Here is a 56,233-nt window from a genome sequence, read left to right on the forward strand (position 1 = left end):
GCAGTCTAGCTCAGACTGGCCTGATAACAAACCGTCTGGACGGTTTTAATCGCAAATATTTTCGGGCCGGTATCGGGATCTATTGCGGCGGTGCTCGAGGATGGCGTTGCGGCTGGCGCCGCTGTGGGGATACCGCCTGCGCGAGATCAGGAGGGGGTGCGACGGGAGCGCCGGGGCTTTTCGGCGGCCTGGGGCGCCGCGGGCTCGGCCGGCCAGTTTCGGTCGTCGAGCAGGTAGTCGAACATCTGTTCGCGCTCGGCGTCGCCCAGCGGGCAGGTGCCCAGCATGGCCGACAAGGCGAGGCCGCGCGCGGAGAACAGGCGGCTGAGGGAGCGCGCCGGGTTTCTCGCCTGCTTGAGGATGAGCGCGACGGTCTCCTCGTCGCGCACGCGCACCGGGCTCATGAAGGTGGGCTCCTGCGCGGCCACCGCGAGGATGGCGAAGGCGATGGAGTTCGAGCCCTTGACCACCTCGCGAAACACGGCGATCTGCGCGGCGAGGGCCGGCTCCGCATAGTCGGCGCCGTGCGCCTCCATGAAGGTCTGGGCGAACCTCGTGTAATAGTCCGCCTGATACTCCAGCAGGGCCGCGAGCACCGCGCGCTTGTTGGGGAACTGGTGCAGCAGCCCGCCCTTGCTGACGCCGCTCTCCTTGGCGATGGCGTCGAGGGTGAGGCGGCCGGCCCCGTCGCGGGCGATGATGGCGAGGGCCGCCTGGATGACGGCGGCCTTCGTGCGTTCGGAACGCGCGGTGTTATCCATGCCTCAGGCTGACGCCCCTGTCGTGGCGCGAAAAATACTTCGCCTCAACAGGACATAACGTCGATGGCGCCGGCGAGACAAGTCATTCCGACACCACCGGGGACATGCCGTGGCGCGACCTGCGAGGCCGCGCTTCCCGTCGCGCCGGGGTGACGTTGCGGCGGCTTAGCGCCCGCCCATCACATATTCGCCGCGCTCGTGCACGGTGTTGGCCCGTCCCACCAGCAGGGCCTCCACCGGGCCGATGCGCTTCTGGTCCTTGTCCTTGTAGGGCAGGGAATGCAGCACGTAGCGCATGGCATTGATGCGGGCGCGCTTCTTGTCGTCGGATTTGATGACCGTCCAGGGCGAATCCGCCGTGTCGGTGTGGAAGAACATGGCTTCCTTGGCGCGGGTGTAGTCGTCCCACTTGTCGAGGGAGGCGAGATCGACGGGCGAGAGCTTCCACTGCTTCAGCGGATGCACCTTGCGCTCCTTGAAGCGGCGGCGCTGCTCGTCTTGGCTCACCGAGAACCAGAACTTGATAAGGTGGATGCCGCTGCGCACGAGGTTGCGCTCGAATTCCGGCGCCTGGCGCAGGAATTCGCGATATTCGTCATCCGTGCAGAAGCCCATCACCCGCTCCACGCCCGCCCGGTTGTACCAGCTGCGGTCGAACATCACGATCTCGCCGGTGGTGGGCAGGTGCTCCACATAGCGCTGGAAATACCACTGGCCGCGCTCCACCTCGCTCGGCTTCTCCAGCGCCACAACCCGCGCGCCGCGAGGGTTGAGGTGCTCCATGAAGCGCTTGATGGCGCCGCCCTTGCCGGCGGCGTCGCGCCCCTCGAACAGGATGATGACGCGCTGGCGGGAATCCTTCACCCAGGACTGGAGCTTGAGAAGCTCGGTCTGGAGGATGAACTTCTGCTGCTCGTAGTCCCGCCGCAGCATCTTGTACTTGAAGGGATAGCCGCCGGTGCGCCAGTCGTCGGAAAGCTCGTCGCTGGTCACGCGCGGCTGGCCGGTGGGCTTGGGCATGCCGAGCGACTTGCGCAGCCGCACGGCGTCGTCGGGAGAGGCGCCGGCGAGGATGGCGGCGATGCCGGCCTTCACGTCGTCCACGCCCGCCGCCGTGGTCGGCTGGGCTGCTTCCAGGGAAGCCGACAAAGCGGTGACGGCGGACAGTTCCGCCTCCTGCGCCGCCAGCTGGCGCTCCTCGGCCAGCGAGCGCTCCATCTCGGCGGGAATGGCGTCGGTGCCGGCCGCGTGCGGGAGGTCGTCGGTGCTGGCCATGCTGTGCTCCTTCGGCGCCGAGGCGCGCGCCATCCGCGGCTGAAAAACCGCGTCAAAACATGGGCCTTAGCCGGCTGAAGAGCGTTGATAGAGATCAAGGGGAAGGGGAGGTAGGGGGCGGCGTGGGAGCGTCCCGGAGGCATGCGGCGCCGGCGGGTCCGGCACAATCCTATCCGTTTGTCGTCGCCCGGCTTGTCCGGGCGATCCACCGAGCCGCGTGAGCTATGACCGAAAGATCGACACGGCCCAACCGTGGATCGCCCGGACAAGCCGGGCGATGACGCTGCGTGGGAGCCCTGCTCTGGACCCCGGATCAGCGATCCGGTTGCGCCGTCGCTTGTCCGGGGAACGGGGCGCCCCTCATGCCCTCACTTCGGGGCGAACTGTCCGTAGAGGTGCTTCAGGACTTCGGTGGTGGCGGCCTCGGCCTTCTGGCCGGGATAGTTGGTGACCGCCTCCACCGACATGTCGCTCGCCGGCTCCACCAGGATCTTGGCGAAGTTCATGCTGTTGGAGCCGTTGTGGGTGAGCACCGGCGTCTTGGTCCAGTCGAGCTTCACCACGCCCCAGCCGAAGGCGTAGTCGCCGGTGGAGGGGGTGCCGGGGGGCGGGTCCTTGAACGGCGGGGTGGTGACGTGGGGCTTGTGGATGACGGCCAGCGTCTCCGGCGAGACGATGTGCGGGCCGCGCTTGCCCTGGCCGGCGTTCCAGTCACCCCAGCGGGCGAAGTCCAGCACCGACATGTGGCCGATGCCGGCCGGGCCGACCACGGGCGGAATATCCGCCGACGGCCCCCAGGCCATGGGCGTGGCGTTGCCCTTGTCGTCGAGCATGTGGCCGATGGGGGCGTCATACTTGCCGAAGGTGGCCTGCGGGCCGAAGCCGGCGCTCTTCAGGCCGAGCGGCGCATAGATGCGCTCTTCCACCAGGCGCTCCCACGGCTTGCCGGAAACTTCTTCCAGCATGGCGCCGGCGAAGGTGTAGCCGAGGTTGGAATACTGGAACGGCGAGCCGGTCTTGGGCACCTCAGGGGCGTGCTTCTTCCAGCGCTCCAGCGCGTCGAGGCGCAGCTGGGTGGGGGTCATTTCGAAGCCGACCGCGTTGAAGTAGATGCCGACGATCTCCGGCGTGTCGGAAGGGATGCCGCTGGTGTGGGAGAGAAGCTGCTCCAGCGTCACCGCCGCCAGCTTCGGGTCCATGTCCTTCACCTTGCCGCCCAGCACTTCGCCAAGCGTGCTCGTCCACTTGATCTTGCCCTCCTCCACCAGCGTTCCGGCGATGGTGGCGGTGAAGGCCTTGGTGTCGGAGCCGAGATGGAAGCGGTCCTCCACCGTTACTGGCACGTCGAGGCCGATGGCGCGCTTGCCCACGGCCCCCGACGCCACGATCTCGCCCGAGCGGGTGACGGCGGCGGCCAGCGCCGGCAGGCCGTATTTGGCGCGCACGCCTTCCAGATAGCTGTCGAGGTTTTCCGCGGCACGGACGGGCGCCAACAGAGCGAGGGCCGCCGCAAGGCCAAGGGCTATCCTCGCAAGGGGATGGGTGAAGGCTGATTGCGCGGGTCTGAAGTCCATGAACGATCCCCCCTGTCGCCCAGCGTCGATCCGGCCAAGCGTGGCCGCATGAACGCAGGCAAACCGGCCCGCTGGCAAGGGGCATTCGGCGGTGCCGGCGGCGGCGCTGGCGTGTCCGGGCAACACGGATGCGGCGCGGCGGCGGCCGCTCATCCGGCTACACGCCGGCCCTCCGGGCGTGTAGAACCAAAGGCAAAGCTCAAGCGCGCGACCGCCCGCGGAGGCGAGAGGCTGCCGGTGTGGCCAAGCCGGACGCGCGAGGAGGACACGCATGTTCGCAGCCCCGCCCGCCGTCGTCGCCCGCCCGTTCGTGGTGATGCCCGACGCCCTCAGGATCGAGGGCCGCCGCTCCGAGTGGAGCGAGGTCCAGTTCGGCGGCGTGCCGCTGACCACCTTCCTCGAAGGACCCTCCTTCGATCGCGCAGGCAATCTGTGGGTCGTGGACATTCCGTGGGGGCGGCTCATCAAGGTGATGCCGCAAGGGAAGGTCAGCGTCGAGGCGGAATATGACGGCGAGCCCAACGGCCTGAAGTTCCACAAGGACGGGCGCGGCTTCATCGCCGACCACCGCCACGGCATCATGGTCTTCGATCCCGCCACCGGGCGGGTGGAGCCCTATCTCGAACGGGCGATGCTCCAGCGCTTCAAGGGCGTGAACGACCTGATCTTCGCCGCCAACGGCGACCTCTATTTCACCGACCAGGGCCAGACCGGCCTGCACGACCCGTCCGGCGGCCTCTATCGCCTGCGGACAGACGGGCGGCTCGACTGCGTGCTGAAGGGCATCCCGAGCCCCAACGGCCTCGTGCTCAACAAGACCGAGACGGTGCTCTTCCTTGCCGTGACGCGGGCCAATGCCATATGGCGCGTGCCGCTGATGCGCGACGGCACGGCGAGCAAGGTTGGCACCTTCATCCAGCTCTCAGGGGGCGGGGGGCCGGACGGTCTCGCGATCGACGAGGAGGACAACCTCGTCATCTGCCACATGGGCCTCGGCTCGGTCTGGCTGTTCAGCGCGCTCGGCGAACCTATGCTGCGCATCCGGTCGCCGGAGGGCCATCTCACCACCAATTGCGCCTTTGGCGGGCCGGACAACCGGACGCTCTTCATTACGGAATCGAAGACCGGCACCATCCTCTGCGCCGATCTGCCGGTGCCGGGCCGGCGCATGTATTCCCACGCCTGAAATCGGGAAAGGGGATCTTCGGCCTCATGGCCGGGCGTGGCGGAGCCCCACCACGCCGTCTGTTCCGCGTCTCTCCGCCCTATCGGCAGAGGCTGCCGCTCAGGCCTTGTATTCGTAGAGCAGGCGGGCCCGGATGGTGCCTTCCAGGGCGCGGATCTCGGAGAGGATGGCCTGGCTGTCCACGGCGGAGGCGTCCGCGTCGAGCACCACATAGCCGATGTCGGCATTGGTCTCGTAATACTGCGCGGCGATGTTGACCGCGTGGCGGGCCAGTACCTCGTTGAGGCGGCCGAGCATGCCCGGCAGGTTGCGCTGCACCTGGATGAAGCGGGTGCCGGTGGGGCGCGCGGGCAGCTGCACCTGCGGGAAGTTCACCGCGCCCATGGTGGAGCCGGTGTCGCTGTAGTCGAGCAGCTTGCGGGCCACCTCGGCACCGATGCGCTCCTGCGCCTCCTCGGTGGAGCCGCCGATATGCGGCGTGAGGATCACGTTGGGCAGGCCCTGCAGCGGGGAGACGAACTTCTGGCCGTTGGCGCTGGGCTCCACGGGGAACACGTCCACCGCCGCGCCGCGCAGGTGCCCGGCCTTCAGCGCGTCGGCGAGGGCGTCGAGGTCCACCACCGTGCCGCGGCTGTTGTTGATGAGATAGGCGCCCTTCTTCATGGCGGCGATCTCGGCGCGGCCGATCAGCCCGTGGGTGGCAGGCGTCTCGGGCACGTGCAGACTCACCACGTCGCTCTGGGAGAGCACCTCGGCCATGGTCGCCACCGGCTCGGTGTTGCCGTGGCGGAGCTTGTCGGTGTGATCGTAATAGATCACCCGCATGCCCATCGCCTCGGCGAGGTTGGAGAGCTGCGAGCCGATATTGCCGTAGCCGATGATGCCCAGCGTCTTGCCGCGCACCTCGTGGCTGTCGGTGGCCGACTTGTCCCACAGGCCCTCATGGGCGGCGGCGGAGCGGTTGGGGATGCGGCGCAGCAGCATCACGATCTCGCCGATCACCAGCTCCGCCACGCTGCGGGTGTTGGAGAAGGGGGCGTTGAACACCGGGATGCCGGCGATGCGGGTGGCGTCGATGTCCACCTGGTTGGTGCCGACGCTGAAGCAGCCGATGGCGATGAGACGGTCGGCCGCCTCCAGCACGTCGGCGGTGATCTGGGTGCGCGAGCGGATGCCGAGGAGGTAGACGCCCTTCAGCGCCTCCTTCAGCGCCTCGCCGTCCAGCGCCTTGGGCAGGCGGGTCAGGTTGGTGTAGCCAGCGGCCAGCATCATCTCGACGGCGCTGTCATTGACGCCTTCGAGGAGCAGCACCTTGATCTTGTCGCGGGACAGGGACAGGTGGGGGGCGTTTTGGGTCACGGGGCGCGACGTCCTTCGGCGATCAACAGGCGAACCCGCGCGGAAATGAGCTGCCGCAAATAAGGTTCGGCTTGAAATGGTGGTTGCCGGGTGGCGGATGCGGCCCGGCGGCGGCGCGAAATTAGCGATTTTGCCGCGTCAGTCCAGACATCGCGCGCCTTTGCCGCGGCTGGGGCTTGACGATAGGGCAGGGGAGGAGCCGCCCCATGGGGAGAGTTCGCCCCGTCAATCCTCGCGCGAGGAGGGGTGGAAGCGGTCGGTCAGCGCCAGCACGGCGTAGGCGGCGACGAAGATGATGTTGGCGACCACCAGCCATCTCACCTGGGCTTCGCTCACGTCCGTCTCCAGCCGCATCAGTGCCTTCAGGAGCGTGATGCCGGTGATGGCCATGAGCGAGGCGAACAGCTTCAGCTTCAGCCCCGAGAAGGAGATGCGCGTCATCCAGACCGGCGAGGAGGGGGTGTCGGCGCGGTCGATCTTCTCGACGAAGTTCTCGTAGCCCGAGGCGATCACCACCACCAGCAGCCCGCCCACCAGGGCAAGGTCGATGAGGGTGAGGATGCCCATGATGACGTGCGTCTCGTTCATGCTCGGCAGGGCGATGGCGAAGCGCACGAGTTCCAGAAGGAAGGCGACGACGAGCAAGGCGAGCGCCACCGAGAGCCCCGCGAACAGCGGCACCATGGCCCAGCGGCTCAGCGTCACCAGCCGTACGATCGCCTTGCGCATCGCTTTGTCCCCTCCCGCTCAGAAGCTGCCGACCAGCGTGCCGAGCCCGATCACCACGGCCAGCGCGATGAGGGCACCCACCACGGCGGCCATCACGATGTCGAGGTAGCCTTCCTTGTGGGTCACGCCGCACACGGAGAGCAGCGTCACCACTGCGCCGTTGTGGGGCAGGCTGTCCAGCGTGCCGGAGCCGATGACGGCGACGCGGTGCATGAGGGACGGATCCATGCCGATCTCGTGGGCGATCTTCATGTAGGTCGGCCCGAGCGCGTCGAGGGCGATGGTGAGGCCGCCGGAGGCCGAGCCGGTGAGGGCGGCGAGGATGTTGGTGGCCACCGCCAACGACACCAGTGGCCCGCCCTCGATGCCCAGCACGAAGTTGCGCACGTCGGTGAAGGCGGGCAGCGCCGCGACGATGGCGCCGAAGCCGACGAGGCTCGCAACCGACAGGATCGGCAGCACCGAGGCATTGGCGCCCGCCGTCATGGTGGCGCGCAGTTCCGGCACGCTGGTGAAGTTGATGATGATGCAGGTGACGATGGCCGCCGCCAGCGCCACGATCACCGACCACACGCCGCCCACCGCCGAGAGCGTCACGCCGCCCCACTGGGGATCGGCGAGGAAGCTCACGTCCATGCGCGGCAGCACCACGAAGGACATGAGGAGGTTGACCACGATCACCACCACGATGGGCAGCGCCGCGAGCAGGATGGGCGGCGCGCGGGGGGATTCATCGCTGGAATGGATCTCGGAGGGATCGAACGGGCCGGCCGTCGAGGCGCGCTCGCGCACGATGGGGTCGTCCGCCGCGAGGTCCGCGCTTTCGTCCGGGGCGGCGATGAGCGAGCCGAAGCCCTCGCCGGCGGCACGCGCCGCATTCTCCCGCCGCTTCAGCCACCACATGCCGAAGCCCAGCATGATGAGCGAGGCGATGATACCGAGCCCCGGCGCCGCGAACGGCGTGGTGCCGAAGAACGGCATGGGGATGGCGTTCTGGATGGAGGGCGTGCCGGGCATGGCCGACATGGTGAAGGTGGAGGTGCCAAGCGCGATGGCCGCCGGCATCAGCCGCCGCGGCACGCCGGCCGCGCGGAACAAGGCGACGCCCATGGGTGCGAGCACGAAGAAGGCGACGAACAGCGACACGCCGCCATAGGTGACGATGGCGCCGGCCAGCACCACCGCGAGGATGGCGCGGCTGGGGCCGAGCTTTTCCGTCATGTAGTTGGCGATGGAGGTGACCGAGCCGGAATCCTCCATCAGCTTGCCGAACACCGCACCCAGCAGGAACAGCGGGAAGAATTGCGCGACGAAATCCGCCGCGTTGCGCATGAAGGTCTGCGTCCAGCTGGCCAGCAGCGGCTCGCCGGAGAAGGCCGCCGCGATCAGGCCGGCGATGGGCGCGAGGATGAGGATGGAGGAGCCGCGGAAGGCCAGGAAGATGAGGACGGCGAGGCCGATCAGAATGCCGATGAGACCCATGGATCAGAGCTCCGCCATCAGCTGGTCGAAATTGACGGTGGAGGCCTTGCCGATGTCGTGGCCGTGCTCGGTGAGGAAGAGGTCGGCGGCCTTGCGCCCCTCGTCCCGCAGCCAGGTGAGGAAGTCCCACTCGGCATTCAGCTTGGAGGAGAAGCCCAGCTCGTTCATCACCGGGTTGCGTACCACATGGACGCGCATCCGCGCCCAGTTGCAGGCCTCGCTGTCGCCGGAAAGCTCGTTCACGTGGCGCTGGAGCAGCGCCATCATGTACAGCTCCTTGATCGCCACCGAATTGAACGACACCTCGTTGAGGCGGTTGAGGATTTCCGCCGGGGTCTTGGGTGTGCCGGGGCGCTCCAGCGGGTTGATGGGCACGAGGATGGTGTCGTCGGACTTCAGCTCGCTCACCAGCGGCGCCAGCGTCGGGTTGCCGGAATAGCCGCCGTCCCAATAGGCCTCGCCGTCGATCTCCACCGCCTGGAACAGCGTGGGCAGGCAGGCCGAGGCCATCAGCACGTCGGGGGTGATTTCGGCGTTGCGGAACACGCGCGGACGGCCGGTGCGCACGTTGGTGGCGGTGATGAAGACCTTGATGGGGGAGGAGCGCAGCCGCTCGAAGTCGATCTGCTTTTCGAGGATCGGCGCAAGCGCATTCCCGCCCAGGGGATTGTACTGGTAGGGCGAGAACATGCGCGTCATGAAATCCATCATCAGGAAGCCCGGCGCGGTGTCCATGGACCAGCGGCCGAGCATCTTGTCGAAGGGCGAGCGCTTGAAGGGGCTGAAGCGGGCCGCCTCGGAGACGTGGGTCCAGTAGCTCTCAAGGGCGAGCTTGGCGCCCTCGCGGCCGCCGGCGGCGAAGCCATCCGCCAGCACGGCGGCGTTCATGGCGCCGGCCGAGGTTCCGGAGACGCCCTCGATCTCGAGCCAGCGTTCGTCGAGGAGCCGGTCGACCACCCCCCAGGTGAAGGCCCCGTGGGAGCCGCCGCCCTGCAGGGCAAGATCGACGAGTACCGGTTCCCGTTCCATCTGAGACCTCATTCACAAGCAGGCCGCATCTGGTGCGGGCCTGTCGCCGTTTGGCGGGGCGGGCGATCCTCGGGTCGGCTGTTCTCTTTGGCGGCGGCGGGAAGGCCCGCCGTCCGCAGGCCGGTCACGCCGGCTGCGTCTTTCCCGCGCCCGCGACGCGCTCCGGCCCGGTGTCGGGCCCGAACCACGCCACATAGAGCGCCGGCAGGAAGATGAGGGTGAGCAGCGTGCCCACCAGCAGCCCGCCCATTATGGCGAAGGCCATGGGCCCCCAGAACACGGTGGGGGCGATGGGGATCATGCCGAGCACGGTGGAGACCGCGGTGAGCATGATGGGCCGGAAACGCATGGAGGAGGCGGAGACCACCGCATCCCACACAGTCTTGCCCGCCGCCCGGTCCGCCTCGATCTGGCCGATGAGGATGACCGCGTTCTTGGTGATCATGCCGATGAGCGCCAGCACGCCGAGGATGGCGACGAAGCCCAGCGGCCGGCCGGATGCGAGCAGCGCCGCCACCACGCCGATGAGGCCCAGCGGCGCCACCGACAGCACGATGACGAGCCGCTGGAAGCTCTTCAACTCGAACATCAGCACGGTGAACATGAGCAGCAGCATCACCGGCACCACCGCGACGACGGAGGCGAGGGAGGAGGCGCTCTCCTCCACCGTGCCGCCGGTGGTGATGGCGTAGCCGGCCGGCAGCGTGCGGCGCAGGGCCTCGATCTTCGGGTCGAGCTTCTCCACCACGCTCTCGGGCAGCACGCCGCGCTTCACGTCCGACTGGACGGTGAGCGTCGGCACGCGGTCGCGCCGCCAGATGGCGGGATAGTCCTGCCCGTATTCGAAGGTGGCGATCTGCGAGAGCGGCACGGTGCGCCCGCCCGGCAGCGGCACCTGCAGGGTGGCGAGGGAGGAAAGCGAAACACGCTCCTCGTCGGTGGCGCGGGCCACCACGTTGACGAGGTAGATGTCGTCGCGCACCTGCGTCACCGGCTGGCCGGAAAGCACGGTGTTGAGCACGCCGGCGAGCTGCGCCGTGGAGAGGCCGAGCAGCCGCGCCTCGTCCTGGTCCACGCGGATGGAAACCTGCCGCGCGGGCTCGATCCAGTTGTAGTTGACCGTCTCCACCTGCGGGTTTTCGGCCATCACCTTGGCGAGGTCGAAGGCGATGGCGCGCACCTTCTCGATCTCCGGGCCGGAGACACGATACTGCACCGGCCAGCCCACGGGCGGCCCCAGCTCCAGCGGCGAGATGCGCGCGACGAGCTGCGGGAAGTCGGTGGCGAGCACCTTCTCCAGCTTGACGCGCAGCCGCTCGCGGGCGGCCACGTCCTGCGCCACGATCACGCTCTGGGCGAAGAAGTCGTTGGGCAGTTGCACGTCGAGGGGCAGGTAGAAGCGGATGGCGCCGCGGCCCACATAGGTGGACCAGCGGGCCACGTCCGGATCATTGGCCAGCACCTTGTCGAACGCCTCGGCGACGCTCTGCGAGGCGTAGATGGAGGCGTTCTGCGGCGAGGCGAGGTCCACCAGCAGCTCGGGCCGGTCGGAGGAGGGGAAGAACTGCCGCGGGATCAGCGGCAGCGCCAGCACCGACAGCACGAACAGGCCGGCAGTGACGGCGAGCGTCACCCAGCGCAGGCGCAGGCAGAGGATGAGGAAGGCGCGGTACATCCCCATCACGCCCTTGGGCGGGGCATTGGGATCGGGGATCTTGTCCTTCGCCGGCGCGCGCAGGATCAGCACCTGCAGCAGCGGCGCGAACAGCACCGCCACGATCCACGAGACGAGGAGCGCGATGGCCACCACCGCGAACAAGGTGAAGGTGTATTCGCCCGCCGAGGAGGCCGCGAAGCCCACTGGGACGAAGCCCGCCACCGTCACCAGCGTGCCCGCGAGCATCGCCGCCGCATAGGCCTTGAAGGCATAGGAGGCGGCGGTGGGCGGGTCGTCGCCGGCCGCGAGGCGTGTCAGCGTCGCGTCCGTCGTGGTCATGGCGTCGTCCACCATCAGTGCCAGCGCGATGATGAGGGCGCCCAGCGAGATGCGCTGCATGTCGATGTGCGCGAGCTGCATCAGCGCGAACACGATGGCGAGGGTGAGCGGGATGGCGAGCGCCACGATGGCGCCGGCCCTCACCCCGAGCGCGATGAACGACACCACGAGGATGATGCCCACCGCCTGCCACAGGCTCTCCATGAACTCGGAGATGGCGCTCTTCACCGTCACCGCCTGGTCGGCCACCAGCGTCGCGTCGATGCCCACGGGCATGTTGGCGAGGATGCGCGTCATGGCGCGGTCGATGTTGGCGCCCATGGCGAGGATGTCGCCGCCGTCGCGCATGGCGATCGCGAGGCCGATGGCATCCTTGCCGTTCACCCGGAACATGGGCTGGGGCGGATCGGCGAAGCCGCGGCGGATGGTGGCGATGTCGGCGAGGCGGATGAGCCGGCCGTTCACCGCGAGGTTCACATTGGCGATGTCTGCTTCCGAGGCGAAGGCGCCGGAAACGCGGACGGAGATGTTCTCCTTGCCGGTCTGGATCTCGCCGGAGGGGCGCACGATGTTCTGCGCCGCCAGCGCCGAGAGCACCGCCTGCCGGTCGATGCCGAGGCTCGCCAGCTCCTGCATGGAGAATTCGATGAAGATGCGCTCGTCCTGCGCGCCGAGGATCTCGATCTTCGACACGTCCGGCACGTGCAGCAGCTCGGAGCGCGCCTCCTCCACATAGTCGCGCAGCTCGCGATGGGAGAAGCCGTCCGCCGTGAAGCCGTAGATGATGCCGAAGGTGTCGCCGAACTCGTCGTTGAAGAACGGCCCCACGATGCCCTGCGGCAGGGTGTGGCGGATGTCGGCGATGCTCTTCCTCACGTGGTACCAGATGTCCGGCACCTCGGCGGCGGTGGCCGAGCCCTTCAGATGCGCGAACACCGTGGTGACGCCGGGCTTGGTGTAGCTTTCCAGGAAGTTCAGCTGCGGCGTTTCCTGGAGCTTGCGCTCCAGCCGTTCCGTCACCTGCCGGAAGGTCTCTTCCAGCGTGGCGCCCGGCCAGTTGGCCTGCACCACCATGGTCTTGATGACGAAGGTCGGGTCTTCCGCCCGGCCGAGGTTGCGGAAGGCCATCACGCCGGCCACCACAGAGATGGCCATGAGGTAGATGATGACGGAGCGGTGTTTCAGCGCCCAGGCTGAAAGGTTGAAGCCGCCGCTCACAGGCTGGCTCCCGCCGGCGCCGCAAGCAGGCGCACCTTCTGGCCGGGATGCAGGGCCTGCACGCCCGCCGTCACCACGATCTCAGAGGGCTTCAGCCCCTCGCCGACGCTGACGGATGCCGGGCCGAAGCGCAGCACCTCGATGGTGCGCAGCGCCACCGTCTGGGTCTTGGGATCGACCACCCACACGGCGGGCTTGTCATTGAGGCGGGTGAGGGCGCTCGCCGGGATTTCCACCACCGGCCCGCGATCCACCATCACCCGGCCGACCACCGTGGTGCCGAGGCGCAGCGCCTCCGGCGGATTGGTGAGGCCGACGCGCACCCGGAAGGTGCGTGTCACCGGATCGGCCTGCGGCGCGACCTCGCGCACGCGGCCGGTGGCGGTGATGGCGGGATCGGTGGCGAGCGCCACCGTCACTTCGGGATCGCCCGGCAGGCCGGAGAGCATGGCGGCGGGCACGTCGAACACCGCATCGCGGCCGTCCTGGCGCGCCACCTCGATCACCGGCTGGCCGGCCTGCACCACCTCGCCGGGCTCGGCCCGGCGCTGGGTGACGACGCCGGCGCTGTCGGCCTTCAATTCGGTGAAGCCGAGGCGGTCCTCGGCCATCTGCAGGCGCGCTTCCGCGTCGTCCACCTGCGCGCGGGCGTTCAGGAAGGCCTGCTCGGCCTGCTCATACTGGGCGCGCGGGGTGAAGCCGCGGGCCAGCAGCTGGCGCTGGCGTTCATACTGGTTGCGGGTCTGGGTGAGGTTGGCACTGGCCGCGCCGAGCGCCGCCTGCGCCGAGCGCAGGGCGTTCTGCTCGTCCTGCGGATCGAGGCGGGCGAGCACCTGGCCGGGGGCGACGCGATCGCCCACGTTCACGAGTCGGTCGATGACGCGGCCGGAAATGCGGAAGCCGTAGGTGGCCTCGTTCTGCGCCTCCACCACGCCGGTGAGGCTCACGGCGTCGCTCGCCGCGCGGTTGGTGGCAACCACCGTGCGCACCGGCCGCGGCTCTTGCGCCTGCGGCTTCTGCGCCTCGCCGCAGGCCGAAAGGAAGAAGCACGCGCCGAGCACGCCCAGCAGCATGTGCTTACCTTTGACCACGCCAGCATCCTGCCCGCGATTTACCCGATGGTCGCGCACGAGCAGCTCCTCTTCGCAGTGCAACTAGCGTGGCTATAGAGGAGACTTGCGCATTAGACCAGCGAGTTAACTGAAAGCGCCTTCCTATACGTCGACGTTTCTGCCATTCCCGTGATCGATCGGTGCGATATGCGCCAAATGGAGAAATTCGACATGGCAGAGGTCAAGGTCGCCGTCGTCACCGCGGGCGGTTCGGGCATGGGCGCGGCGTGCGCGCGGCGTCTCGCGGCGGACGGCTATGCGGTTGCCATCCTGTCCTCGTCCGGCAAGGGCGAGGCGCTGGCGGCGGAGCTGGGCGGCCTCGGCGTCACCGGCTCCAACCAGAACAGCGAGGACATCGCGCGGTTCGTGGACCAGGTGATGGCCCGCTACGGCCGCATCGACGTGCTGGTGAACAGCGCCGGCCACGGCCCGCGCGACACCATCACCGCCATCACCGACGAGCAGTGGCACCAGGGCCTCGACATCTATCTCATGAATGTGATCCGCTCGGTGCGGCTCGTCACCCCCGTCATGGTGGCGCAGAAGAGCGGGGCGATCGTCAACATCTCCACCGCCTGGGCGTTCGAGCCGGCGGCCATGTTCCCCACCTCGGCCGTGTTCCGCGCCGGGCTTGCCGCCTACACCAAGATCTTCGCCGACACCTATGCCGCCGACAATGTGCGCATGAACAACGTGCTGCCCGGCTGGATCGATAGCCTGCCGCAGACCGACGAGCGCCGCGCCGGCGTGCCCATGGGCCGCTATGGCACCAGCGCCGAGATCGCAGCCACGGTGGCCTTCCTCGCCTCCGAAGACGCCGGCTACATCACCGGCCAGAATTTGAAGGTGGATGGTGGCCTGATGCGCTCGGTGTGAGCGGGGCGCATTTGGCTTGGGGTAGGGGTGAGCGATGGGGCCGGCCTTCGAAGCCGGGCCTCTCACGCGCCTTGCGCGTCCCCATGGCGATATCTTGTGGCAAAGGTTAAGTTGGTTGACCGCAGGAGTGTTTCCCGTGAAGAATGTGGTCTACCTTCTCAGTCTGTCATTATTGACTTGCGCCCTGCCTTTGGGAGCAGCGCCCGCACATGCCGAATTCGCCATCGCCTGGGGTCAGAGAGACAGCCAGTTTTGGCATGGATGGGCAAAAAACAAAAAAACAGCAGCGGAGGCGAAAAAGATCGCCATGGACCTGTGCCAGAAGGGCGGCACGCGTGAATGCCGGCTGATCGTCACCGGCAACAAGCAGTGTGTCGCCCTTGCCGTTCCCGACAAGGGCAAGGCTGTCGGCTACTGGTCCAAGAAGTTCCTTCGGGGCGATGCGGAAACAGCGGCCGCAAACAGTTGCGAAGCCAAGGGCGTGACGTGTACCATTCGAATTGCATTCTGCGATGACTACGTGAAGCCGTGATATTCTGAATCAGATACTTGTGCCCTTCGTCCTCTCGGCCCGCGCGTCCCGTGCCACATGCACCATCATCAGCTCGCCGACATTCTCGGGCGTGAGCAGGCCCACGAGCCGGCCGCCGGGGGCGTCGAGCACGCCGACGGCGGGGACCTGGGCACTGGTGATGAGCTTGAGCGCCGCGTCCAACATTGAGCGGGCCTCCACGGTCGGGATGTCGTGCTGCATCACCTCGATGACGGGCGTGGTCGGCCCCTGTTCCTTCAGAGCCCGGATCATGGCGTCGCGGGTGAGCACGCCGCGCAGGTGGCCGGCGCCGTCCACCACCGGGAATTCCTTCTGGGTGGAGCGGATGAGCGCCTCCGCCGCATCGTCCACGGTGGATTGCGGCCCCAGCGTCTCGAAATGAGTGATCATGGCGTCGGCCACGATGTGCCCGCGCGAGGCTTCCCTCAGCTGCACCTGACCGGCCTCGCCGGAGGCGGCGAGGAAGACGAAGACGCCGATGATCATCAGCATCGGATTGGTGAAGATGCCGAGCAGCCCGAGGCCGATGGCGAGGCCCTGGCCGATGGAGGCGGCGAGGGCGGTGGCGCGGGCAAAACCCATCCTCATGGCGAGGAGCGCGCGCAACACCCGCCCGCCGTCCATGGGGAAGGCAGGGATGAGGTTGAACAGCACGAGGAAGATGTTGGCCCCCGCGAGCTTGACCAGCATGGAGGTCCGCGGATCCTCGATCTTCGCCAGATCCTCCGCCTTGAGGTCGCCGTCGGCCAGGGTGAAGCTCAGCACCGCCAGCAGCGCGACGGCGATCACCACGTTCACCGCCGGCCCGGCGATGGCCACCACCAGCTCCTGCGAGGGCTTCTCCGGGATGCGCTCCAGATTGGCGATGCCGCCGAACGGCCAGAGCGTGATGTCCGGCGTCTTCACCCCGTAGCGGCGGGCGGCGAAGACGTGCCCCAGCTCGTGCAGCAGGACGCAGAAGAACAGCAGCGCCACGAACAGCACACCCTCCCACGCCGCCTGCGACCCGCCGGACCGGTAATAGGCCGCCCAGATCCACACCAGGAACAGGAGGAAGGTCACGTGGATGCGGATGGCGGTCTCGCCGAGGCGGCCGATGGTCAGGGACCAGGGCATTCGAAGTCTCCCTGAGGGATGTCGCTCCACACATAGCGCCTCGGGCCGGCCGCGCAATGACGGGCGCCAGCGCTTGCGGAAATGTCGCCGCGGGGAGAATTGCACCTCTTGTTGATAAGGTAAGCTTATTATATTGTGCCCTTATGGATCAGCCTCTCCCCGCTCCGACCCCGCAGCTCGGCTTCATGCTCGTGGACGCCGGTCGCCTCTACCGGGCCCGCATGGACGGCGCCTTCGAGCATGCCGGCCTCGGCCTGACCCCCGGGGAGGCGCGGGCGCTGGCCTACGTCAATATCCATCGCGGCCTGCGCCAGACGGCTCTGGCGGAGAAGATGAGCGTGGAGCCGATGACGCTCGTCGGCTTCCTCGACCGGCTGGAAGGCCTCGGCCTAGTGATCCGCGAGAGCGATCCCACCGACCGGCGGGCCAAGATCGTCGTGCTGACGCCGGCTGCGCAGCCCTATCTCGAAGGCGTCGAGCTGGCGGCCAGCAAGGTCCGCGCGGACGCCACGCGCGGCTTTTCCGACGAAGAGCGCGCCCAGCTCCGCGACTTCCTCGACCGCATCCGCGGCAACCTCGCCCGCGAATGCACGAGCCGCGAGGGCGCACCGCGCGAGACCCGCACGAAGGAGGCGCGTCGGTGACGGCGACACATCCGGTTGAGCAGCCGACACAACGCGCGCCGCTCATGACCGAGCGCGAGGTGTCGATCATCGGCGGCATGATGGTCATGCTCGGCCCGGTCAGCCTCTCCCTCTACACGCCGGCTCTGCCGACACTGGTGGAGGTGTTCGGCACGTCCATCGCCACGGTGAAGCTCACCCTCACCGTCTTCTTTTTCGGCTTCGCCGTGTCGCAGCTGATCTGCGGCCCGCTCTCCGATGCCTATGGCCGGCGGCCGGTGGCGCTCGGCTTCTTCGGCATCTATTTGTCCGGCGCGGTGGTCGCCATGCTGGCGCCCACCATCGGCTGGCTGGTGGCCGGGCGCATCCTGCAGGGCATCGGCGCGGCGGCGGGCATCGCTCTGTCCCGCGCGCTGGTGCGCGACCAATATACCGGGCAGGCCTCGGCGCGGGTGATGAACCTCATCGGCACCATCCTCGCCATCGGCCCGGCCATCTCGCCCACCATCGGCGGCTTCCTGCTCGGCGCGTTCGGCTGGCATTCGGTGTTCGTGGCCATGACCTGTTTCGGCCTGGCCTTGATGACGCTGCTGCTGCTGCGCGTGCCGGAGACCAACCGCACGCCCGATCCGCGCCTCGCGGCTCCGCGCGCGGTGGCGGCGAGCTATCGCCGCCTCCTCAGCGACCGCGGCTTCATGCGCGCCGCGCTCACCGCCGGATCGGCACTGGGCGGCATCTACACGCTGGCGGCGGCGCTGCCCTTCGTGCTCATCGACCGGGTGGGGCTCTCGCCCACGCAATTCGGCGTCGCCATGATGATGCAGACGGGCGCCTTCATGTTCGGTACGCTCATCGCCCGCCCGCTGCTCAACCGCTTCAAGGCGCAGCAGCTCATCCTGCCCGGACTGCTGCTGGTGCTCACCGGGGCAATCGCCATGGCGGTGGGCCCGCATGTGGTGGCGCTCTCGACCCTGAGCGTGATGCTGCCCATCTCCTTCTGGGCCTGCGGCTGCGCGCTGCTGCTGCCCGGCTGCACCACCAACGCGCTGGCCCGCTTCGGCTCCATCGCCGGCGCCGCCTCGGCGCTCACCGGCTTCCTGCAGATCGGCAGCGGGTTCATCGGCACGTCCATCTCGGCACTGCTACCCTCGCCGCTGCTGGCCATGACGATCCTCGTGCCCGCCATGGCGGTGATGGCGCTCACCCTCCACCTCGCGCTCGCGCCGCGCCGCGAGGCCGCGCCGCTGGAGGTTGAGCCAGCCCGTGACCTCGCCCCCGATCTGGAGTTGGCTGCCGATCCGCTCGGCCTCGTCGGGGCGTCCGGCGACGAGATCGAGGCAGGCACTTACCGTCGGGCATCCTGAACACGCCACGCCCGCGCCCCCGGTTGGTTGACCAAGCGGCAGGTGGAGTGGTCAATTCCCCCCTCGGCTCGCGAATCCGGGCTATGGGGGGACATATGAAACTTCGAGGATTGGCCTTCGCGGTCCTGATCGCGCTCGGCGCGGCAGGCGCCGCCGGCAGCGCCCAGGCGCAGACCATGAGTTACGCGCAGGCCGCCGGACTTCTGGCGCAGCATTGCGGCGAAGACATCATGAAGGTCTGCCGCGGCCAGAACCTGGGCAATGGCGCCATCTACAATTGCCTGAGCCAGAATGTGAGCCGCCTCTCGCCCGCATGTGCCGCCAACCATGAGGGCATCCGCCAGATGACCGAGGCGCGCGCCGCTGCCCAGCTCGAGGTCCACAAGGTGTGCGACCGCGACCGCGCCCAGTATTGCCCCGGCCTCGTGCCCGGCGACGGCAACATCGTCTCGTGCCTGCTCGAAGCCTCCAAGGTGGTGAGCCAGGCCTGCACGAGCGCCCTCATCAACGCCGGCTACAATCAGCAGTGAGGGGGAGGGACACATGAAGATCCAGATGCGTTCCGTCCTGCTGCTCTCGGCGGCCCTCATGGCCCCCGTGGCGCTCGCCGCGCCGGCGTCCGCCCAGGCCGTCACCTCCAACGCCCAGATCGTGCAGGGCCTTCAGGCCAGCGTCGCCGATGTGCCGAACGTCTCGGCCGAGGCGCTGCGCGGCCTTGCCGTCGCGCACATGAAGTATACCGGCCCGCCCGAGAGCCGCCCGCCGCTGGCCATCCAACTGGACCAGTTGGCGCAGATCAATGTGGAGATCGAGTTCGATCTCAATTCCGCGATGATCAAGCCCTCGTCCTACCGGACGCTCGGCTCCATCGCCGATGCCATGCACAATCCGATCCTGCTCGGCTACAAGTTCCTCGTGGTGGGCAACACCGACACCACTGGCACCCGCGAGATCAATCTCAAGCTCAGCCAGGAGCGCGCCGACGCGGTGATGCAGGCGCTCGCCACCACCTTCCGCGTGGACCCGCGCCGGCTCCAGGCCGTGGGCCTCGGCGAGGAAAACCTGCAGGACGTGAAGCATCCGCAAGCCGCCATCAACCGGCGTGTGCAGATCTTCAACCTGGGCAGCACGGGCGTCCTTGCCCCCTGATCCTGCCGGACCTTCAACGCAAGAACGCCGCCGCCGGGCATCCCCGACGGCGGCGTTCCTGTTTCCAGAGACCTTGAGAGGGCCGAAATGCCGGCCCGTCTCAGGTCGGGTCTCACGCCTTCTTGGCGCGGGCCGGCTTGGCAGCCTTCGACGCGGCCTTGGCCGGAGCCTTGGCGACGGGGGCGGGCGCCGTCTTCACGGCCGCAGCCTTGGCGCGGGCCGCCTTCGGAGCGGGAGCCTTGGGCGCAGGAGCGGCCTTCGGAGCAGCGGCCTTGGGGGCGGCGGTCTTGGGAGCTGCAGTCTTGGGGGCGGCAGGCTTGGCAGCAGTGGGCTTCGCGGCGGGGACCTTGGGTGCCTTGGCGACCTTGGGGGCCTTCGGGGCCGCAGCCTTCGTCTCGGCAACCTTGGGCTCAGCAACCTTGGGCTCGGCGGCCTTCGCGGCAGCCTTGGGCGCCTTGGCGGGGGCGGCAGCCTTCGGAGCCGCAGCCTTCACCGCAGTCGCCTTGGGAGCGGCGGTCTTCGGCGCGGCGGTCTTGGGAGCAGCAGCCTTGGGCGCAGCAACCTTGGCGGCCGCCTTCGGGGCCGCAGCCTTCACCGCGGGCGTCTTGGCCGGCGCCTTCGGGGCGGCAGGCTTCGCAGTGGCGGTCTTGGCAGCGGCAGGCTTCGCGGCAGCGGTCTTCGCAGCAGGCTTGGGCTTGTCGGGGGACTGGGTCAGAGCGGAAGCCGCGAGCGACTTGATCTCCGCGTGGGTGAGGCTGCCCGGATCGCGAAGGGCCTTCGCGGCGAGGCTGCTCACTTCGTCACTGGTGACTTCCGGCTTCTTGGCCATGACTCTTCTCCGAAATTCTACGCGCCGGCGCGAATTCCTTGTCGAATCACGACATTCGCCAGCATGTGATCCATCCCCCGGAAAATTTTCGGAATGGTTAACGCCAGTCTTATCAGTGCGTTCCAATGCGCGGGCGCACGCCCTCCGGCGGCGCCGGGGAGGGTGTCACACCCTCGTCCCACCATCGGTCTAGGGTGCCGAATCAGCAGCGGGCGCGGGGGCGCGATGCTCTCCGTTTCCCGTTATAGATGAAGGGGTTGACATGCCCGGCCGTCCGACCGTGCTCTTCCTGTGCCCCGATAATGGGGCCCTCAGCCTGATGGCCGAGGCGGTGGCGCTCCATCGCCATCCCGACCTGCGCCCCTTCAGCGCCGCCGCGACGACACCGGGCAGTGTCGATCATGCTCTCGTCGCCGCGCTGGAGGATGAGGACGTTCCGGCCGATGGCCTCTCCGCCAAGCCGGCCGGGGTGTTTCTGCTCTCCGGCGCGCCGCGCCTCGATGTGGTGGTGGCGCTGGGCGAGACGAGCCGGCGGGCCATCCGCCGCCAGCCCTTCCTCGGCCTTTTGCGGCTGGAGACCTGGGGCCTCGCGGAAGTGGTCCGCAGCCTGCCGGCGCCTGCCCGCCGCAGCGCCTATCGCCGTCTCCTGCCGGAAATCGGCGCCGCCATCGCCCGGCTGGAGGAGCGCATCGCGCTCCGCCTCTCCGGGGTCGCCGCGTAGCGCCTCGCATCGTCTTCGCTCAGGCGCCGCGCGGGCTTTTGGCGTTGCCTCCACTCAAGCGCCGCGCGGGCTTGGATTGCCCGCGCGAAACGCCGGCCTCAGTCGGCGATCTTGCCGCCGAGTTCGTCCTCGATGTGGATGCGGATGATCTCCTCGAAGGAGCTTTCCGCCTTGAAGCCCAGCGCCGTCGCGCGGGCGGCGTCGAACTTGCGCGGCCAGCCGGAGACGATGGTCTCGATCACCGGGTCGGGCACCTTCTTGATGCGCGCCACCGCCTTGTCACCGGCCACCTTGCGCAGCGCCTCGATCTGCTCGCCCACCGTCACGGCGAGGCCGGGCATGGTGAGGTTGCGGCGGGTGCCCACGCTGGCGCCGTCGAGGGTGGCGGCGTGGATGAGGAAGCCCACAGCCGAGCGCGGCGAGGCGTGCCAGTGCATCACCTCTTCCGACACGGGCAGGATCGCCTCCTGCCCCGCCAGCGGCTCGCGGATGATGCCGGAGAAGAAGCCGGAGGCCGCCTTGTTCGGCAGGCCCGGCCGCACGCAGATGGTGGGTAAGCGGATGCCGATGCCGTCGAAGAAGCCGCGCCGGGTATAGTCCGCCAGCAGCAGCTCGCCCATGGCCTTCTGCGTACCGTAGGAGGTGAGCGGCGTGTGGAAATACTCGTCCGGGATCGCCTCCGGGAAGGGCGCGCCGAACACCGCGATGGACGAGGTGAAGACGAGGCGGGGCGTATAGCCTTCGATCACCCGCACCGCGTCAAACAGATGGCGCGTGCCGTCGAGATTGATGCGGTAGCCCTTCTCGAAATCCGCTTCCGCCTCGCCGGAGACGATGGCGGCGAGATGCAGGATCACGTCCGGCCGGTCCGCCACCAAAGCCGCCGCCTCGCCGGGAACGGAGAGGTCGGAGACGCGGGTGTCGATGGGAAAGGGCGCCTCGGGCGGCTTCGGCGTCACCACGTCGTGGGCGGTGATGCGGGTGATGGGCGTGCCGCCGAGGCGGCCGTCGCGGGCGAGGCGCTCGATGAGCTTGCGGCCGACCATGCCGGCGCCGCCGATGACCAGAATGTGCATCTTGGAAAATCCCCTCGCGCTCAGAGCGCCCAGCCGCCGTCGATGATGTGGATCTGCCCCGTGGTGAAGGCGCTTTCATCGGAGGCGAGATAGAGGGCGAGCGCGGCGATCTCCTCCGGCGTGCCGAGGCGCCCCATGGGCTGGCGGCCGACGAAATCGGCGCGCACCTGCTCCAGCGAGCGGCCGGTCTGGGCCGAGACGGCGGCGATGCGCTCGTCCAGCGAGGGCGACTGGATGGTTCCGGGGCAGATGGCGTTGGCGCGCACGCCCTTCAGGATGAAATCCGCAGCCACCGCCTTGGTGAGGCCGATCACCGCCGCCTTGGTGGTGCCGTAGGCGTAGCGGTTCGGCACGCCGCGGATGGAGGAGGCCGCCGAGGCGATGTTGACGATGGAGCCCTTCCCCTTCTCCAGCATGCCCGGCAGGAAAGCGGAGATGGTGCGGTGCATGGACTTCACGTTGAGGTCGAAGGAGAAGTCCCAGTCCTTCTCGCTGGTGTCGAAGATGGTGCCCTGATGCACGTAGCCGGCGGCATTCACCAGCACGTCCACGGGGCCGATCTCCTTGGCGAGCGCGGTCACCGCGTCGGTGGAGAGAACGTCCAGCCCCCGCGTCTGCGTGCCCGCGAGGCCGGCGAGCTTGCCGACGTCGAGGTCGGTGGCGATGACGCTCGCGCCCTCGCGCACGAAGGCTTCCGCGATGGCGCGGCCGATGCCCTGTCCCGCCGCCGTCACCAGCGCGGTCTTGCCCTGAAGTCGTCCACCCATGTCATGTCCTCTTTCATTGTCGCGCGGAATTACAGAGCCGCGCGAATGTCCTCCAGCCGCCAGACCTGGCGGCCATCCCCATCGAAATTCTCCGGTGCCAGCCACGCCTCGAAGGCCGCCTTGGCGCGCGGCCATTCGTGGTCGAGCAGCGAGAACCAGGCGGTGTCCCGGTTGCGGCCCTTGACGATCATGTGCTGGCGAAACAGCCCCTCGAAGGTGAAGCCCAGCCGCGCCGCCGCCTGCCGGGAAGGGGCGTTGAGCGCGTTGCACTTCCATTCGTAGCGGCGATAGCCGAGCGCCTCGAAGGCGTGGCGGGCCATGAGATACATGGCCTCCGTCGCCCCCCGCGTGCGCTGGAGCGCGGGGGTGTAGAGGATGTTGCCCACCTCGATCACCCGCTGCCCCGGCTCGATGCGCATATAGGTGGCATGGCCCACCGCCCGGCTGCCCTCGGCTTCCTCGATCGCGAAGAGCAGCGGGTCCGCCTTCTTCGCGGCCTCGCCATAGAAGGCGGCGAAGGCGGCTTCGTCGGGAAAGGGCGCGGGGGAGAGATAGGCCCAGAGCGCCTCCTTCTCCGGCCCGTGAGAGAGGGCGAAGAGCGAGGCTGCATGCCGGGCCGCATCGAACGGCACGAGGCGGACGTGGCGGCCCGCCAGCGTCGTCGGCTCGGGCCGGCGGGCGGGGGTGGTGTCCACGGGCGCGCCGAGGGGAGGGGATGGATCGCCGGACATCACTTGTCGCCCCCGGCGCGGAAGAAGCCGTTGATTTCGGCGAAGGGCACCGCGTCCGCGAACTTCTGGAAAGTGCCGGCGTCGCGTACCTCCTCCACCGAGGCGATGAACGCGCCCCAGGCCACGCGGCTCAAGGTGCTGCCCACGCTGATGCGGCGCGCGCCGAGCCCGGCGAGGTCTGCGACCGAAAGCCCGGTCGAGCCCGGCATCAGCACGTTCACGGGCAGCGGCGCCACCGCTTCCACCACGGCGGAGATGTCGTCCCGCGTCCGGATGCCCGGTGCATAGAGGCAGTCCGCCCCCTCCGCCGCATAGGCCTTCAGGCGGGTGATGACCTCGTTCAGGTCGGTCCGGCCCACCAGGAAGCATTCGGCGCGGGCGGTGAGGATCACGTCGGCGCCGGTGGCGTCGATGGCCTTGCGCGCCGCGCGCACCCGCGCCACCGCGTCGTCGAGATCGTAAAGCGGGTGCGCCGCATCCCCCGTCGCGTCCTCGATGGAGAGGCCGGACACGCCGGTTTCGACGCACAACGTGACGCTCTCGGCGACGCCGGCCGGATCGGGCGCATAGCCCGCCTCGAAGTCCGCATTCACGGGCAGGGATGTGGCCGCGACGAGATCGGCGATGTGGGCCAGCATCTCGTCCCGCCCCACGGCGCCGTCAGGGCGGCCGGTGGAGAAGGCGTAGCCCGCGCTGGTGGTGGCGAGCGCCTTGAAGCCGGCGGCCTCGAGATAGCGCGTCGTGCCCACGTCCCAGGGGTTGGGCAGCACGAAGCAGCCGCTCTCGTGGAGCGTGCGGAAGGCGCTGCGCTTTTCGGCGGGCGAGGTCATGATGTCATTCCCGTGCGCCGCCGGGGCGTGGCGGCGGGGTGGGAGATTAGGACCGGGGCGGGCGGACGGGAAAGACCCGTCCACCCGTCCGCATCGCGATCAGTGGTTGTCGCGCGGGACGCCCATGGTCTGGGCGATGTGCTGGTATTTCACAGCCGGCTTCAGCACCATGCCCTCGTCGAACTGGGCCACCATGGAGCGCTGGATCTCCTGCCAGGGGGTCTGGCTCTCCGGCGCCTTGTAGCCGCCATGGCCCTGAAGGTCGGCGCGGCGCTGGGCGAGTTCTTCCGGCGAGATCAGGATGTCGGCGGTGCAGGTGTTGAGGTCGATGCGCACCCGGTCGCCGGTCCGGAGCAGCGCGAGGCCGCCGCCCGCCGCCGCTTCCGGCGAGGCGTTGAGGATGGAGGGCGAGCCCGAGGTGCCGGACTGGCGGCCGTCGCCGATGCAGGGCAACGCATGGATGCCCTTCTTGATGAGGGCGGCCGGCGGCTGCATGTTCACCACCTCCGCGCCGCCGGGATAGCCCAGCGGGCCGGTGCCGCGGATGAACAGCAGGGTGTATTCGTCGATCCCGAGGGAGGGGTCGTCGATGCGGTGGTGGTAGTCCTCCGGCCCGTCGAACACCACGGCGCGGCCCTCGAAGGCCTCGGGGTCGTTGGGGTTGGAGAGGAAGCGCGCGCGGAACTCCTCGGAGATCACCGAGGTCTTCATCACCGCGTTGTCGAACAGGTTGCCGTGCAGCACGATGAAGCCGGCATCCTCCTTCAGGGGCGCGTCATAGGCCTTGATGACTTCGCGGTCCCAGGAGAGCTTGCCCTTGCAGTTCTCGCCCATGGTGCGCCCGTTCACGGTGAGCGCGCCTTCGTGGATCTTGCCCTTCTCGATCAGCTCCGCCACCACCGCCGGCACGCCGCCCGCGCGGTGGAATTCCTCGCCGAGATATTCGCCGGCGGGCTGGAGGTTCACGAGCAGCGGGATCTTGTGGCCGACGCTCTGCCAGTCGTCCACCGAAAGCGGCACGCCCACGTGGCGGGCGATGGCGTTGAGGTGGATGGGGGCGTTGGTGGAGCCGCCGATGGCGCTGTTCACGCGGATGGCGTTCTCGAACGCCTCGCGGGTGAGGATGTCGGAGGGCTTGAGGTCCTCCCACACCATGTCCACGATGCGCTTGCCGGTCTCGTAGGCGATCTGCCCGCGCTCGCGATAGGGCGCGGGGATGGCAGCGCAGCCGGGGAGCGACATGCCGAGGGCTTCCGCCAGCGCGTTCATGGTGGAGGCGGTGCCCATGGTGTTGCAGTGGCCCACCGACGGAGCGGAGGAGGCCACCACATTCATGAACTCGTCATAGTCGATCTCGCCGGCGGCGAAGCGCTCGCGGTTCTTCCACACCACGGTGCCGGAGCCGGTGCGCTCGCCCTTCCACCAGCCGTTTAGCATCGGCCCGCCCGAGAGCACGATGGCCGGGATATTGACGGTGGCGGCGGCCATGATGCAGGCCGGGGTGGTCTTGTCACAGCCGGTGGTCAGCACCACGCCGTCGAGCGGGTAGCCGTAGAGGATTTCCACGAGGCCGAGATAGGCAAGGTTGCGGTCCAGCGCGGCGGTGGGCCGCTTGCCGGTCTCCTGGATGGGATGGACCGGAAATTCGAACGGCACGCCGCCCATGGCCTCGATGCCGGCGCGCACGCGGTGGGCGAGGTCCAGATGGTGGCGGTTGCAGGGGGAGAGGTCCGAGCCGGTCTGGGCGATACCGATGATGGGCTTGCCGGACTGCAATTCCTCGCGGGTGAGGCCGAAATTGAGATACCGCTCCAGATAGAGCGCGGTCATGCCGGGATTGTCCGGATTGTCGAACCACAGCTGCGACCTGAGCTTCAGGCCGTGCTTTTCGGGCTGGTCGCCCTTGTGCTCGATCGTTCCCTTTTTTCCCTGGTCGGCAGGACCGGACATGGCTTTCTCCACTGCTCCAGCGTTCGGGTGCGCCGGATTTTAATCGATTTGATCGGCGGGATTTATGCGCCCGGCCGGCGCGGAAATCAATCCGGACTGGAAGGATTCCGGGGCGCAGGCGAGGGAGGGAGCGGGGAAGGGAGAGAGGGGTGGGAAGGGGTGGCTATCACTCCCGCAGCGCGATGGTTTCCCAGGCGGCGGCCAGCACGAGGGCGCCGGTGGCCCATGCGGCGAGGGCGAGCGGACTGAGCCATCCGGCGAAGGGGACCGCAAGCGCCAGGGCGGCCAGCCCCACGTAGTGGGACAGCGGGAAGCGGCCGAGCAGCGGATGCTTGAACAGCCCGCAGCCGAGCACGTACAGCGCTGGCCCTCCCAGAATCGCCAGTGTCGCCGCAGGCGAGGCATGACCGTCCGGATGGGCGAGGATCAATTCGTCGGACACGGCGCAGCCGATGATGCCCATGACGATGAGCGCGTGGATGTACGTGTACCCCAGCCGCGCCATCTGCCCGCTTTCCGGCGCATGGGCGATGTGCGCGCTGGCGCGCTCCGAGCCGGTGTCGAAATAGATCCACCACATGGCGACCGTGCCGAGGAAGGCGACGGCGAAAGCGGCGATGTTCGTGCCGGACCAGGCGAGGCCGGAGGCGGTGGCGCCGGTGACGAGGATCGATTCGCCGAGTGCGATAATGACCAGCAGCGCGCAGCGCTCCGCCATGTGGGCGCCCTCGACCTTCCATTCCGAGGCCTTGGATGCGCCGAGGCCCGGCACGAAGAAGCCGGTGGCGGGCGCCAGGCTCTCCAGCACCACGGCCAGTCCCCAGGCGGCGAGGCGGCCGCCGTCGTGCAGCACGGCGCCGATGATCCAGAGAAACGAGGCCGCCGCCTGCCACGTCACGATGCGCCGGAAGTTGAGCGCCTGGGCGGGATCGTGTCGCGCCACCGCCCAGATGGTGAAGGCCGAACGGCCGGTCTGGAACACCGTATAGGCCAGGGCGAAGGGCAGGGCGCCCGCGTGAAAAGCCGTCGGCAGCGTGGCCGAAAGCACAAGGCCGACCAGCATCAGGCAGAGCAGCATGAGCCGTACCGGAACCCGGTCGGGATCGAGCCAGTTTGTGACCCACGCCGTGTCGATCCACGCCCACCACACCGCCACGAACAGCACCAGTGTCTGCAGCAGCCCCAGCGGCGACAGGTCGTGCAGCAGATGGTGGGAGAGTTGCGTGACCGCGAAGACGAACACGAGGTCGAAAAACAGCTCGACGAAGGTGACCTTGTGATGGCCCCTTTCCGACGTCTCGCGCAGCAGGTTTGCCCGCGCCCCGAACCCGGTCATGCCGCCTCCCACCCGCCCGCCGTCCCGGCGCAGGATGGGGTCGTCGGCGCGTGCCGCGCAACCCCCCGGAACGAACGGGTTTGCGCGGGGCGGAAATCCGGCTAATCGGGGACGTCCGCAGGAGGCGAGATGATCCCTTATTCCGGTGCCGTATCTGGTTCCCCCGCTGAGGCCGGGCCCGTGCGGCTCGCCGGGGTCGAGGTGACGCGCGGTCCGCGCACGGTGTTCTCCAATCTCAATCTCACCCTCACCGAGCGGCGCATTGGCCTCGTCGGTGACAATGGCTCGGGCAAGTCGACGCTGCTGCGCCTCATCAACGGACTGATCCTGCCCGATGCCGGCACGGTGACGGTGGAAGGCCTCGACACCCGCCGCGACCGCCGCAGGCTGCCGGCGACGGTGGGTTTCGTGTTCCAGAATGTGGACCACCAGATCATCTTCCCCTCGGTTCGGGAGGAGATCGCCTTCGGCCCCATCCAGCAGGGCACGCCCAAGGCCGAGGCCAATGCCGCCGCCGACCGGCTGCTCGCCCGCCACGGCTGCGCCGGCTGGGGCGACCGGGCGGTGTCCGATCTCTCCGAGGGGCAGAAGCAGCTCGTCTGCATCCTCTCGGCGCTGGCCGCCGGACCCTCGGTGCTGCTGCTGGACGAACCCTTCTCCAGCCTCGACCTCACCACCCGCCTCACCCTCGCCGCGCGCCTCGGTGCCCTCGACGTGACTTTGGTGATGGCCAGCCACGACGTGGATTTGTTCGCCGGCTTCGATCGCGTCATCTGGCTGAAGGGTGGGGAGGTGGCAGCGGACGGCCCGCCGGCCGAGATCGTGCCGCTGTATGAAGCCGACGCGCGGGCCCGCGCCGAGATCGCCGTTGCCCGATCGTCCGGGAGGGCGCTGACGTGATCGCCGGTTATCTCTCCGGCCGCAGCCTGCTGCATCGCCTGCCCGCCGGGGTGAAGCTGATCGCGCTCGCGGTGCTCTCCGTGCTGATCGTGCCGCTGGACAGCCCGGTGCTGCTGGCCATGGCGCTCGCCGCCGTGCTCATCGTCTATTCCAGTTTCGGCCGGCCGGGGCTCCGACGGCTGGCCCAGTGGCGCAGCCTTGCGCCGCTGCTCGTGGTCATCTTCGCGCTGCAGGTGTGGGCGGCGTCCGTCGAGGTGGCGCTGGCGAGCGTGCTGCGCATCGCCGTGATGGTGCTACTGGCCGATCTCGTCACCCACTCCACCCGCCTGCAGGACATGATGGATGCGCTGGCCCTGCCCATGCGCCCGCTCAAGCGCTTCGGGCTCGATCCCGAGCGCATCGCGCTGGCGGTGGCGCTGGTGCTGCGTTTCGTGCCGGTGCTGCTCGACACCTGGCGGGGGCGCGAGGAAGCCTGGCGGGCGCGCAGCCCGCGCCGGCCGGGGCTGCCTCTCATCGGCGCCTTCTTCTCCGGCGCGCTCGCCATGTCCGATCAGGTGGCGGAAGCCCTCGACGCCCGCGGCTTCGGCGCCCCGCGGCGTCCGCGCACCCCGCGCAAGCCCAGAATTTGAAAGGGGACAGGCCCATGGACAACCGCACATTCGAGACGCGCACCCTCGTGCGCATCGCTTTGATCGCCGCGCTGATCGCCGCACTCGGCTTTGTGCCGCCCATTTATCTGCCCCTCGCGGCCGGGGTGCCCATCACCGCCCAGAGCCTCGGCGTGATGCTGGCCGGCCTGCTGCTCGGCGCCCGCGCGGGGGCGGCGGCGGTGGGGCTGTTCGTGTTCGTGGTGCTGCTTGGCGCCCCGCTGCTCTCCGGCGGTCGTGGCGGCCTCGGCGTGCTGGCGACGCCGACCGCCGGCTTCCTCATCGGCTACGTCGCCGGCGGCTATGTCACGGGTCTCGTCGCAGAGCGCCTCGCCGCCCGCAACCTGCCCGCGCTGGCGACGGCGCTGATCGCGGCCATCACCGGCGGCATCCTCACCGTCTATGCGTTCGGCATTCCCGGGCTGGCGATGATGGCCCATATCAGCCTCGCCAAGGCCTTTATCGGCACGACCGTCTTCGTGCCGGGCGATCTCATCAAGGCGGTGGGCGCCGCCGTGCTCGCCACCACGGTGCTGCGCAACTGGTCGATCGCGGCGCCGCACCGGCCGTGAGCATCACGCGCCATCTTGCCCGCCATGCGGAAGAGCGACCGGATGCTCCGGCCCTCACCTGCGGCGGCGAAACGCTCACCTATGCCGAACTCGCCCCGCTGGTGGCGCGCTGCGCGACGCGGTTCGCGGCAGCACCGGCGGGCGGCATCGGGCTCGATCTGCCCAATGGCGTAGCCCTCGCCATCCTGTTCCTCGCCGCCGCCCGCGCGGGACGGGAAGCGCAGATCCTCGATCCCGGCTGGCCGGAGGGGCAGCGCCAGCAGGTGCTGGAGCGGGTCGCGCCTGACCTCATCGCAAGCACGCAAGCGGGCGATATCCGCCTCGATCCGGGGCAGGGCGCGGCGGGGCTGGCCGAGGCGATCGGCGCCGGCCCCGTGGCGGCGATCACCGAGCCCGACCCGGATTTGCCCTTTTATGTGGGCTTCACCTCCGGCTCCACGGGCCTGCCCAAGGGCTATCGCCGCGCGCATCGCTCCTGGACGGCAAGCTTCGATGCGGACACGGCGGAATTCGGCATCGGCGCGGGGGACGTGATCCTCGCCCCCGGCGCGCTCACCCATTCCCTGTTCCTGTACGCGCTCGCGCGCGGCATCGATGCCGGGGCGCATGTGCTGCTCGCCCCTCACTTCCGCCCGCGCGTCGCCGCCGAGCTGGCGCGCGCCCATGGCGCCACGGTGCTCTATGGCGTGCCGACGCAGATCGCGCTGCTGCTGGACCATCTCGCCGCCGAGGGCGAGAGCCTGCCGGGGCTACGGCTCGTGCTCTGCTCCGGTGCCAAATGGCCGCCGGGGCGGCGGCAGATGCTCGGGCACCTCATGCCCAATGCGGCCTTCGCGGAGTTCTACGGCGCCTCCGAACTCTCCTTCGTCACCGTGGCCAAGGAGGCGGAAAGCGTGCCGCCCGGCTCGGTGGGCCGCGCCTTCGCGGGCGTACGCCTCTCCATCCGCGATGCGGCGGGGCGGCGGCTGCCGGCGGGGCGCACGGGACGGGTGTTCGTGGCGAGCCCCTTCCTGTTCATGGACTATGCCACCGGCGACAGCCCCGACCTCTTCGTGAGCGGCGACGAGGTGAGCGTCGGCGACATGGGCTTCCTCGATGATGCCGGCTTCCTGCATCTCGTGGGCCGGTCGCGCCGGATGATCGTGACCTCGGGTAAAAACCTCTTTCCCGAAGAGGTGGAGCGCGTGCTGGAGACCTACTCCGCCATTGCCGCCGCCGCCGTGCTGGGCGTGGCGGACGGCAAGCGCGGCGAGCGGCTGGTGGCGTTCCTCTCGCTCGCCGAGGGTGAGGTGCCCGCCCGCGCGGACCTCATCGGCTTCCTCAAATCCCGCCTGCCTTTGTTCAAGGTGCCGCGCCTTTATGCGCAGGTGGCCGACTGGCCGCTGACGCCCACGGGGAAGACCGATTTTCCCGCCATCGCCCGACTGTGGCCCGACCGCTGCGAGCTTTTGCCATGAAGGTCGCCCTCCTCGCCGCCATGCGCACGGCGGTGGCCCCGCGCGGCGGCGCCTTTCGCGGTGTGCCGGCCCACAAGCTGGCAGCGGCGCTGATCGGCCCGGTGCTGGCGGCGGCAGGGGTGGCGTCGGATCAGGTGGACGAGGTGATCCTCGGCAATGCCCTCTCGGGCGGCGGCAACATGGCCCGTGTCGCCGCGCTGGCGGCGGGGCTGCCGGAAAGCGTCCCAGCGCTCACCCTCGACACCCAATGCTGCTCCGGACTCGATGCCATCCGCTTGGGCGCGGCGCGCATCGCGGCGGGGGAGGCGCGCTATGTGCTGGCGGGTGGGGCGGAGAGCTTCAGCACCGCGCCGCTGCGCGCCCACCGTCCGTGCGAGAAGCACGGCGCGCCGGATTTCTATCGCCAGCCGGCCTTCACGCCCTGGCCCGAACGCGAGATCGCCCTCGACGCTTCCGCCGCCGGCATGGCTGAGGCGGAAGGCCTCTCCCGCGCCGAACAGGAGGCGTTCGCCGCCGAGAGCCACCGCCGCGCCCTCGTCGTGCCGGCTGCGGATGGCGAGATCGTGCCAGTGGCGGGCCTTGCCGCCGATGCCTTCGCGCGGCGCCTTTCGCCCGCGCTGATGGCGCGCCTGCCGGTGCTGGCGGGAGATGCGGCCCATGGCGTCACCGCCGCCACCATCGCGGTGGAGGCGGATGCGGCCGGCCTCGTCCTATTGGGCCCGGCGCAGGCCGGAGACGTGACGATTGCCGGGGGCCTGGCGCGCGGCGGAGACCCGCTGGTGCCCACGCTTGCGCCCATCACGGCGGTGGAGGCCCTGTGCGCCCGCCTCGGCATCGCCCCGGGCGCGGTCGATGTTGTGGAGCTGATGGAGGCCTATGCGGCGCAGGCCCTCGTCGCCATCCGCCGGCTGGGACTCGATCCCGCGCGGGTGAATGCGGGGGGCGGCGCATTGGCGCGGGGCCATCCTATCGGCGCGTCGGGTGCAATCCTGGCGGTACGGGCGTATCATCGGTTGAGAGCGATGGAGACAGGCCGCGCGCTGTGTGCCATCGCCGGTGCCGGTGGCATCGCCACCGCCTTGATGCTGGACCGGGACGGAACCGGCCCGGCGTGCGACCGTTGAGCCCGGGTTCCGGAGCAAAATGCCCATGCTGGATGTCGCGACCCCCGATGCCGAACGCGTGACCCCGCCCTTGCCGCCGCCCCGCGCGGCGGGAGATGCGCTGGCGGACGCTCTCGCGGCGACCATCGAGACCGTGGCCGCCGCGGTGGCCGATCCCGATCCGGTGGAGATGGTGCACGACGCCCGCAAGGCCATGAAGCAGTATCGGGCCTTGCTCCGCCTCATTCCCGGCGAGGATGCCAAGGCCGAGCGGCGGCGCACGGCGGAGGTGGCGCGCCAGCTTTCCGGCGCCCGCGACCAGGTGGCGGCCCGCGATGCGCTGGACGTGATGGCCAAGGGCGGCTTCCTCCTCGCCTGCGACCAGACCGACGCCGAGGGGGTGCTGGGCGAGGACGCGGCCGAGGATGGCGGCGAGCATCGCGCCACGCTCGGCGGTTTCCTCGTCTCCGCCCGCGCGGCCCTTGCCGACACGCTGGCGGCGCAGGCGCGGGAGGCGGATGTGACGAAGGGGCTGGTGAAGGCCTACAGGCAGGCCCGCCGTGCCCCCTTCGATACGCCAGAGGACATGCACGAGGCGCGCAAGCGCGTCGTCACCCACCGCTACCAGATGAGCTTTCTCGCCGAAGCCTTCGGCCACGGGGCGAAGCGCGCCCGCGCCGCGCAGCGGCTGCGCGACCTGCTCGGCGCCTATCAGGACATCGAGACCTTGCGCCCCATGCTGGATGCGGCGGGTGACGCGCTGGCGGAGGGCACGCGCGAGCGGCTCGGCCTCGCCATGGACCGGGCGCAGAAGCGGCTGCGCAAGCGGGCGCTCCGGCAGCATGCGGCCTTGTTCCGCCGCAGCGCCAAGGCCTTTCGCGACAGCTGCCGGGAGCGCGTCGGCGCGGTGTCCAATTGACGCGTATCATTGCCGGTCGCGGCGCGGGGCGGCCTCATCGTCATCAAAGCGCCGTGAGAAGCGGCAAAAGCTAAGTCAGCAAAGCTCGAGCGTCCGGCACGAGGCCGGGCGAGGCTCCGGCATTCGTTTCAAGTCCCGGGTGCGTTCCGCGCCCTGAAGAGATCGACCGATGGTCAACCTGCCCGCCAATTCGCCCCGTATCCAGCCCCAGACCGTGGGCGGAGCGCCCGCCGCCGCGCCGGAGCCGGCCCCCGCGCCCGCCGTGACTGCGCCGGAGGCGCCGGCATCCGGCGCCGATCTCGCCCGCGCCGCCATGGATTTCTCCAAGCTGCCCGAGGCCGGGCGGCTGTTTGCCCAGGCCTGGGCGCGCATGGCCTTCCATGACGAGGAGGATTTCGAGCGCGGCCCCGGGCCGGAAGCCCTGCGCGCGGTGGACCGCGCCGCTGCCGCGCTTTCCGCCCGCGCCACTTCGGGCCTCTCGCCCACCGCGCTCTCCCTGTCGCTGATGGACTGGTGGATGCATCTGGCCGCCGCCCCCGGCAAGCAGGCGGAATTGGCGCTGAAGGCGTGGCGCAAGTCCGCGCGGCTCGGCGCCTACATGGTCGCCTCCAGCTTCGACCGGAACTTTCCCAATTGCATCCAGCCGCTGCCGGGGGACGAGCGGTTCAGCGCCCCGGCGTGGCAGGACTGGCCGTTCCGCTTCTGGTACCAGGCCTTCCTGCTGAACCAGCAATGGTGGCACAACGCCACCCACGGTGTGCCGGGCGTCGCGCCCCACAACGAGGCGGTGGTGGCCTTCACGGCCCGCCAGCTGCTCGACGTCTTCTCGCCCTCCAACTCGCCCTTCACCAATCCCGAGGTGCTGCGCCGGGCGCGGGAGACGGGTGGGCTCAATTTCGTGCAGGGCGCGCGCAACCTTCTGGAGGATGCGGCGCGCAAGGCATCCGGCCAGCCGCCCATGGGCGCGGAGGCGTTTGAGCCGGGCCGCAACGTGGCGGTAACGCCGGGCGAGGTGATCTTCCGCAATCACCTCGTGGAGCTGATCCAGTATCGCGCAACCACCGCCACGGTCGCCGCCGAGCCGGTGCTGATCGTGCCGGCCTGGATCATGAAATATTACATCCTCGATCTCTCGCCCGAGAACTCGCTGATCCGCTACCTCGTGTCCAAGGGCCACACGGTGTTCTGCCTCTCCTGGCGCAACGTGACGGCGGAGGACCGCGACCTCGGCTTCGACGACTATCGCCGCGAGGGCGTGATGGCGGCGCTGGAGGCCATCAATGCGGTGGTGCCGGGCGAGAAGGTGCATGCGGTGGGCTATTGCCTCGGCGGCACGCTGCTCTCCATCACCGCCGGGGCCATGGCGCGCGATGACGACGACCGTCTCGCCTCCGTGACTCTGTTCGCGGCGCAGACCGATTTCTCCGAGGCGGGCGAGCTGCAATTGTTCGTGGACCCCGGCGAGCTCTACACGCTCGAAAGCATGATGTGGGACCAGGGCGTGCTCTCGTCCGGGCAGATGGCCGGGGCGTTCGAGATGCTGCGCTCCAACGATCTCGTCTGGTCGCGCCTCGTCCACGAATATCTGATGGGCGAGCGCACGCCCATGAACGACCTGATGGCCTGGAACGCCGATGCCACCCGCATGCCCTACCGCATGCATTCCCAGTATCTGCGCCAGCTCTTCCTCGACAACGACCTCGCCGCCGGCCGCTACAAGGTGGAGGGGCGCCCCGTCTCGCTGCAGGACATCGACGCTCCCCTGTTCGTGGTGGGGACCGAGCGGGACCACGTGGCGCCGTGGCGCTCGGTCTACAAGATCCACCAGCTGACCGACACGGACGTGACCTTCGTGCTGACCTCCGGCGGGCACAATGCCGGCATCGTCAGCGAGCCGGGCCACAAGCACCGGCATTTCCGCCTGCACGAGACCCGCCACGGCGACCACCATCTCGGCCCCGACCAGTGGGTGGAGGCGACACCGATAGAGGAGGGCTCGTGGTGGCCGGCGTGGGAGGCCTTCCTGTCCGCCCGCTCCACCCCCGGCCGCGCGCTGCCGCCCTTGGGCGCGCCCGGCTATCCCGTGCTCTGCCCGGCGCCGGGAACCTATGTGATGCAGCGCTGAGGGGGCAATGGCGGTTGCCTTGACCTCTCGATATTGCGCGTTAGCTTTGGCGTATGGCGGGTGCTTCGGCAGACGAGTGGTGGCGGCGAGCTGAAAGCGAGCTCGAATCCGCCAAAATTCTCAAATTCAGCGGTAAAGCAGCTGAAGCATATTTCCATGCGGGGCAGGCTATCGAATTTGGTCTTAAAGCGCTGTATCTTAAGCGAAACAATCTCGCGGAAATGCCTGCGGATCACAAGGGAGCGAACTGGCATAATTTGGCGATGTGTGCGACGGCCGCGCGCCTACATATCGATCTAAAGCAACCCGGTATTTCGAGAGACTTGCGTGCCGCGTGGCTCACTGTGAGAGATTGGAAAAGCAACGCTCGCTTCCCCGATATGAAGGTTCCGAAGCAGGAGCTTAATGACTTATTTGTCGCAGTGTGCAACGATCGAGACGGAGTCTGGCAATGGCTGCGCAGGATTTACCAATCGATCTGATTGACTCGGGAGCTGCCATTCTGGCAGCGACCGATGCGTTGGCGATGCAGGCTCAAGGTGCGATGTGGATCTTCGACCACTCGCTAAACGACTGGCGTTATTATCTCGTGACGTCGCTCGTTGACACGATTGGTCGTAGAAAAACTTATAAATTACTGATCGACATTTTTGAGAAGATTAGCGTTCCGGACTCCATGACAGTAGATGATGTGCATCTCGGCTCTCCGTCCGATCCGTTCTTTCGGATGATCAGCTCAATCGTCAGAGTGGACGGTGGAGGTCAAGTTGCATTTCAAAATTGCAACATTAATGGTATTCTTTTTGACGGAATTATCTATAGGGCGGTTAAATCTGTGCCTGACCAGAAAGAGGCTGAGCGCATTGAGAGAAAATTCTCAAAGCGCGTTAAAGATATGGTTCGTGCCTGAACCTAGTTGAGCGCTGAGCCTTAAGGCACCAGCACGGCCGCCCCTTCCAGCCGCCCGCCGCGCAAATCGTCCAGCGCGCGGTTGGCCTCGGAGAGGGGATAGGGCGTGACGTGGGTGGAAACGCCGGCCTTGGGCGCCAGCGCGAGGAATTCGTGGGCGTCGTCGCGGGTGAGGTTGGCGACGGAGAGGATCTTCCGCTCCTCCCACAGCCAGCGATAGGGGAAGGCCGGGATGTCGCTCATGTGGATGCCGCCGCACACCACGCGCCCGCCCTTGCGCACGGCTTTGAGCGCCTGCGGCACCAGCTCGCCCGCCGGTGCGAAGATGAGGGCGGCATCCAGCGGCTCCGGCGGCGGGGCATCCGAAGCGCCGGCATAGACGGCACCGAGCGTCCGCGCGAAGTCCTGCGCCCGCCTGTCGCCGGGGCGGGTGAAGGCGTAGATTTCGCGCCCCTGCCAGCGCGCCACCTGGGCGATGATGTGGGCGGCGGCGCCGAAGCCGTAGAGGCCGATGCGCTTGCCCTCGCCCGCCATCTTCAGCGTGCGCCAGCCGATGAGCCCGGCGCAGAGCAAGGGCGCCAGCGCGATGTCCTCGCCCGCCTCACCGAGGGGATAGACGAAGCGCGCATCGGCGACCGTATGGCTGGCGAAGCCGCCGTCGCGGGTGCAGCCGGTGAAGACCGGCGCATCGCACAGGTTTTCCGCGCCCTCTTCGCAATAGGAGCAGCAGCCGCAGGCGCGGCCGAGCCAGCCGACACCCACCCGCTCGCCGATCGTGAGATGAGAGACCCCGGCGCCCAGCGCCGCGACGCGCCCGACGATCTCATGGCCGGGGATGATGGGCAGCAGCGTCTGCGGCAGCTCGCCGTCCACCACATGCAGATCGGTGCGGCAGACGCCGCAGGCGCCGACCTTGATGAGCACCTCCCCCGGCCCCGGCACGGGATCGGGCCGCTCCTCGGCGACAAGGGGACCGCCGACCTCTTTCAGGATCATGGCGCGCATGAGGGGCCTCGCGATATCGCAGGCAGGCACCCTCTCATGCGGCGGGCGCGGGAGCCATGATCTCCCGCAACGGCAGGCGGCTCAGCTGCCGCCGATGAAGATGCCGGCCGCCAGCACCAGCGCGCCGCCGAGCACGATCTGGAAGACCGAGCGCCAGAAGGGCGTCTCCATGTAGCGGTTCTGGATGAAGGCGATGGCCCACAACTCGATGAAGACCACGATGATGGCGATGGCCGTCGCGGTCCAGAATTCCGGGATGATGTAGGGCAGAGCGTGGCCGAGGCCCCCCACCGCGGTCATGATGCCGGAGGAGAGGCCGCGCTTCAGTGGCGAGCCGCGGCCGGAGATGACGCCGTCATCGTGCAGCGCCTCGGTGAAGCCCATGGAGATGCCGGCGCCCACCGCCGCGGCCAGGCCGACGAGCAGGGTGGTGTGGGAATTCTGCGTGGCGAAGGCGGTGGCGAAGATGGGGGCCAGCGTCGAGACCGAGCCGTCCATCAGGCCCGCGAGGCCCGGCTGCACGAAGGTGAGCAGGAACTGCCGGCGGGCCTTCTCGTCCTCTTCCTTCTTCTTGTCGGCGGGCAGATAGCGGTCGGCGAGGTTGCCGGCGATCTCCTCGTGCTGCAGCTCTACCTGGTAGAGGCTTTCCAGGAGCTTGCGCGTGCCGGGATCGGACGTCTTCTCCTGCGCCTTCAGATAGAAGCTGGCGGACTCGTCCTCCATCCGCCCCACCTCGGCGCGGATGCGCTCGATGCCGAGGTTCACCACCGCCCACACCGGCCGGCGGCCGTAATAGCCGGCGATGCTCTCGCGGCGGATCAGCGGCACGGTGCCGCCGTAGCGCCGTTCATATTCGCGGGTGAGGCTGGTCTGGTGGCCGCGCTCCTGCGCCGCCATGCTCTCGAACACCTTGGCCGTGTCGGGATACTCGCTGCGCAGCGCCTCGGCATATTCCATGTAGATGCGCGCGTCGTCTTCCTCGGAGGAGACGGCGAGGGCGAGCACTTCCCGTTCCGAAAGGTCTGCAAATCGGCGGCGGCCGGAAAGGAACGACAACATGCCGGGTGACTCCTGTTTAGAACTCTTCTAACAATCTGGTGTGCGCGCGACAACAGCGACGGCAGTGCGACCAAAGCGCCGCACCGGGGGAGAGATGTCGGAGCCGGGCCAGATCCAGAGCGAGGCCGCCGCCGGGCGGAACCGGTACCTTCTGCTCGCCGCCGCCGTGCTGCCGCTGGCCGTGGGGCTGCTGCTCCAGCTGATGGGGATGAAGGCCGCCGCCTCGGCCGCCTTCGCCGTGGGCACCGTGCCGGTTCTGGCGGTGCTGCTTATTGACATCGCCCGTTCCCTGCGCGCGGGCCGGTTCGGGCTCGATGTGCTGGCCGCGCTCTCCATGGCCGCGGCTCTGGCCTTCGGCGAGCCTCTGGCCGGCAACGTGGTCGCGCTCATGTATGCGGGCGGCCAGCAGCTGGAGCGGTTCGCGGAAGGCCGTGCCCGACGGGAGATGACCGCCCTTGCCGCCCGCGCCCCGCGCGATGCGGTGCTGCATCTCGATGGCGGGCTGGTGATCGTGGCGGCGGTGGATCTGGTGGCCGGCGACCGTGTGCTGGTGCGCTCCGGCGATACCGTGCCCGCCGACGGCGCGGTCATTGGCGGCCCGGCGGTCCTCGACCTCTCCTCCCTGACCGGCGAGACACGGCCGGCCCGGCTGGAGGATGGCGAGGAGGCGCCCTCCGGCGCGGTGAATGCCGGCGATGCCTTCGATCTCGCCATCGTCAGGCCGGCGGCGGAAAGCACCTATGCGGGCATCGTGCGCCTCGTGGAGGAGGCCGCGTCCAGCCGCGCGCCCATGGTACGCCTCGCCGATCGCTACGCGCTCGCCTTCCTTCTCGTCTCGTTGGCCCTCGCCATCGGCGCCGCGGTGCTGGCGCACGATCCGCGCCGGGCGCTGGCGGTGCTGGTGGTGGCGACGCCCTGTCCGCTCATTCTCGCCGTGCCGGTGGCGCTCATGGCCGGCCTGTCGCGGGCGGCCAAGCGCGGCGTCCTGGTGAAGAGCGGCGGCGCGCTGGAGAAGCTCGCCCGCGTCCGTGCTTTGGTGGTGGACAAGACCGGCACCCTCACCCACGGGCGGGCCGAGCTGGAGGAGGTGCGCACCGCGCCGGAGTTCGAGCCGGACGACGTGCTGCGCCTTGCTGCCTCCCTCGATCAGGCCTCGAGCCATGTGGTGGCGCAGGCGCTGGTCGGCGCCGCGCAGGGCAGTGGCCTTGCGCTCTCGCCGCCCCTCGGGGTGAAGGAGGATGGCGGCGCGGGGCTTGAGGGATGGGTCGAGGGCCGGGCGGTCGCGGTGGGCGGCACGGCCTATGTGGCCGCCCGCGCGTCCGGAGACTGGAGCGAACTCAGGGCGCAACTGCCCCCCGCGAGCGCAGTGGTGGCGGTGGCCGTGGATGGCCGGCCGGCGGGGCTGCTGCTGTTCGCCGATCCCGTGCGCGATGATGCCCCGGAGATGATCGCCGCGCTGCGCCGGGGCGGCGTCACCTATGTGGCGCTGGCCTCGGGCGATCGGGAAGAGGCGGTGGATGCGGTCGGGCTGGCCCTCGGCCTCGATGCCTGGACGGGAGAGCTGACGCCGCAGGGCAAGATCGAGCACATCGCCTTGGCGCGGGGGACGGTCAATGGCGGCGGCGTGATGATGGTGGGCGACGGCGTGAACGATGCTCCCGCCCTCGCCGCCGCCGACATCGGCGTCGCGCTGGGCGCGCGCGGGGCGGCGGCTTCGGCGGAGGTGGCCGATGCGGTGCTGCTCGTGGACCGGCTCGACCGCCTCGCCGAGGCCATGGCCATCGCCCGCCGCTCGCTCGCCATCGCGCGGCAGAGCGTGCGCTGGGGCATCGGCCTGTCGCTCGTGGGCATGGTGGCGGCGGCGTTCGGCTATCTCCAGCCGGTGCAGGGGGCGCTGCTGCAGGAGGCCATCGACGTGGTGGTCATCCTCAACGCTCTGCGCGTGCTCATTCCGGGACCGGGCGAGGGCGCGGACTGAGCCCTATGCGGCGGCCTGAACCTGCCGCCGGCGCCAGAACGGCGCCTCAGGCCAGCGCGCCTCCGTTGCATAGAAGGCCGCGCGCAGCCGCACGCCGGCGGTGAAGCGGGCGAACACGCGGTCCTGATACATGCGCAGCGCGCCGTCATCCCCCGCCAGCGCCCCGGCGATGGCGTCGGCGGCGGCGATGCCATCCTCCAGCGCCCGGGTCAGGCCCTGCGAGAGCAGGGGATCGAGGCAGGCGGCGGCATCGCCCACGGCGAGCCATCCGGGTCCGGCGACGGCGCTGAGGATGGCCGTGGGCGCGATGGCGATGCGCGGCGGCGCCTCCGCATCCTCCGGGCGGCCGGACGATATCTCGGGACCGATGAGGCGCGTGCCGGCGAGGGCGGCGCGGAAGGCGGCGGCATCGGCGAAGCGCGCGCCGGTGTCCGGATCGGTGGCGAGGCCCAACACCGCCCGTCCGCCGGGAATGCGGCTCGCATACCACCAGCCGTCCGGCGCGGCTTCCAGGAAGGTGCGGGCGGGCACCGCCTCGGGCTCTGTGAGAGCGAGAAAGGTCCAGTGGAAGGCGATGGCATCCACGCTGTTGCGCGCCACCTTGAGGCTGCGGAGTGCCGCCGCGCGCACGCCGCTGGCGTCCACCACCAGCCCGGCGGTGATCTCGAAGGGACCATCCGCGCCCTCGAAGCGGAGGCGGTGGCCCGCCCCCTCCGGCGACATCGCCCGCAGGCGGCCGGAATGGAGTGGGACGCCTGCAGCCTGCGCCTCGGCCCTCAAATCGGCATCGAAGCCGGCGCGGTCGAGATGCCAGCCGCCGCCGAACGGATTGGCGAAGCCGTCACTGTGGTGGGGCTCCGCCTTGCCCCACACGGCGGTCGATCCCAGCGCCGGCAGGTGGCCGCGCGCGACGAAGCGGTCCATGAGGCCGAGGCGGGAGAGCAGCGGCAGGGCGGCGCCGGGAATGGTCTCGCCGATGCGCGGGCCATCCCCCGCGCCGGCCTCGAACAGCGTGACATCGCCGATGCCGTGCCGCGCCAGCGCGATCGCCGTGGCGCAGCCGGCCGGGCCGGCGCCGACGATGGCGACGCCCACGCGATTTGCAATCGGGTTGCTCACGGCGCCGGTGGGTTGTTGAAGGTGGGCCAGGGGGCGACCATCTGGCTCGTGTCATTCTCGAAGAAGCAGGCGACTTCGAGGAAGGGATCCTCAGGCGCGGCGGGGCGGGCGTCCGGGTTGATCCGGCTCGCCTGCACTACGAAGCCGACCTTGTGCCAGTTGACGAGGAAATCCGCCGCCCGCTGGAAGCGCCCGGCATTGGCCGGATAGATGGTGGTTGTCCCTGCGCCGCGCACGGCGAAGAGCTGGCGCCCCGGCACCCAGCCGGTGGCGGGATCGAAGCGCGCCAGCCCCTGCGGATACACCACCACCGGCCGCTCGGCGGGCCACGACCAGTAGAGCGTCTGGTCGGTATTGGAGGGGCTCTCCGGCGGGTGGGAGGCGCAGTGGTTGTAGTCCGTGTGCCAGGGCGCGGCCATGAACTTGGAGAAGTCGCCCGGCTCCAGCGGGATGGGGCGCAGGGGGATATAGCCCACCGTGAGGAACGCCCGGTCGGCACGGGCCTTCGTATAGTCGAGCGGGGCGGCGTTGATGCGGAACGGGCCGCCCGGCGTGTTCGCCCAGTCCTGGACGAACAGGTTGCGGTCGCGCACCGGATAGGACACCTCGATGCCCGGGCTGAAGCGTCCGCCGAGGCAATTGGCCAGCGCCACCCGGTCCATCTCCTCGCCGTCGCCCAGCTTCAGGCGCCGCTCGGGGGTGAACACGCCTTTGTGCCACTGGCGCAGCAGGTAATACTGCGTGGGCGTGAGGGTGAGGAACGGCCGGTCCGTGTCGCCCAGCGCCAGCGGCATCATGGGCGTGCCCGCGGCGAGGCTCTTGGGATTGTCGGGATTGCGGATCAGGCCGTCGAAATCCGGGATCTTGTCGGTGGGCCGGTCGGCCGGGGTGATGGCACCGATGCGGTTGTGGGCGGCGATGGCGGGTGCCGGCAGATTGGTGTTCCAGCGCTGGAGCATCACCGCATGGAACAGCGGGCGGGCATCGTCCGCGAAGGAGGCGGCAAAGCGCGGGCTGAACGTGCCGTCAGCATAGAGAGACGGCTCCAGCGCCAGCTGGCGAACGAAGGTGTCGTAGACCTCGTCCCAGGCGGTGACGACATTGCGCGTCTGCGGCGCGAAGCCCGGATCGCCGCACATCACCCAGGCCGGGGCGGCCATGAGCGAGGAGCCATCCTCGAAGATGATGCGCGCCGAGACCGGCCCGTCGCCGATATCGTCGAACCAGCTGGTGTTCTCCGCCCCGCTGCGCTCGTTGACGTTCGGCGGACCCTTGGGGGTGGATATGCCCACCGTCGCGCCGAAGCCGCCGGCGAGGATGAGGCGGCCCGTGCCCGCCTCCACCCGCATGTCGCCGAGCCGGGTGAGGGGATCGGCCGGCACATGCAGGGTGAAATGGTCCCCGGGGAAGCTCACGGGATAATCGGGCAGCGTCCGCACCGGCGTCGCGCCCTCGCCGAGGCAGCTCGCGGGCGTCGCGCGGTCGAAGATGGAGATACGGCCCTGATCGGCGCGGGCGGAAAGGGCGCGCGGGCCGGGATCGATGACGAGGCGCTTGAGGCGCTCGGGGCTGTCGAGGGGGCCGTCGTGCGGGCGGCGGATGGGCATCAGCCGGCCATCGGCGAAGCCGGCTAGGGCGGGGAAGTGGCCCGGCGTGTCCTCCATGGAGAAGCAGTTCAGCTTCTTGTTGGCGAGGTGCGCCTGCCAGACGATGTCAGCGACGCGCTTGCCGCCGATGACCGCGCCGAGCGTGACCTCGGTGCTCTCGCCGGTGGGCCAGCCCGTGCGGGTATAGGCATAGATGCGGAAGCGCGCGGCCTGCCGCTTGAGCCGGCCCTGTCCATCGCGGAAGCCGTCTGCGGTGATGGGTTGGCCGGTCGCGGCATCGAGGGGGAGCCCGCCCCACAGCCCCGCGCCGGACGGGGGCAGCTCGCCGGCTGCGGTCTCGGGGGCGAGGTAATAGTCCGGGCTGTTGCCGACACGCGCGATGCCGATGGCGGGATGGATGCGCAGCACCGGGGCGGGGGCATCATCGGCCGCCGCAAGGCCGGAGGTGGCGGCGAGCAGCGTGGAGCCCGCAGCGCCTTTCAGAAGGTCCCGACGATCCATGATTCCGCCCCCGAAGCGAGACGGAGTGTGTCCGTTTAAATGTCTGGCGCAAAGCGCAAAATGCGCCTCGCGCCAGAGGTATTTCAGCCCTTTAGGCGATCCCTATTCCGAGATCTTGCGGGCGCGGCTGCCCAGCGTGCGCAGGCGCAGCGCGTTGAGCTTGATGAAGCCGGCGGCGTCGCGGTGGTCGTAGGCGACGGCGCCTTCCTCGAACGTGACCAGCTCCTGGTTGTAGAGCGAGTAGGGGCTCTTGCGGCCGACCACGGTGGCGTTGCCCTTGTAGAGCTTCACCGTCACCTCGCCGGTCACATAGGCCTGCGAGTGGTCGATGGCCGCCTGCAGCATCTCGCGCTCGGGAGAGAACCAGAAGCCGTTATAGATGAGCTCCGCATAGCGGGGCATCAGCTCGTCCTTGAGGTGCGCCGCGCCGCGGTCCAGCGTGATGCTCTCGATGCCGCGGTGGGCCGCCAAAAGGATGGTGCCGCCGGGGGTCTCGTAGATGCCGCGGCTCTTCATGCCGACGAAGCGGTTTTCCACGAGGTCGAGGCGGCCGATGCCGTTGGCCTTGCCCAGCTCGTTCAGCTTGGTGAGCAGGGTCGCGGGGGAGAGCGCCTCGCCGTTGATGGCCACCGCGTCGCCCTTGTCGAAGGCGATGGTGATGAGGGTCGCCTCGTCGGGGGCTTCCTCCGGCGAGATGGTGCGCTGATAGACATATTCCGGCGCGTCGTCGGCCGGGTCTTCCAGCACCTTGCCCTCGGAAGAGGAGTGCAGGAGGTTCGCGTCCACCGAGAAGGGCGCCTCGCCGCGCTTGTCCTTGGCGATCGGGATCTGGTGCGCCTCGGCGAACTCCAAGAGGCGGGTGCGGGAGGTCAGGTCCCACTCGCGCCAGGGGGCGATGACGGTGATGTCCGGCTCGAGGGCGTAATAGCCCAGCTCGAAGCGCACCTGGTCGTTGCCCTTGCCGGTGGCACCGTGGGCGACCGCGTCGGCGCCCATCTTGCGGGCGATCTCGATCTGCTTCTTGGCGATCAGCGGGCGGGCGATGGAGGTGCCGAGCAGGTACAGGCCCTCATACACCGCATTGGCGCGGAACATGGGGAAAACGTAGTCCCGCACGAATTCCTCGCGCACGTCCTCGATGAAGATGTTCTCGGGCTTGATGCCGAGCAGCTCCGCCTTCTTGCGCGCCGGCTCCAGCTCCTCGCCCTGGCCGAGGTCGGCGGTGAAGGTGATGACCTCGCAATTATAGGTGGTCTGGAGCCACTTCAGGATGACCGAGGTGTCGAGCCCGCCGGAATAGGCCAGCACCACCTTCTTCACGTCACGCGCCATCACGTCTCTCGGCTGTTTGGGGAAAATCGGCGCGGACTATAGGCGCGCGGGGCGGCGTGGCAAGCCGTCTCGGTCAAGGATCGGCTCAGGCCCGGCCGGCAAGCCGGTGGATGCCCGCCTTCAGGGCGAGGCCGGCATTGCCGATGGCGTCTTCTAAAGAGGCATCGGTTGGGCTGCGCGCCCGGTCGTAGAGCCAGAGCCGCATGCCGACGATGAGCAGGATGACCAGCACGCCGGAAAACACCACATCGGTGAAGAAGTGCCCGCCGAAGGCGATGCGCAACCCGCCGGCCAGCGCGCCGAAGGAGACCGCAGCCACCATCGCCACCGCGCCCGCCGGGCCCGACACGAGGCTCGCCGGCGCCACCAGCCAGAAGCCGAGGGAGCCTTCGCCGGAGACGAAGGAGCAATTGGTGGGGCAGGTGCCGTCGGTGGCATACCAGGGGCGGAAGGTGTCCTTGCCGCCGAAGGTATTCACATGCACCGGGCGCGGCCGGCCCCAATGCTCCTTGAGGATGCCGTTGACGATGAGGCCCGGCCCCAGCGCCATGGTGACGGCGAGCAGCACCGCCGCCCGCGCCGCCATGAACATTTTACCCCGGGGAAAAATGAATTTGAGGATGATGGCGGCGAAGGCCGGGCCGGCGAAGACCCAGGGCAGCCAGTTGGCGAGGGTGCGGATATTGGCCGCCCAGCCGAGGCCGGCGACGCCGAAATTGCGCCGGCTGGCGTTCCAGAACAGGCTGGAGATGGCCATGTCCCACTCGGGGAACACCGTGAACAGGATCGCCACCGCGGCCCCGGTCACCAGCGCGAAGAACAGCACCCACTTCACCGTGTCGCCAGCTCCGATCCGGGATTGATCCAGCCTGTTGATCCAGACCCTTGCACGCGGGGCTTCCCCCGCCGCACTCTTCCGCCGCGATGTACAGGCCGGAGGAGCCCATGGCCAGCGGCACCCTCGATTTCTATTACGAGTTCGCCTCGCCCTATTCCTATCTCGCCGCCTGCCGCATCGCCGCTTTGGCCGAGCTTGCGGACGTGCGGGTGAACTGGAAGCCGTTCCTGCTCGGCCCCATCTTCGCCGCGCAGGGCTACACAAGCTCGCCGTTCAACGTCTATCCCCTGAAGGGCGCGCATATGTGGCGGGATCTCGACCGCCTCGCCGCCGCCCAGCGCCTGCCGCCCATCACCAAGCCCGCGACCTTTCCGGCCAACGGCCTTCTGGCCGCGCGGGTGGCGATCCACCTCAACGATGCCTGCCGGCCGTCCTTCACCCGCGCTCTGTTCTCCGCCGAATTCGCGCAGGGCCGCGATATTTCGGACCGGGAGACCATCCGTCAGGTGCTCGCCGGCCTCGGCCATTTCTGGGACGAGGTGATCTCCGACGCCGAGTCCGAGGTGAACAAGGCGCGCCTGCGCGCCCAGACCGAGGAGGCGCAGGCCCGCGGCGTGTTCGGCGCCCCCACCTTCTTCACGGCGGACGGCGAGCTGTTCTGGGGCAACGACCGGCTGGAAATGGCGCTGCAGCACGCCCGGAGCCTCGCCCGGGCGGCGTGAGGGGCGACCATCTGCCCAGGCGGCGATCTGCCGGAGCCGCATCCCGGAATGCGGTCCAACGCGGCTGCCCCTTTTCGGCCCGGACTTGGCGGTACGGCGTTCGTCTTCGATGAGCATGCCGTGCGTCAGCATCAAGGGGGAGCGGTGGACGTTGTATTTCTGGACGGTGGTCTGAATGCCCGCGGCGGGCATAGCTACAGCCTGGTCAAGAAGGTGGGGGCCGCGGTCGCGGCGCGCGGCCATCGCGTGCGGATCTTCGGCATGCGGACCATGGACCGGGAGATCGCGGACGAACTCGGTGCCGTCCCCCATTTCAGCGCATCGCTTTATGACAGCGTCCAGCCGACGCCGTGGGAACTGGCCAGGCACCGCTTCGGGGGTGCGCTGCGCCTGCAACGCGCCCGCTCCCACCTTCTGCGGGAGCGGATCAGCGCGGAACGGCTCAATGCCGGCTTCCGCGCTGATCTGGAGGCCCTGCCTGCCGGGGTGCTGGCGCGGGGAACCCTCGTGGTCCTCCCCAATGTCATGCAGAACCAGATCATGGGCGTCGTCCAGGCGCTGAGCGCGCTGCCGGAGGCCGGGCGCCCCCGCGTCGTCTGCCAATTGATGTTCGCGCCCGACTGGATTCCCTGGCGACGGTCCGGCCAGCTGGGACCGGGCATTTACGCGCAGGCGTTCGCGCTGGCGCGCCCTTTGATGGGCCGCTGCCTCGTCTTCGGAACGGAAAATGCTGCCATCGCCGCTCTCTATCGCGACGGCTACGGCATCGAGCCCATCCGCCTGCCGGTTCCGTTCGGCAACGTGGAGCGGGCGCGGCCGGTGCCGGAGCGACCGGTGTTCGGCTTCCTGGGCGTTTCCAAGAACGACAAGGGGTTTCATCTCCTGCCCGACGCCATCCGGCTGTGCCGGGAGCAGGGGCTCGCGGGGGATTTCGTGGTTCAGGTGCAGCGGGACGGGCACGAGGCTGAAACGGCGGCGGCCGAACAGGCACTGCGCGCGCTCCCTTATGTGCGCCTCATCGACCGGGTTCTGACGGACGAGGACTTCGCCGCCGAAACCCGCAAGGTGGATGCCATGCTGCTGCCCTATGACCCGCAGGTGTTCGGCATGCGCGGCTCGGGCATCTTCACCCAGTCCGCCGCCGCCGGCCGGCCGGTGGTCGCCTCGGCCGGGACCTACGCCGCCGCCTCGATCGCCAGCGGCGATGCGGAGGGAGAGGTGTTCGCCCCTTACGACGCCGCCGCTTTCGCGGCCGCCATCCTCAGGCTGGCCGGCCGGCTGGAGGACAGCCATGCGCGCGCCGCAGGTCTCGCCGACCGGTTCGCGCACGCGACCAGCGCGGAGGCCTATGCGGATGCGCTGCTGGCGCAGGCAGGTGCTCCGTCCGCCTGACCAGGCCGGGCCGGGGGCCTGCGGGCGGGGTGCGGCGCTTTTTGTCGTCGCGCGTCGCCGGGCCTGTCGCAATGCCGCTCCGCTCTGATATATGCGCGTCACACACAAGCGACGAAACCGCGACGAAGGCTTTCCCCATGGCGAATGTCACTGCTTTCCCGGACAAGGCTACCATCGCCGAGCAGACGGCGCGGATGCTGCTCGAGGTCGAGGCGGTGCGCTTTTCCTCCGGCGAGCCCTTCATCTTCACCTCGGGCTGGGCGAGCCCGGTCTATATCGACTGCCGCCGCCTCATCTCCTTCCCGCGGGTGCGCCAGACGCTGGTGGATTTCGGCATCTCCACCATCTACCGCGAGATCGGCTACGAGCAGTTCGACACGGTGGCGGGCGGCGAGACGGCGGGCATTCCCTTTGCCGCCTGGGTCGCCGACCGGATGATGCTGCCCATGCAGTATGTGCGCAAGAAGCCCAAGGGCTTCGGCCGCAACGCCCAGATCGAGGGCCACCTCGCCCCCGGCGAGCGGGTGCTCCTGGTCGAGGACCTGACCACCGACGGCAAGAGCAAGGTCAATTTCGTCAATGCCTTGCGTGAGGCCGGGGCGGAGTGCCAGCACTGCTTCGTGTTCTTCTATTACGACATCTTCTCCGAGGCGGCGGGCATCCTGGACAGCGCCGGCCTCAGCCTCCACCGCCTCGCCACCTGGTGGGACGTGCTGGCGCAGGTGAAGAAGATGAACCGCTTCGAATCGAAGCAGGTGGCCGAGATCGAATCGTTCCTCAACGACCCGCACAGCTGGTCCAAGGCCCACGGCGGCACCGCCACCACCGGCGAGTGACGCCCTAAATGGACCTCTACGCCCTCGTTCGGCCCTTTCTCGGGCTGGTGACCCCCGAGCGGGCGCACGGCTATGCCGTCCGCGCCCTTGCGAAGGGGCTGATGCCGGACCTCTCCGGCCATGACGACCCGGTGCTCGCGACCCGCGTGTGGGGCCTCGACTTCCCCAATCCCGTGGGCCTCGCCGCCGGCTTCGACAAGCATTGCGAGGTGGCGGACGGCCTGCTCAAGATGGGCTTCGGCTTCGCCGAGATGGGCACGGTCACGCCGCGCCCGCAGCCCGGCAACCCGCAGCCGCGCCTGTTCCGGCTGGAGGAGGACGAGGCGGTCATCAACCGCTTCGGCTTCAACAGCGAGGGCCTTGCCCCCTTCGTCTACCGGCTGGCCAAGCGCCGCTCGGCGGGCGGCAAGGGCATTCTCGGCGCCAATGTGGGGAAGAACAAGGAGAGCGAGGACACGCTGGAGGACTACGCCGCCGGCGTTTCCGCCACCTGCCGGCTCGCCGATTATATCGTGTGCAACATCTCCTCCCCCAACACGCCGGGCCTGCGCGCCCTGCAGGCGCGGGCGGAGATGGAGGCGCTGCTCGCCCATCTCGTCGGCGTGCGCAACGCCTCGGTGCCTGACCCTGCGGAACGCCCGCCGTTGCTGGTGAAGGTGGCGCCCGACCTCGACGACGCCGGCCTCGCCGATGTGGCCGATGTGGCGCTGGAGACCGGGATCGACGGCATCATCATGGGCAACACCACCCTGTCGCGCCCGGCGAGCCTGCACAGCGCGCACAAGGGTGAGGCCGGCGGCCTCTCCGGCAAGCCGCTGATGACGCTCTCCACCGAGCGGCTCGGGGCGCTCTACCGCCTGGTGGGTGGTCGCCTGCCGCTGGTCGGCTCCGGCGGCATCAGCTCGGGCGCGGACGCCTATGCCAAGATCCGGGCCGGGGCGAGCCTGGTGCAGCTCTATTCGGCGCTGGTGTTCCACGGCCCCGGCCTCGTCGGCCGCATCAAGACGGACCTCGCCGCCCGCCTCAAGGCCGACGGCTTCGCCCACGTGTCGGACGCGGTGGGCGCGGACGTCCGCTGATCGCGATCCGGCGGCGTGTCGCGCTTGACCGCGGCGGCTACTCTGTTACCCCTGATGCTCCTTCCTCCTCACGGTAGGGCATCATGGCCGGGCTGGATCGACGCGCCTTCCTCTCTCTCCTCGGCGCGGCGGCGCTACTCCCGGCCGCAAAGCCGGCGCTGGCGCGGCCGGCGGTGTTTCCGCCGGCGGACCGGGAGCTGATGGTTCCGGTGAAGGGCGGGCGCCTCTATGTGCGCACCAACGGGGTGAGCGCGAACGGCAGGCTGCCGGTGCTGCTCCTCCATGGCGGGCCGGGCGGGATGCATTCCACCTTCCACGACCCGCTGGAGCTCGCCGACGAGCGCATGGTGGTGCTCTACGACCAGCTCGACAGCGGCCGCTCCGACCACCCCGACGATCCCGCCAACTGGACCGTCGCCCGCTTCGCCGACGAGATCGACGCCATCGCCGCCGCTCTGGGCCTCAGGCGTTTCCATGTGCTGGGGCACAGCTGGGGCGCCACCATCGCGCTGGAATGGGCGGCGCGGCGTCCCCCGACGCTGGCCGGGCTGGTGCTGGCGAGCCCCTTCGTCTCCGGCAAAAGCTGGATCGCCGATGTCGCCGCCCGCCGCGGGGCGCTGCCGGCGGACGTGCAGGCGGTGATCGACGCCTGCGAAGGCAGCGCCCCGCCGCCGCAGGCCACCTGCGATGCCGCCGCCGGCGCTTTCTACGCCGCCTTCAACCGGCGCGAGCCGCTGCCGGCCATGCGCAAGGCCTATGAGGCGGCGCAGAACCTCAAGCTCAACGAAAAGCTCTATGTGGCCATGAACGGCGCCGGCGAGTTCACCCAGACCGGCACCCTCAAGGATTACGATGGGGAACCCTTGCTGGCGCGGCTCGATGGCGCGCGGACGCTCTTCGTCATCGGCCAGTATGACGAGACGCGCATCGCGACCGTCGCGGCCTTTGCCGAGCAGGTGCCCGGCGCCGAGTTCGCGGTGATCCCCGGCGCCGCCCACGGCATCTTCAACGACCGCCCCGACGAGTCGGTGGCAGTCGTCCGCGGCTTTCTGCGGCGACAGGATGCCTTGGCGCAGAAGGATGCGCCGGCGTCCCAGCCCGCCAAGCCCTGAAACCCGTGAAGCCCTGATGCCGGCTCAGGCCGACGGCGGCGCGGGGGGCGCGGGCGTCACCGGCGGGCGGGGAGCGGGCCGTTCGGAGGCGAGCAGGTCGCGAATCTCCATCAGCAGCGCCTCGGTCTTGGTGGGTGCGGCCGGCGGCTTGCCGGCTTCGGCCCGGCGCAAGGCGTTGATGCCGCGCACCACGAGGAAGAGAACGCCCGCCACGATGATGAAATTGATGGCGATGGTGATGAATGATCCGTACGCCAGTACCGCACCCTGCTTCTTGGCGTCGGCGAGGTTGGCGGCGGTGACCGACTTGGAGAGCGGAACGAAATAGTTCGAGAAGTCGAGCCCGCCCGTGACGGCACCGATGATCGGCATGAACACGTCGCCCACCAGCGAGGTGACGATATTGCCGAAGGCGGCGCCGATGATGACGCCCACCGCCAGGTCCACCACGTTGCCGCGGACCGCGAACTCCTTGAACTCCTTGAGAATCGGCATTGCGTACTCCCGCCCGATGTCGCGACCGGGGCGCCGACGCGCCCCACCCTTTGGCGATACCATAGCCCAGCGCCCCAAGGGCAACGCCCGAGTTGCCGATCCGGTTCGCCGGGCGCGGCCGGATATCGCGCGCATCGTGCCACCCGTGACGCTTTCATGACTTTGAGCGCGCCCTTGCCTATGTTAGGGAGTGCCCGCCACCGATGGCGGGGGCGGCCCTTGCGGGCTCATCAACAGCAACCCTCGGCTGCCCTTGCGGGTGGTGCAGAGGCGGCAAATGGCGACACTGGCAAGAATGGCGGACCGGCAGACCAGCTTCGATTATGAGGATCTCCTCGCGTGCGGACGTGGCGAGCTGTTCGGGGCCGGAAACGCGCAATTGCCGCTGCCGCCCATGCTGATGTTCGACCGGATCACCGAAATCTCGGAGACGGGCGGCGAGTTCGGTAAGGGCATGGTGCGCGCCGAGCTGGACGTGAACCCCGACCTCTGGTTCTTCGCCTGCCACTTCAAGGGCGATCCCGTGATGCCCGGCTGCCTCGGCCTTGACGCCATGTGGCAGCTCGTGGGCTTCCACCTCGGCTGGCTCGGCTCGTCCGGCCGCGGCCGGGCGCTGGGCCTCGGCGAACTGAAATTTTCCGGCCAGGTTCTGCCGGGCGTGAAGAAGGTGGTCTACGGCATCGAGTTCAAGCGCGTCATGCGCTCCAAGCTCGTGCTCGGGATCGCCGACGGCTGGCTGGCGGCGGATGGCGAGGTGATCTACCGCGCCAAGGATCTGAAGGTGGGCCTGTTCCAGGCCGAGACGGCACCCCAGCCCGCAGGCGCCGCGAGCGCCTGACAAGGCCTCGCCACGATCTGCGGCGACACTGGGTGCACTCCAATGGGGATTTGACATGCGGCGCGTCGTCGTCACCGGGATGGGCATTGTCTCGTCCATCGGCAACAACACGCAGGAGGTTCTTGCCAGCCTGCGCGAAGCCAAGAGCGGTATTTCCTTCGCCGAGGACTATTCCCGGCTCGGATTCCGCTCCCAGGTGCACGGTGCGCCGACCCTGAATGCGGAAGAGGTGGTTGACCGCCGCGCCATGCGTTTCCACGGCGGCGGTACCGCGTGGAATCACGTGGCCATGGAGCAGGCCATCCGCGATTCGGGCCTTGAGCCGAACGAGGTCTCCAACATCCGCACCGGCCTGGTGATGGGCTCCGGCGGCTCCTCCACCAAGACCATCGTGGATTCGGCCGACATCACCCGCGAGAAGGGGCCGAAGCGCGTCGGCCCGTTCGCGGTGCCCAAGGCCATGGGCTCCACCGCCTCGGCGACGCTCTCCACCTGGTTCAAGATCAAGGGCCTGAGCTATTCCATCTCGGCCGCCTGCGCGACCACCAACATCTGCATCGGCAACGCCTACGAGCTGATCCAGTACGGCAAGCAGGACATCATCTTCGCCGGCGGCTGCGAGGACCTGCACTGGACCCTCTCCGTGCTGTTCGACGGCATGGGCGCCATGTCCTCCAACTTTAACGACCGCCCAGCGGTGGCCTCCCGCGCCTATGACAAGAACCGCGACGGCTTCGTCATCTCCGGCGGCGCCGGCGTTCTTGTTCTGGAAGAGCTGGAGCACGCCAAGGCCCGTGGCGCCCGCATCTATGGCGAAATCGCCGGCTATGGCGCGACCTCCGACGGCGTGGACATGGTGGCCCCCTCGGGCGAAGGCGCGGAGCGCGCCATGAAGCTCGCCATCTCCGGCATCAAGGCGCCCATCGACTACATCAACCCCCACGCCACCTCGACGCCCATCGGCGATCTCAAGGAGATCGAGGCGATCCGTGCCGTGTTCGGCGACAAGTGCCCGCCCATCTCGGCCACCAAGTCGCTCACCGGCCACTCGCAGGGCGCCACCGGCGTGCACGAGGCGATTTATTCCATCCTCATGATGCAGAACGGCTTCATCGCCGAGAGCGCCAACATCGAGGAGATCGACCCGGCCTTCGCCGACATGCCCATCGTGCGCAAGCGGGTGGACAACGTGACGCTCGGCCATGTGCTGTCGAACGGCTTCGGCTTCGGCGGCACCAATGCCAGCCTCGTCATCAAGCACGTCGACGCCTGAAGCGGATGGACGCCTGCTGCTCCGATAGGGCGGCGTTCAGGATTGGTCATCAATGGTGAGCCGGCGCCGGCCGAAACGCGATGGCGTGGCCGGGCGCCGTCTGCTATCGGCGTCTCAGGCGCGAGAGGGTAGGTTATGCAGGACCTGATGAAGGGCAAGCGCGGCCTGGTGATGGGTGTCGCCAACGATCATTCCATCGCCTGGGGCATTGCCAAGGCGCTGGCGGGTCAGGGCGCGGAACTCGCCTTCACCTACCAGGGCGAGCAGGTGGCCAAGCGCGTGAAGCCGCTGGCGCAGAGCGTCGGCTCCTCCCTCCTGCTGCCGTGCGACGTGGAAGACCTCGCCAGCGTGGACGCGGTGTTCGCCGCGCTGAAGGAGAGCTGGGGCAGCCTGGACTTCCTGGTCCACGCCGTCGCCTTCTCCGACAAGTCGGAGCTGAAGGGCCGCTACGCCGACACCAGCCGGGAGAACTTCTCCCGCACCATGGTGATCTCCTGCTTCTCCTTCACCGAGATCGCCAAGCGCGCCGCCGCGCTGATGACCGAGGGCGGCTCGCTCATCACCCTCACCTATGGCGGCTCCACCCGCGTCATGCCCAATTACAACGTGATGGGCGTGGCCAAGGCGGCGCTTGAGGCCTCCGTGCGCTATCTGGCGGCGGATTTCGGCCCCGTGGGCATCCGCGTCAACGCCATCTCCGCCGGCCCGGTGCGCACGCTGGCGGGCGCCGGCATTGCCGACGCGCGGGTGATGTTCAACTACCAGAAGCGCCACGCTCCCCTGCGCCGCACGGTCAGCATCGAGGAGGTGGGCGGCTCGGCCCTCTATCTCCTCTCGGACCTCTCCGCGGGCGTCACCGGCGAGGTGCATTTCGTCGATTCCGGCTACAACATCATCTCCATGCCGCACCCCGACGTGCTGAAGGCGCAGGAGGATGCGGAAGCGCAGGCCGCCTCCGAGGTGCCGACCAAGGCGGCCGAATAGGGCCGGCGGGCATGGGCGCCCGGGCCGAGCAGCTTTGCCGTCCGCTGACCCGCCGGGGGCTTCTGGCCGCCGGTGCCGGCCTCCTTGCCGCAGCGGCATCCCCCGCCTTCGCCGATCCCCTCACCCCCGACGCGCGCAAGCTGCTCGACGCCATGCCCGGCAAGGCCGTGCTGGGCGCGCAGAAGACCAAGCCCCTCGTTACCGAGCTGGTGGATTTCAACGCCCCGGACTGGCGCCGCTCCGCCTTCGACATGCGCGAGCTGCTCGCCGGCGATGCCAAGCTCGCTTATGCCATCGTGCAGACGCCGCGCGTGGACGTGGGCTCCATCGAGGCGGCGCGGGTGGCGCTGGCCGTGCTCGCCATGCAGCCGGCCAAGTTCGGCGACTTCTACCTCGCGCTTGCGGCGACCAGCGGCGACATCGACGGGGTGAAGGCGCTCAACGTGGTGCGCAGCGAGGGGCTCGACCACTACAAGGTGTTTCGCGCCGCCAACCAGCCGGATATCACCGACATCCTCACCAAGGGGGTGGCGCTCGCCGCCGCGCTCCGGGTGCTCGATACGCCGGCCTATGTGATCGGGGCGGACGTCGTCTCCGGCTATGCCGACCTTGCCCGCAAGCGGACGCTGGTCGCCGCGCGGTTTTAGAGCGGGCGGGCGCCGGCCCGCGATTTTCTCCCTTTACGCTGCAAAGCCGGCGTCGTATCGGGCGAACATTCGGTCGCCTGCGTCGATAATCCAGCAATATTCAGACGGGAGTGCAGGCTGGGGGGAAGCCATGGAGGCGTGGCAGGTCGCGATACTGGTCTTCTTGGCGCTCGAATGCGGCGCGCTGTTCGGCATGGGCTCGCAGCGCTGGCTCAAGGCCCATCACCTCTCCAAGGACACGCAGGAGGCGGTGAAGCTGGGTGTCGGCATGGTCGCGGCCATGGCGTCGCTGATCCTGGGCCTGATGACGGCCTCGGTGAAAGGCAATTTCGACACCACCGGCAAGGACGTGCAGCAATATGCGACGCTCCTCACCATCCTCGATGCCACGCTCCAGCATTACGGACCCGCCGCCAGGCCGGCGCGCGATGCGTTGCGGGTCTACACGGTGCACGCCATGAACGAGACCTGGCCCGCCGCCGACAGCGCGCCGGTGATGGTCGCCAGCTTCGATTCGGAGCAGAAGCTGGAGCGGGTCGGCCACGAGATCCGCATCCTCGAGCCCTCTGGTCCCGAGCAGACCGATCTCAAGGCGGAGGCGCTCGACCGGTTCAAGTCGCTCAACGCGTTGCGCTGGACGCTGATCGCCGAGGCCGTCACCGAGATCCCGCCGGTCTTCATCGTAGTGCTGATCGTCTGGCTGACGCTGATCTTCGCCAGCTTCGGGCTGTTCTCCCCCATCAATCTGGTCTCGCTCATCGTCTTTCCCCTGTGCTCGCTGTCGCTGGCCGGCGCCATCTTCCTGATCCTGGAGATGAGCTCCCCGTTCGACGGCGTCATCATGGTGGGGCCGGAAGCCATCCAGCGCTCGCTCGAGCACATGAAGCTTCCCTAAGGGGCGGTGTAAGGCGGGTGTAACCTCCAGCTTGTCCGGGAGTGCGACCCTGGCGCGGTTGCGCCGGGGCGCGCGGTTCGGTACGTCCTGCCGACCGCCGGGGACGGACCCGCGGGACCGCCCCCGACGGTTTGCAGAATGGAGGCCGACATGAGCCGCAAGGTGCTCTGGATCGCGGCGGCGAGCGTGCTCGTCGGTGCCATCGTGCTCGGCCTGAAGACGCTGGCCTGGTGGGTCACCGGCTCGG

The 56,233-nt window shown here is 68.9% G+C and carries 53 protein-coding genes (1 of these 53 cut by a window edge); 29 read left to right on the forward strand and 24 right to left on the reverse strand.

Annotated features, from left to right (window positions below; translation table 11 throughout):
• Positions 1–146: 146 nt before the first annotated feature.
• The 3 genes from D7006_RS02150 to D7006_RS02160 all read right to left on the reverse strand — a co-directional run bounded on the left by D7006_RS02150 (position 147) and on the right by D7006_RS02160 (position 3,610).
• Entirely contained in the window at positions 147–761 is a 615-nt protein-coding gene (locus D7006_RS02150; RefSeq protein WP_237355364.1) for a TetR/AcrR family transcriptional regulator, read from the reverse strand.
• Between the two features lie 165 nt (positions 762–926).
• Positions 927–2,036: a polyphosphate kinase 2 gene (gene ppk2 / locus D7006_RS02155; RefSeq protein WP_229645205.1), complete on the reverse strand. Its 1,110-nt coding sequence runs from the start codon at positions 2,034–2,036 to the stop codon at positions 927–929.
• 368 nt (positions 2,037–2,404) lie between these two features.
• Positions 2,405–3,610 carry a serine hydrolase gene (locus D7006_RS02160; RefSeq protein WP_237355365.1) on the reverse strand — a complete coding sequence of 402 codons (1,206 nt, stop codon included), beginning with the start codon at positions 3,608–3,610 and terminating at the stop codon, positions 2,405–2,407.
• Between the two features lie 271 nt (positions 3,611–3,881).
• Here D7006_RS02160 and D7006_RS02165 point away from each other — a divergent pair, with 271 nt between their 5' ends.
• Complete coding sequence (locus D7006_RS02165) at positions 3,882–4,796, forward strand: SMP-30/gluconolactonase/LRE family protein (RefSeq protein ID WP_237355366.1); 915 nt, start codon at positions 3,882–3,884, stop codon at positions 4,794–4,796.
• Between the two features lie 99 nt (positions 4,797–4,895).
• On the opposite strand, the gene serA is transcribed toward D7006_RS02165, so the two are convergent.
• The 6 genes from serA to D7006_RS02195 form a co-directional block, all read right to left on the reverse strand.
• A complete protein-coding gene (gene serA / locus D7006_RS02170) occupies positions 4,896–6,155 on the reverse strand; it encodes a phosphoglycerate dehydrogenase (RefSeq protein ID WP_237355367.1) in 1,260 nt (419 codons plus the stop codon).
• 225 nt (positions 6,156–6,380) lie between these two features.
• Positions 6,381–6,884, reverse strand: coding sequence for a YqhA family protein (locus D7006_RS02175; RefSeq protein ID WP_237355368.1), 504 nt, complete (start codon positions 6,882–6,884; stop codon positions 6,381–6,383).
• Positions 6,885–6,902: 18 nt separating this feature from the next.
• A complete protein-coding gene (locus D7006_RS02180; RefSeq protein WP_237355369.1) occupies positions 6,903–8,366 on the reverse strand; it encodes a GntP family permease in 1,464 nt (487 codons plus the stop codon).
• Positions 8,367–8,369: 3 nt separating this feature from the next.
• On the reverse strand, positions 8,370–9,395 hold the full coding sequence (locus tag D7006_RS02185) for a patatin-like phospholipase family protein (RefSeq protein ID WP_237355370.1): 1,026 nt from the start codon (positions 9,393–9,395) through the stop codon (positions 8,370–8,372).
• 124 nt (positions 9,396–9,519) lie between these two features.
• On the reverse strand, positions 9,520–12,609 hold the full coding sequence (locus tag D7006_RS02190) for an efflux RND transporter permease subunit (protein WP_237355371.1): 3,090 nt from the start codon (positions 12,607–12,609) through the stop codon (positions 9,520–9,522).
• Positions 12,606–13,700: an efflux RND transporter periplasmic adaptor subunit gene (locus tag D7006_RS02195; protein WP_237355372.1), complete on the reverse strand. Its 1,095-nt coding sequence runs from the start codon at positions 13,698–13,700 to the stop codon at positions 12,606–12,608. Before D7006_RS02195 ends, D7006_RS02190 begins: the two co-directional genes overlap by 4 nt.
• A 192-nt stretch (positions 13,701–13,892) precedes the next feature.
• Here D7006_RS02195 and D7006_RS02200 point away from each other — a divergent pair, with 192 nt between their 5' ends.
• Complete coding sequence (locus D7006_RS02200) at positions 13,893–14,597, forward strand: SDR family oxidoreductase (RefSeq protein WP_237355373.1); 705 nt, start codon at positions 13,893–13,895, stop codon at positions 14,595–14,597.
• Positions 14,598–14,733: 136 nt separating this feature from the next.
• Positions 14,734–15,129: a DUF4189 domain-containing protein gene (locus D7006_RS02205; RefSeq protein WP_169124659.1), complete on the forward strand. Its 396-nt coding sequence runs from the start codon at positions 14,734–14,736 to the stop codon at positions 15,127–15,129.
• A 9-nt stretch (positions 15,130–15,138) separates the two neighbouring features.
• On the opposite strand, the gene D7006_RS02210 is transcribed toward D7006_RS02205, so the two are convergent.
• Positions 15,139–16,266 (reverse strand): site-2 protease family protein, encoded by a 1,128-nt coding sequence (locus D7006_RS02210; RefSeq protein ID WP_229646080.1) that lies wholly within the window; start codon positions 16,264–16,266, stop codon positions 15,139–15,141.
• A 143-nt stretch (positions 16,267–16,409) separates the two neighbouring features.
• Between D7006_RS02210 and D7006_RS02215 the strand changes: the two genes are divergently transcribed.
• The 4 genes from D7006_RS02215 to D7006_RS02230 all read left to right on the forward strand — a co-directional run bounded on the left by D7006_RS02215 (position 16,410) and on the right by D7006_RS02230 (position 19,402).
• The gene (locus D7006_RS02215) at positions 16,410–16,910 is read left to right on the forward strand and encodes a MarR family winged helix-turn-helix transcriptional regulator (protein WP_229646081.1); all 501 of its coding nucleotides are present in this window, start codon (positions 16,410–16,412) and stop codon (positions 16,908–16,910) included.
• Complete coding sequence (locus D7006_RS02220; RefSeq protein ID WP_237355374.1) at positions 16,907–18,253, forward strand: multidrug effflux MFS transporter; 1,347 nt, start codon at positions 16,907–16,909, stop codon at positions 18,251–18,253. The genes D7006_RS02215 and D7006_RS02220 overlap by 4 nt, the downstream gene beginning before the upstream one ends.
• Positions 18,254–18,363: 110 nt before the next feature.
• The gene (locus D7006_RS02225) at positions 18,364–18,783 is read left to right on the forward strand and encodes a hypothetical protein (RefSeq protein ID WP_237355375.1); all 420 of its coding nucleotides are present in this window, start codon (positions 18,364–18,366) and stop codon (positions 18,781–18,783) included.
• A gap of 13 nt (positions 18,784–18,796) precedes the next feature.
• Positions 18,797–19,402 (forward strand): OmpA family protein, encoded by a 606-nt coding sequence (locus D7006_RS02230; RefSeq protein ID WP_237355376.1) that lies wholly within the window; start codon positions 18,797–18,799, stop codon positions 19,400–19,402.
• A 112-nt stretch (positions 19,403–19,514) separates the two neighbouring features.
• Here the strand turns inward: D7006_RS02230 and D7006_RS02235 are convergent, their stop codons facing one another.
• The gene (locus D7006_RS02235; RefSeq protein ID WP_237355377.1) at positions 19,515–20,231 is read right to left on the reverse strand and encodes a hypothetical protein; all 717 of its coding nucleotides are present in this window, start codon (positions 20,229–20,231) and stop codon (positions 19,515–19,517) included.
• Between the two features lie 262 nt (positions 20,232–20,493).
• On the opposite strand from D7006_RS02235, the gene D7006_RS02240 reads away from it, so the two are divergent.
• Positions 20,494–20,952 carry a hypothetical protein gene (locus tag D7006_RS02240; RefSeq protein WP_237355378.1) on the forward strand — a complete coding sequence of 153 codons (459 nt, stop codon included), beginning with the start codon at positions 20,494–20,496 and terminating at the stop codon, positions 20,950–20,952.
• Positions 20,953–21,050: 98 nt separating this feature from the next.
• On the opposite strand, the gene denD is transcribed toward D7006_RS02240, so the two are convergent.
• The 6 genes from denD to D7006_RS02270 all read right to left on the reverse strand — a co-directional run bounded on the left by denD (position 21,051) and on the right by D7006_RS02270 (position 27,642).
• On the reverse strand, positions 21,051–22,028 hold the full coding sequence (denD, locus tag D7006_RS02245; RefSeq protein WP_229646086.1) for a D-erythronate dehydrogenase: 978 nt from the start codon (positions 22,026–22,028) through the stop codon (positions 21,051–21,053).
• A gap of 20 nt (positions 22,029–22,048) precedes the next feature.
• The gene (locus D7006_RS02250) at positions 22,049–22,795 is read right to left on the reverse strand and encodes an SDR family oxidoreductase (RefSeq protein WP_237355379.1); all 747 of its coding nucleotides are present in this window, start codon (positions 22,793–22,795) and stop codon (positions 22,049–22,051) included.
• Between the two features lie 29 nt (positions 22,796–22,824).
• Entirely contained in the window at positions 22,825–23,526 is a 702-nt protein-coding gene (locus tag D7006_RS02255; RefSeq protein WP_237355380.1) for a GNAT family N-acetyltransferase, read from the reverse strand.
• Positions 23,526–24,356, reverse strand: coding sequence for an oxaloacetate decarboxylase (locus D7006_RS02260; RefSeq protein ID WP_237355381.1), 831 nt, complete (start codon positions 24,354–24,356; stop codon positions 23,526–23,528). The genes D7006_RS02255 and D7006_RS02260 overlap by 1 nt, the downstream gene beginning before the upstream one ends.
• A gap of 99 nt (positions 24,357–24,455) precedes the next feature.
• Positions 24,456–26,306 (reverse strand): IlvD/Edd family dehydratase, encoded by a 1,851-nt coding sequence (locus D7006_RS02265; protein WP_237355382.1) that lies wholly within the window; start codon positions 26,304–26,306, stop codon positions 24,456–24,458.
• A 166-nt stretch (positions 26,307–26,472) separates the two neighbouring features.
• Entirely contained in the window at positions 26,473–27,642 is a 1,170-nt protein-coding gene (locus D7006_RS02270; protein WP_237355383.1) for a low temperature requirement protein A, read from the reverse strand.
• Between the two features lie 129 nt (positions 27,643–27,771).
• Between D7006_RS02270 and D7006_RS02275 the strand changes: the two genes are divergently transcribed.
• From D7006_RS02275 to D7006_RS02315, 9 genes are all read left to right on the forward strand, one after another.
• Positions 27,772–28,542 (forward strand): energy-coupling factor ABC transporter ATP-binding protein, encoded by a 771-nt coding sequence (locus D7006_RS02275; protein WP_237355384.1) that lies wholly within the window; start codon positions 27,772–27,774, stop codon positions 28,540–28,542.
• A complete protein-coding gene (locus tag D7006_RS02280; protein WP_237355385.1) occupies positions 28,539–29,171 on the forward strand; it encodes an energy-coupling factor transporter transmembrane protein EcfT in 633 nt (210 codons plus the stop codon). Before D7006_RS02275 ends, D7006_RS02280 begins: the two co-directional genes overlap by 4 nt.
• Before the next feature lie 14 nt (positions 29,172–29,185).
• The gene (locus D7006_RS02285; protein ID WP_237355386.1) at positions 29,186–29,761 is read left to right on the forward strand and encodes a biotin transporter BioY; all 576 of its coding nucleotides are present in this window, start codon (positions 29,186–29,188) and stop codon (positions 29,759–29,761) included.
• Complete coding sequence (locus tag D7006_RS02290; protein ID WP_237355387.1) at positions 29,758–31,218, forward strand: AMP-binding protein; 1,461 nt, start codon at positions 29,758–29,760, stop codon at positions 31,216–31,218. Before D7006_RS02285 ends, D7006_RS02290 begins: the two co-directional genes overlap by 4 nt.
• The gene (locus tag D7006_RS02295; RefSeq protein WP_237355388.1) at positions 31,215–32,342 is read left to right on the forward strand and encodes a thiolase family protein; all 1,128 of its coding nucleotides are present in this window, start codon (positions 31,215–31,217) and stop codon (positions 32,340–32,342) included. The genes D7006_RS02290 and D7006_RS02295 overlap by 4 nt, the downstream gene beginning before the upstream one ends.
• Positions 32,343–32,367: 25 nt before the next feature.
• Complete coding sequence (locus D7006_RS02300) at positions 32,368–33,240, forward strand: CHAD domain-containing protein (protein WP_237355389.1); 873 nt, start codon at positions 32,368–32,370, stop codon at positions 33,238–33,240.
• 370 nt (positions 33,241–33,610) lie between these two features.
• Positions 33,611–35,365, forward strand: a complete 1,755-nt coding sequence (locus tag D7006_RS02305) for an alpha/beta hydrolase (protein WP_237356836.1) — start codon at positions 33,611–33,613, stop codon at positions 35,363–35,365.
• A gap of 53 nt (positions 35,366–35,418) precedes the next feature.
• Positions 35,419–35,847, forward strand: coding sequence for a HEPN domain-containing protein (locus D7006_RS02310; protein ID WP_237355390.1), 429 nt, complete (start codon positions 35,419–35,421; stop codon positions 35,845–35,847).
• Positions 35,817–36,275 carry a hypothetical protein gene (locus D7006_RS02315; protein ID WP_237355391.1) on the forward strand — a complete coding sequence of 153 codons (459 nt, stop codon included), beginning with the start codon at positions 35,817–35,819 and terminating at the stop codon, positions 36,273–36,275. The genes D7006_RS02310 and D7006_RS02315 overlap by 31 nt, the downstream gene beginning before the upstream one ends.
• Positions 36,276–36,295: 20 nt before the next feature.
• On the opposite strand, the gene D7006_RS02320 is transcribed toward D7006_RS02315, so the two are convergent.
• Together D7006_RS02320 and mbfA are read right to left on the reverse strand one after the other, a co-directional pair.
• On the reverse strand, positions 36,296–37,279 hold the full coding sequence (locus D7006_RS02320; RefSeq protein ID WP_237355392.1) for a zinc-dependent alcohol dehydrogenase family protein: 984 nt from the start codon (positions 37,277–37,279) through the stop codon (positions 36,296–36,298).
• An 81-nt stretch (positions 37,280–37,360) separates the two neighbouring features.
• Positions 37,361–38,338 carry an iron exporter MbfA gene (mbfA, locus tag D7006_RS02325; RefSeq protein ID WP_237355393.1) on the reverse strand — a complete coding sequence of 326 codons (978 nt, stop codon included), beginning with the start codon at positions 38,336–38,338 and terminating at the stop codon, positions 37,361–37,363.
• Positions 38,339–38,432: 94 nt separating this feature from the next.
• Between mbfA and D7006_RS02330 the strand changes: the two genes are divergently transcribed.
• Positions 38,433–40,316 carry a heavy metal translocating P-type ATPase gene (locus tag D7006_RS02330; RefSeq protein WP_237355394.1) on the forward strand — a complete coding sequence of 628 codons (1,884 nt, stop codon included), beginning with the start codon at positions 38,433–38,435 and terminating at the stop codon, positions 40,314–40,316.
• A gap of 3 nt (positions 40,317–40,319) precedes the next feature.
• Here D7006_RS02330 and D7006_RS02335 read toward each other — a convergent pair whose 3' ends face one another.
• The 4 genes from D7006_RS02335 to D7006_RS02350 all read right to left on the reverse strand — a co-directional run bounded on the left by D7006_RS02335 (position 40,320) and on the right by D7006_RS02350 (position 45,710).
• Complete coding sequence (locus D7006_RS02335) at positions 40,320–41,435, reverse strand: tryptophan 7-halogenase (protein WP_237355395.1); 1,116 nt, start codon at positions 41,433–41,435, stop codon at positions 40,320–40,322.
• Positions 41,432–43,543, reverse strand: a complete 2,112-nt coding sequence (locus D7006_RS02340; protein ID WP_237355396.1) for a LodA/GoxA family CTQ-dependent oxidase — start codon at positions 43,541–43,543, stop codon at positions 41,432–41,434. Before D7006_RS02340 ends, D7006_RS02335 begins: the two co-directional genes overlap by 4 nt.
• A gap of 102 nt (positions 43,544–43,645) precedes the next feature.
• Positions 43,646–44,875 carry an argininosuccinate synthase gene (locus D7006_RS02345; protein ID WP_024280917.1) on the reverse strand — a complete coding sequence of 410 codons (1,230 nt, stop codon included), beginning with the start codon at positions 44,873–44,875 and terminating at the stop codon, positions 43,646–43,648.
• An 85-nt stretch (positions 44,876–44,960) separates the two neighbouring features.
• Positions 44,961–45,710, reverse strand: a complete 750-nt coding sequence (locus tag D7006_RS02350; protein ID WP_237355397.1) for a phosphatase PAP2 family protein — start codon at positions 45,708–45,710, stop codon at positions 44,961–44,963.
• Between the two features lie 110 nt (positions 45,711–45,820).
• On the opposite strand from D7006_RS02350, the gene D7006_RS02355 reads away from it, so the two are divergent.
• From D7006_RS02355 to D7006_RS02375, 5 genes are all read left to right on the forward strand, one after another.
• Positions 45,821–46,435 (forward strand): 2-hydroxychromene-2-carboxylate isomerase, encoded by a 615-nt coding sequence (locus D7006_RS02355; RefSeq protein ID WP_237355398.1) that lies wholly within the window; start codon positions 45,821–45,823, stop codon positions 46,433–46,435.
• 120 nt (positions 46,436–46,555) lie between these two features.
• Positions 46,556–47,827 carry a glycosyltransferase gene (locus D7006_RS02360; protein ID WP_237355399.1) on the forward strand — a complete coding sequence of 424 codons (1,272 nt, stop codon included), beginning with the start codon at positions 46,556–46,558 and terminating at the stop codon, positions 47,825–47,827.
• A 137-nt stretch (positions 47,828–47,964) separates the two neighbouring features.
• Positions 47,965–48,663, forward strand: coding sequence for an orotate phosphoribosyltransferase (locus D7006_RS02365; protein ID WP_169124683.1), 699 nt, complete (start codon positions 47,965–47,967; stop codon positions 48,661–48,663).
• Between the two features lie 8 nt (positions 48,664–48,671).
• A complete protein-coding gene (locus tag D7006_RS02370) occupies positions 48,672–49,742 on the forward strand; it encodes a quinone-dependent dihydroorotate dehydrogenase (protein WP_237355400.1) in 1,071 nt (356 codons plus the stop codon).
• Positions 49,743–49,825: 83 nt separating this feature from the next.
• Positions 49,826–50,854: a proline iminopeptidase-family hydrolase gene (locus tag D7006_RS02375; RefSeq protein WP_237355401.1), complete on the forward strand. Its 1,029-nt coding sequence runs from the start codon at positions 49,826–49,828 to the stop codon at positions 50,852–50,854.
• Between the two features lie 24 nt (positions 50,855–50,878).
• Here the strand turns inward: D7006_RS02375 and mscL are convergent, their stop codons facing one another.
• Entirely contained in the window at positions 50,879–51,343 is a 465-nt protein-coding gene (gene mscL / locus D7006_RS02380) for a large conductance mechanosensitive channel protein MscL (RefSeq protein ID WP_237356837.1), read from the reverse strand.
• 301 nt (positions 51,344–51,644) lie between these two features.
• Here mscL and fabA point away from each other — a divergent pair, with 301 nt between their 5' ends.
• The 6 genes from fabA to D7006_RS02410 form a co-directional block, all read left to right on the forward strand.
• Positions 51,645–52,187, forward strand: a complete 543-nt coding sequence (fabA, locus tag D7006_RS02385; RefSeq protein WP_024280910.1) for a 3-hydroxyacyl-[acyl-carrier-protein] dehydratase FabA — start codon at positions 51,645–51,647, stop codon at positions 52,185–52,187.
• Between the two features lie 55 nt (positions 52,188–52,242).
• The gene (gene fabB / locus D7006_RS02390) at positions 52,243–53,460 is read left to right on the forward strand and encodes a beta-ketoacyl-ACP synthase I (RefSeq protein ID WP_024280909.1); all 1,218 of its coding nucleotides are present in this window, start codon (positions 52,243–52,245) and stop codon (positions 53,458–53,460) included.
• A gap of 135 nt (positions 53,461–53,595) precedes the next feature.
• Positions 53,596–54,444, forward strand: a complete 849-nt coding sequence (gene fabI / locus D7006_RS02395) for an enoyl-ACP reductase FabI (protein ID WP_169124686.1) — start codon at positions 53,596–53,598, stop codon at positions 54,442–54,444.
• Between the two features lie 11 nt (positions 54,445–54,455).
• Positions 54,456–55,091, forward strand: coding sequence for a DsbA family protein (locus D7006_RS02400; RefSeq protein WP_237355402.1), 636 nt, complete (start codon positions 54,456–54,458; stop codon positions 55,089–55,091).
• Positions 55,092–55,221: 130 nt separating this feature from the next.
• On the forward strand, positions 55,222–55,986 hold the full coding sequence (locus tag D7006_RS02405; protein WP_237355403.1) for a DUF4239 domain-containing protein: 765 nt from the start codon (positions 55,222–55,224) through the stop codon (positions 55,984–55,986).
• A 150-nt stretch (positions 55,987–56,136) separates the two neighbouring features.
• A protein-coding gene (locus D7006_RS02410) for a cation diffusion facilitator family transporter (RefSeq protein WP_237355404.1) crosses the window boundary here: on the forward strand, positions 56,137–56,233 show its 5' end (the start). The gene runs 794 nt beyond the window's last position; 97 of the gene's 891 nt are visible here — the first part of the coding sequence; the start codon lies at positions 56,137–56,139; the stop codon falls past the right edge of the window.

Source organism: Xanthobacter sp. YC-JY1, from assembly GCF_021730305.1.
Lineage (GTDB): Bacteria > Pseudomonadota > Alphaproteobacteria > Rhizobiales > Xanthobacteraceae > Xanthobacter > Xanthobacter flavus.

What these genes read in the sequence shown, in the direction of transcription:
- D7006_RS02150 (WP_237355364.1), bottom strand. Translation starts at nt 761, where the DNA reads ATGGATAACACCGCGCGTTCCGAACGCACGAAGGCCGCCGTCATCCAG.
- D7006_RS02215 (WP_229646081.1), top strand. Translation starts at nt 16,410, where the DNA reads ATGGATCAGCCTCTCCCCGCTCCGACCCCGCAGCTCGGCTTCATGCTC.
- D7006_RS02340 (WP_237355396.1), bottom strand. Translation starts at nt 43,543, where the DNA reads ATGGATCGTCGGGACCTTCTGAAAGGCGCTGCGGGCTCCACGCTGCTC.
- fabI (WP_169124686.1), top strand. Translation starts at nt 53,596, where the DNA reads ATGCAGGACCTGATGAAGGGCAAGCGCGGCCTGGTGATGGGTGTCGCC.
- D7006_RS02355 (WP_237355398.1), top strand. Translation starts at nt 45,821, where the DNA reads ATGGCCAGCGGCACCCTCGATTTCTATTACGAGTTCGCCTCGCCCTAT.
- D7006_RS02250 (WP_237355379.1), bottom strand. Translation starts at nt 22,795, where the DNA reads ATGGGTGGACGACTTCAGGGCAAGACCGCGCTGGTGACGGCGGCGGGA.
- D7006_RS02160 (WP_237355365.1), bottom strand. Translation starts at nt 3,610, where the DNA reads ATGGACTTCAGACCCGCGCAATCAGCCTTCACCCATCCCCTTGCGAGG.
- D7006_RS02210 (WP_229646080.1), bottom strand. Translation starts at nt 16,266, where the DNA reads ATGCCCTGGTCCCTGACCATCGGCCGCCTCGGCGAGACCGCCATCCGC.
- D7006_RS02200 (WP_237355373.1), top strand. Translation starts at nt 13,893, where the DNA reads ATGGCAGAGGTCAAGGTCGCCGTCGTCACCGCGGGCGGTTCGGGCATG.
- D7006_RS02315 (WP_237355391.1), top strand. Translation starts at nt 35,817, where the DNA reads ATGGCTGCGCAGGATTTACCAATCGATCTGATTGACTCGGGAGCTGCC.
- D7006_RS02330 (WP_237355394.1), top strand. Translation starts at nt 38,433, where the DNA reads ATGTCGGAGCCGGGCCAGATCCAGAGCGAGGCCGCCGCCGGGCGGAAC.
- D7006_RS02375 (WP_237355401.1), top strand. Translation starts at nt 49,826, where the DNA reads ATGGCCGGGCTGGATCGACGCGCCTTCCTCTCTCTCCTCGGCGCGGCG.
- D7006_RS02185 (WP_237355370.1), bottom strand. Translation starts at nt 9,395, where the DNA reads ATGGAACGGGAACCGGTACTCGTCGATCTTGCCCTGCAGGGCGGCGGC.
- D7006_RS02285 (WP_237355386.1), top strand. Translation starts at nt 29,186, where the DNA reads ATGGACAACCGCACATTCGAGACGCGCACCCTCGTGCGCATCGCTTTG.
- D7006_RS02305 (WP_237356836.1), top strand. Translation starts at nt 33,611, where the DNA reads ATGGCCTTCCATGACGAGGAGGATTTCGAGCGCGGCCCCGGGCCGGAA.
- D7006_RS02260 (WP_237355381.1), bottom strand. Translation starts at nt 24,356, where the DNA reads ATGACCTCGCCCGCCGAAAAGCGCAGCGCCTTCCGCACGCTCCACGAG.
- D7006_RS02275 (WP_237355384.1), top strand. Translation starts at nt 27,772, where the DNA reads ATGATCCCTTATTCCGGTGCCGTATCTGGTTCCCCCGCTGAGGCCGGG.
- D7006_RS02400 (WP_237355402.1), top strand. Translation starts at nt 54,456, where the DNA reads ATGGGCGCCCGGGCCGAGCAGCTTTGCCGTCCGCTGACCCGCCGGGGG.
- D7006_RS02365 (WP_169124683.1), top strand. Translation starts at nt 47,965, where the DNA reads ATGGCGAATGTCACTGCTTTCCCGGACAAGGCTACCATCGCCGAGCAG.
- D7006_RS02300 (WP_237355389.1), top strand. Translation starts at nt 32,368, where the DNA reads ATGCTGGATGTCGCGACCCCCGATGCCGAACGCGTGACCCCGCCCTTG.
- D7006_RS02165 (WP_237355366.1), top strand. Translation starts at nt 3,882, where the DNA reads ATGTTCGCAGCCCCGCCCGCCGTCGTCGCCCGCCCGTTCGTGGTGATG.
- D7006_RS02175 (WP_237355368.1), bottom strand. Translation starts at nt 6,884, where the DNA reads ATGCGCAAGGCGATCGTACGGCTGGTGACGCTGAGCCGCTGGGCCATG.
- D7006_RS02270 (WP_237355383.1), bottom strand. Translation starts at nt 27,642, where the DNA reads ATGACCGGGTTCGGGGCGCGGGCAAACCTGCTGCGCGAGACGTCGGAA.
- mbfA (WP_237355393.1), bottom strand. Translation starts at nt 38,338, where the DNA reads ATGTTGTCGTTCCTTTCCGGCCGCCGCCGATTTGCAGACCTTTCGGAA.
- D7006_RS02295 (WP_237355388.1), top strand. Translation starts at nt 31,215, where the DNA reads ATGAAGGTCGCCCTCCTCGCCGCCATGCGCACGGCGGTGGCCCCGCGC.
- D7006_RS02255 (WP_237355380.1), bottom strand. Translation starts at nt 23,526, where the DNA reads ATGTCCGGCGATCCATCCCCTCCCCTCGGCGCGCCCGTGGACACCACC.
- D7006_RS02310 (WP_237355390.1), top strand. Translation starts at nt 35,419, where the DNA reads ATGGCGGGTGCTTCGGCAGACGAGTGGTGGCGGCGAGCTGAAAGCGAG.
- D7006_RS02405 (WP_237355403.1), top strand. Translation starts at nt 55,222, where the DNA reads ATGGAGGCGTGGCAGGTCGCGATACTGGTCTTCTTGGCGCTCGAATGC.
- D7006_RS02345 (WP_024280917.1), bottom strand. Translation starts at nt 44,875, where the DNA reads ATGGCGCGTGACGTGAAGAAGGTGGTGCTGGCCTATTCCGGCGGGCTC.
- D7006_RS02180 (WP_237355369.1), bottom strand. Translation starts at nt 8,366, where the DNA reads ATGGGTCTCATCGGCATTCTGATCGGCCTCGCCGTCCTCATCTTCCTG.
- fabB (WP_024280909.1), top strand. Translation starts at nt 52,243, where the DNA reads ATGCGGCGCGTCGTCGTCACCGGGATGGGCATTGTCTCGTCCATCGGC.
- fabA (WP_024280910.1), top strand. Translation starts at nt 51,645, where the DNA reads ATGGCGGACCGGCAGACCAGCTTCGATTATGAGGATCTCCTCGCGTGC.
- D7006_RS02235 (WP_237355377.1), bottom strand. Translation starts at nt 20,231, where the DNA reads ATGGCCAAGAAGCCGGAAGTCACCAGTGACGAAGTGAGCAGCCTCGCC.
- D7006_RS02230 (WP_237355376.1), top strand. Translation starts at nt 18,797, where the DNA reads ATGAAGATCCAGATGCGTTCCGTCCTGCTGCTCTCGGCGGCCCTCATG.
- D7006_RS02370 (WP_237355400.1), top strand. Translation starts at nt 48,672, where the DNA reads ATGGACCTCTACGCCCTCGTTCGGCCCTTTCTCGGGCTGGTGACCCCC.
- D7006_RS02240 (WP_237355378.1), top strand. Translation starts at nt 20,494, where the DNA reads ATGCCCGGCCGTCCGACCGTGCTCTTCCTGTGCCCCGATAATGGGGCC.
- denD (WP_229646086.1), bottom strand. Translation starts at nt 22,028, where the DNA reads ATGCACATTCTGGTCATCGGCGGCGCCGGCATGGTCGGCCGCAAGCTC.
- D7006_RS02265 (WP_237355382.1), bottom strand. Translation starts at nt 26,306, where the DNA reads ATGTCCGGTCCTGCCGACCAGGGAAAAAAGGGAACGATCGAGCACAAG.
- D7006_RS02320 (WP_237355392.1), bottom strand. Translation starts at nt 37,279, where the DNA reads ATGCGCGCCATGATCCTGAAAGAGGTCGGCGGTCCCCTTGTCGCCGAG.
- ppk2 (WP_229645205.1), bottom strand. Translation starts at nt 2,036, where the DNA reads ATGGCCAGCACCGACGACCTCCCGCACGCGGCCGGCACCGACGCCATT.